A 54,052-nucleotide genomic window follows, 5' to 3' on the forward strand; every position below is an offset into this window, starting at 1 on the left:
CGTGGCCGAGGCGCTGGAATACGGCATGGTCGGGGTCAACACCGGGTTGATTTCGACCGCGGAAGCACCGTTCGGCGGCGTCAAGCTCTCCGGCCTCGGCCGCGAGGGCTCCAGATACGGCATCGAGGAATTCACCGAGATCAAATATGTCTGCCTCGGCGGCGTTGCGTAAGACAGAGACGACAAGGAAAAAACCGCGGAGCCTAAACTCCGCGGTTTTTTGAGAGAACGGCAGGCGCTGCAGTTTTCACACGTTCCTGTCGAGCAGCCTCGTTGCGCGGGCCTCGATGCCTTTCGCGTCGAGTTCATAGTGTGCGTAGAGGTGAGTGGGCGGTGCGATCAGGCTGTACTCATCGTAGATGCCGTGACGGGTCAGCTTGACGGCTAGACCTTCACTCGCCAGCACCTCTGCAACCGCACCACCCAAGCCCCCAAGCACATTGTGCTCCTCGATCGTCAGGATCCGCGGACTTTGCGCCGCCGCTTCAAGAATGGCATCGCGGTCGATCGGTTTTACCGTCGCCATGTCGAGGAAGCCGACGCTGGCACCCGCAGCCCGCAGCGCGCGCGTCGCTTCGAGAGCGGGGTGCACGGTGGAACCGGTGGCAATGATCGTAAGGTCGGTTCCCGAATAATGAGAAATCGCCTTACCGATCGTGAACGGCTGGCGGTTGGCATAGACTTCGGGATCGCGCCCGCGCTGGATGCGCATATAGATCGGATGCGGATAGTCGTTCGCCGCCTTTATCACCTCCTTGAGCTGATTGCCGTCGGCGGGCGCGATTACCGTCAGGTTGGCGATCGACCGCATGATGGCGAGGTCTTCCGTCGCATGATGCGAGGTGCCGTAGAAGCCGAGCGAGATGCCGGCGTGGTGGCCGATCAGCCGAACCGGCAGCTTGGAATAGGCGACATCCATGCGGATCTGCTCGCAGCAGAGAAGCGCGAGGAACGATGCGAAAGTTGCGACATAGGGCTTCATGCCGACGGCAGCCATCCCGGCTGCGGCCGACACCATGTTCTGTTCGGAGATCCCGAACTGAATGAAGCGATCGGGATGGAGCGCATGAAATTTCGCAAGCCCGTTCGAGTATTGCAGATCGGCCGTGCCGGCCACGATCGGTTCGCCTGCGGCAACGAGTTCGATGAGCGCGTCGGAGAGCGCGTCGAGGCCGGGCGTCACGGCATTGAGCTGGCGATATTGCCAGGACTTGTCGGAAAGCGGCTTGTTCATCTCAGATCTCCATCGCTTCGATTTCGGCAATTGCGCGCGCAGCATCCGAAGGATCGAGATAGCCGAGGTGCCAGCCCGGTTCGGTCTCCATGTAGGAGACGCCCTTGCCCTTGACCGTCTCGGCAACGATCATCACCGGACGGGTCCGCTCGCGATCGGACTTGAGCGTGCGAAACAGGGTTGCGACAGCAGCGACATCGTGGCCGTCAACGACATGGGTTTCCCAGCCAAACGCCTGCCATTTTTCGACGATCGGCTCGACGCCGATTATGTCGTCAACCGAGCCGTCGAGCTGGTAGCCGTTGCGATCGATGATGCCGATCAGCTTTCCGAGTCTGTTGTGCGCGCCGAAAAGGGCAGCCTCCCAGACCTGGCCTTCCTGCAGTTCCCCGTCGCCGATCATCACGTAAGTGCAAAAGTCCTTGCCCAGCATCCGGCCGGCGAGCGCCATTCCGCAACCGGCCGAAAGTGCGTGGCCGATCGAACCCGAGCTGAAATCGATACCGGGCACCTTTGTCATATCAGGATGGTCGCCGAGCGGATTGCCGAGGCGGGTGTAACCGTCAAGCACGTCGCGATCGATGAAATCGAGGTCGGCGAGAATGGGAAAGAGCCCGACGGCAGCGTGCCCCTTGCCCATCATGAAACGGTCGCGATCCTCCCATTTCGGTTCACCGCGCCTCAGGTCCATGGCGTCGTAGTAGAGTGCCGAGAACAGCTCCGCCGCGGAGAAGACGGAGGTGTAGTGCCCTACCTTCGCGATTTCGATCAGCCTAATTGTCTCGAGGCGACAGAATTTGGCGCGGTCCTTGAGGAATGCAATCTCCTCGTCATTCGGTCTGAGGCTGTTTCGGCCCCCGGTTGTTTCGATCCTGCTTGGTTGGGTCACGTGCTGTCCTCGTCCTCAAGGTGGGTCGCCCCACGGGATGCTTGATCACGAGGTCTGTTTTAGCTGGAGAAACGCGCGGCCGCCCGCACGATTAGCTGAAAACAATCTTCAACTATTCCAAAGAAATGAACGGGTTGGCTCATGTTACTTAGAGAGGGACGCAAGTGAAGGCGGCGGTTTTCTCAAGGAGGTAAGCAATGAAAGACGGGATGTTTGTTTTCGACGCGGCGGTCCATACGCAGGACTTCGGCGACAACCAGATCAAGCCGGGAAGCGATGGCAGGCGCGTCAAACTGCTGCGCTCGCAGATCGCCGGATTCATTAACCTGACAGGTCGCCGCGGTCCGCCACCGGAAACCGAAACCTTCTCGAACCCCGATCTCGAATGGGGCAACAAGATGCTGTTTGAGAACTCTGATACCGACATGGCGAGCGCCTGCTCCGTGCCATTGTTTTCGCACTGGCGGGCGGGGCTCGGCCCGGTCGAACTTAGCGATGCCTTCGCGAAATCGAATCCGAAGCGCGTGGTGCTGACCGGCGGCGTCGACCCGGCCTATCATGGTCTTGATTTCGCGCTCGAAGAGATGGAGCGCCAGGTCAAGGAACTCGGCGCAGTCAGCATGAAGTTTTATCAGTATCAACGCCGCGGCTGTTCCTGGCGCGCGGATGATCGCGATATTGCCTATCCCCTTTGGGAGAAGGCGATCGAGCTTGGCATCAAGATGGTGCAGTTCCACAAGGGCTTCCCGCTGGAACTGGGGCCTGTCGAAGCCTTCAAACCCAACGACATTCAATATGCTGCGGCGGATTTTCCCGAGCTCAACTTCGGAATTCACCATCTTGGCGATCCCTACGTCGACGAGACGATCTCGATCGCCAGCCGTTTCGACAACATCTACCTGATCCTGCCTCTCTGGTTTAACCAGTACTACCTTCAGCCCTGGAAGATGTTGGCGCGGCTTGGAGAAGCGCTGCTCTACGTCGGCTCTGATCGTATCTGCTACGGCTCGGAGGCCTTCATCTGGCCGCACGTGCAGACCTATATCGATACGCTCGCCAACCTCGAAATGCCGGAGGAACTGCAGGAACGCTACGGCTATCCGGAAATCACCCGCGAGATGAAGGAAAACATCCTCGGCAAGGCGTTTGCCCGCGGCATGGGCATCGATATCGAAGCCAAGAAGATCGAGCTGGGGCTGGTCGCATGACTGCCCGGCCCACCATATCACCGGACGCGCTTGAGGCCGCCTTCGCGCGCATCCGGCCGCTGATCCTTGGCCACGGCGGCGATATCGAAATCGCCGATATCAGCCCGGAGGGCGTCGTCAGCATCAAGCTCGTCGGCGCGTGCAAGGCCTGCCCCAACATGGCGATGACCTATGTCGGTCCGATCCGCACCTATCTCATGGAAGTGGACGGCGTGGCGGAGGTCCGCTGCGAGCAGGTCAATGCGAGCCTCAAGACGCTGGATCGACTGGCGCGTCGACTGGGATCGAGACCGCTCATCGTCTGACAAGGCAAGGAATTGTGGAAAGACTGAAACCGCGTTTCGCAAGGAGCGCGGTTTTTCTGTGTCCTTCGCCGCTTGCTTGATGTTCCAACCGCCAAACGCAAAACGGCGCGCCCGGGGGCGCGCCTTGGAGTTTTTCGAGTTGGCTCTGTGCTCAGGGAATGATGCGTTCGGCGCGCAGCCGGTCGAACACGTCGACGAAGGAGCGCTCCGTGTCCTGCGTTTCAGTGAAGCCGAGCGCCCTGGCCTTTGCCATCGAGTGGACGCATTCCATCGGGCGACCGAGGTCGAGGTCGGTGTGCCATGCGGAGGCGAGGCGGTCGAGCTTGTTCGGCTGAAGGCCGTGGTCGCCGACAAGGCGGGCCCAATCGTTGCCGAGATCTTTCATCTGTTCGGCAAGGGAGTTGTACTGCCCAGGGTACTCCGCCACCGGGATCTCGAAGTAGTCGGCGATCGTCTGCCAGAGCTGTTCCCAACGAAAGACATCACCATTGACCGCGTTGAATGCTTCGTTGCGGGCGTTCGGCTCGGTGCCGGCCCAAACGATCTGCTTGGCGAGGATACGCGCATCGGTAATGTCGTTGAGGCCGCGATAAGCTGTCGGGCTTCCGGGGAAGCGGAACGGCCTGCCGGTCGCCTTGCAGATGGAAGCGTGTGTGGCAAGCGTCGCGCCGATGTTCATCAGGTTGCCGACCGCATAGCCGATGATCGTATGGGAGCGATGGACAGACCAGCCGAAGTCGTACTCGGCGGCATAGGCCATGACGATGTCTTCGAGCTCGTAGTAGAAGTTCTTCTTCGGCAACCGCGGCGCCGTTTCACGGAATGGTGTGACCGGCTGGACCTTGCCGTAGTCCTCGAAAGGGCCGAGATAATGCTTCGTGCCGGTGACGACGCCGACGTGCTGCAGGCAACCCTTGTCCTTGAAGGCGTCGAGAACATTCTTCAGCATGTCGCCGTTGAGGCGAATGTTTTCGTCCTCGTTCGACCCCAGCGTCCAGGAGCAATAGAAGACATGCGTCGGTGCAAGGTGCGAAAGGGCGGCAATCGCCTCGTCCCGCTTCAACAGATCAACCGCGTGCGGCTTGATGTACGACGATCCCAGCGGTGGCCGGCGTGAGGCGCCGTGGATCTCCCAGCCGCCGAGGTCTCTGAGATGTTCGGCAACGTTCAGCCCGACGATTCCCGTTGCACCGACGATCAATGCGCGTTTTTGATACATGGATTCCTCCCTTTGTGATGTGTGGGCGAGAGGATGACGCTTTACCCTCTGGTCAGGTAGGCTGGCTTGGGGAATAACTGAAGTGAATAGAATTCACGAATGGTATTTGGGATGCAAAACCGCGCTCTCGAGATGGAAGTCTTCGTGACGATCGTCGATGCTGGTAGCTTCTCGGCGGCGGCCCGCATCTTTTCGATGTCGCCATCGGCCATCAGCAAGCTGGTCACGCGGCTTGAAAAGCGTCTCGGCGTTCAGCTCGTTGTCCGCTCGACCCGCAGCTTTCGACTGACCATTGAGGGCAGCGATTTCTACACGACGTCACGGGCCATCGTACAGGAAATCGCCGAGGCCGAGGCAAAGATCGCGCGCAAGGCCGAGGCCATCGGCGGGCTTCTGAAGGTCAGCACCAACCTGCCGTTCGGCACGCATGTGCTCTCGCCTTTGGTCGTCCGGTTTCTCGACGAAAACCCGGGCATGCGCATCGATCTCGAACTCAGCGACGAACCCGTCGACCTGATTGCGGAGAAGACAGATATCGCGATCCGGACGGGCGTTCTGCGCGATTCTTCGTTACGTTCCCGTCGGTTGCTGGATTCACCAAGGCACATCGTCGCCTCGCCAGACTATCTGGCCCGGCATGGCGAACCGGCCCGGCCTGAGGAATTGCGTCAGCACGCGTGCCTGACCTTCGGTGGCCGTCCGCACCTCAGCACCTGGCAGTTCAAGGATCCTGCGGATGGTGCCTCTATTGATGTCGACGTTGGCGGCCGGCTGGTCGTCAACAACGGCGAATCCATGCGGTTGTTCGCCCTTCAAGCAGCCGGCATCGCCAGGCTTTCCGCGTTTCACGTCGGGCGGGATCTTACCGAGCGGCGTCTTGTCCGGCTGCTCGTTCCCTGGGATGCGGGAGAGACCGAGCCGATCTCGGCGATCTTTTCGGCCCAGACGCATGTTCCACAGAGAATTCGCACGTTCCTCGACTTCTTGGCGCGGTCGATACGAGAAATTATCAGGTGATAAATTATCACTTGATCAATTCTGGTGGCGGTGGTAGTTTTTATGTCAGCTCAGGGAGAGAGCATGGGAGGTTCCCGGCCGTTATTCAGGTCGGAGCCAAGTCTGATTTTCAAAAGCATGAAGGGCTGACACCAACCGCGTGTCGGAACGATAGGCTATGGCAAAAGCAGCACGAAAATACCTCGACGCGGCTGACCGCGAGCAGCAGATCCTCGAGTTTGCGATCGATTTCGTCGCCCAGAGAGGACTACGGTTTACGACGCGGGAACTGGCCGATGCGCTCGGCGTTTCACAGCCGCTGCTCTACCGCTATTTCAAGAACCGCGACGACCTGCTCCAGAAGATCTATGACGAAGTCTATCTGAAGCGCTGGGATCCGGGCTGGAACGAGCTGCTCGCCGATCGATCGCTGTCGATCCGCGAACGTCTCGTCCGTTACCTCAGGGCCTATACGGCTGCGATCCTCGACGAGCGCTGGATCCGGATTTTCATCGCATCGGCGCTTGAAGACCCGCAGATCACACAGAAATATCTCGGGCTGCTGCACGAAACGACCTTTCCGCTGATCTTCGCCGAGATTGCCGCGGAAGCTGGCGTTGCCGTTCCGTCCGGTCCGAAGGCTGACGAACTGGTGCTTGAGATCGTCTGGGGCTTTCACTCGAGCTTCTTCTACATGGGCGTGCGCAAATACGTCTACCGCAACAAGATACCGGATGATCTCGACCCGATCATCCGCGCGCGCGTCGAAGTGTTTGTTACTGGCCTTGCCGCGAGCATGGGCAATCTCGGACAGTTCCTGCCCGGGGTGGAGGCGGCCCAATGAATAGTATCCAGGACCTCCGCGTCTTCTCGGAAATCGTCAAGTCGAACAGCTTTTCGCTCGCCGCCTCGAAGCTTGGCCTGTCGCCGGCAACCATGAGTGGGCGGCTGAAGGCACTCGAATGTCACTTCGGCGTCGCCCTCCTGAAGCGGACAACGCGCTCGCTTTGCCTGACGGAGGAGGGGCGCTACCTCTTCGAAACATCGCAGGGGATCCTCGAGGACTTCGAGCGGCTCGACAAGACAATGCGTCAGCGCAAGAAAAACCCGAACGGAACGGTGACCATCGCCGCGCCAACGGAATTCGGACGGAAGTACCTGATCCCGTTGACCAGCGAGTTCGGCGCCGCGCATCCCGAAATCGGTTTCCGCCTCATTCTTGGTGATGACGACGTCAACCTGGTCGACGACGACTGCGATATCGTCATTCGCTTCGGCGCGGTGCCAGACAGCGCACTGACCACCCGCAAGCTCGGCGAAAACCCGATGGTGATCTGTGCAGCGCCCGACTATTTGGCGCGCATGGGGGCGCCGGATGCGCCGTCCGATCTCGTTGTCCATAACTGTCTGGTCTATCTCGACGGCAAGACCGCTGCCGACAAATGGGGTTTTGCCGTTGACGGTGAACCTACGCTCGTGCGCGTCAGCGGCAACCGCATCGTTTCCGACCGGCAGGCGCTGATCGACCTTGCCAAGGCCGGCCAAGGCCTCATTCGCGTGTCGTCCTGGGATGTCGCGCGCGAACTGGAAGAAGGAATGCTGGTCGCCGTCCTCAGGGATTTCGACTGTGACCCCGAGATCATCCATCTCCTGTCTGAACCGAGACATCGCCTGCCTCTGCGGACGGCCGAGTTCATCGATTTTCTCCTGCAGCGCGTGAAGCGCCTGAGCCGTAGCGCCGAGCTTTGCAGGACCGAGTATTCAAGGCTGCGCGGCGCCGCCTGATCGCGTTCCACATCATCCTAACTTCCGACGGTGCGCCTTCCTGGCCACCGAACGACGACGCATGGAGATTTTTTAGAATGGATTATGGTCTTACCGGCAAACACGTGTTGGTGACGGGCGGTGCCACGGGCATCGGACGCGCTATTGCCTCGGTCTTTCTCGCCGAAGGCGCGGATGTCACCGTGAGCGGCATCAGCGCCGCGGAGGTTGGGGATACCATCGCGGCTCTTGGCCAGCGCTGCCGTGGGATCGCCGGGGATCTGACGGTCGAGGGGGAGGCCGAGCGCCTATATGCCTTCGCCTCCTCCCATCGCCCTGTCGATATCCTCGTCAACAGCATCGGCATCTTCGAAGTCCGCGATTTCTTCGAGACGACGGACGAGCACTGGTTTCGCTATTTCGATGTGAACGTCATGACCGGCGTACGCATGTCGCGGCTGGTGCTGAAGGAGATGCTGGCGCGCGGCGAAGGCAGCGTCGTCTTCATCAGCAGCGAAAGCGCCGTCAAGCCACAGCCCTGGATGGCCCATTACGGCGCCATGAAGACCTGTCTGCTCGGCCTGTCGCGGGCGCTTGCCGAGTTGACGAAGGGCACCCGGGTCAGGGTCAACACCATCCTGCCAGGGCCCACGAACACCGAAGCCGTTCGTCGCTATCACCAGGAAATTGCCGATGAGAAGGGCACGACCCGCGAAGCGGTCGTCTCCGACTACTTCGATGAAACCGAGCCGACCTCGCTTATCCGCAGAATGATCGAGCCGGACGAAGTCGCACGCAGCGTCGTGCATCTCGCAGCAAGCCCGCACCTCAACGGCATGGCGATGCGTGCGGAGGGCGGCACCATCCGGGCCATACTCTGAGCCTTCTTCAGCGGCGCTGAAGAGTGAATTCAGGGCAACGTCCTCAATCGCAAGAGCCAATCGGTTTATCAATAAAATCAGCAGGTTTCGGGAGGTGCAGGTGAAAAGATTTGATCTTAGCGGCAAGCGTGCCTTCGTCACCGGTGCCGGCAGTGGTCTCGGACAGGCGATCGCCATTGCGCTTGCCGAGGCGGGTGCCGATGTCGCCTGCTTCGACCTGTCGGGTGCCGAAGGTCAGGACGTGACGCTGGCGGCGATCTCCGCCACCGGTCGAAGCGGCTTTGCCCTCGACGGTGACGTCACCGATCGCAGTTCGATCGAAGCCGCATTCGATCGTGCCGAACGGGAGCTCGGTGAGATCGACATCGCCGTCAACAGCGCCGGTATTGCCAATGTCAGCGCGGCCGAGACGATGCCGCAGTCCCAGTTTCTGAGGATGATGGACATCAACCTCAACGGGCTCTTCTGGTCCTGTCAGGTCGAGGGCCGCCGCATGCTGGAACGTGGTCGCGGCTCCATTCTCAACATGGCGTCGATCTGTGGCTCGACCGCGATCCCGGGTCTGGAACAGGCGCACTACGACGCAACGAAAGCGGCGGTGATCCGCCTGACGAAGAGCCTCGCAGCCGAATGGGCCGGGCGGGGCGTGCGCGTCAACTGCCTGAGCCCGGGCTTCATGGCAACGCCCATGAACAGCCGCCCGGAAGTGGCCGAGAATGTCCGCAGGTTCGCCGAGATGACGCCGATGAAACGCATGGGGCAACCACACGAAGTGGGCGGACCGGCGGTGTTTCTCGCAAGCGAAGCGGCCAGTTACTGCACCGGCGTCGATCTGAATATCGACGGCGGCTTTCTATCAATCTGACGACAGAGTGGGAGGAAAAATCATGTCGACAGTTCTGAAATTCACCAGCGTAGCAATCCTTGCCCTGTGGGCCGCATCACCGGCCCTCGCCAAACCTGTCAAGATCGGCTGGATCCAGGGCAACGCGGCCTTCCAGGCCGAACAGCGCACGCAGGACGGCTTCAAGAAGTACCTGACCGACAACAACATCGACGATTGGGAAGTGACCTATCTCGACTCTGCCGGGTCTGCGGAGAAAGTCGCCAACAACATCGAGGATGCCGTCAACCGCGGTGTCGATGTCATCTACGTGACCTACGCGGACCTGCGCGCGTCCAGTAACGCGCTCAAGGGCGCAGAATCGGCACACATTCCGGTCTACACTGTCGACTCCGGCTGGATCCCGGGCTCGACCGCGGACATCACCACGAACAACTGGCAGATGTCCGCCGAGGTATCGCTGAGCCTGATCAGCCAGATGAAGGGCAAGGGCAACCTCATCATCATCACCACCGACAAGATCAAGCCGGTGCGTGAGCGTACCGATACGCTGCGGGCGATCCTGAAGGAGTATCCCGACATCAAGGTCATCGGCGAATACAATTTCGACGTGGCCAACTTCTACCAGGAAACGCTGAACGCCGTTCAGGACTTCGCCACGCGTTACGGCGAAGAAATCACCGCTGTCTGGACGCCCTGGGACGAGCCGGCACAGGCAGCGATCACCGCGCTCCAGGGCGCCGGATTGAACGTGCCCGTCTCGGGCATGGACGGCCACCCGGAGGCGATCAAGGCGATCTGCGAGCCCAACTCCATGTTCGTCGCCACCGGGCGGCAGCAGTTCGAGGAGTGGGGTGTCAATCTTGCGACCTATGCCAAGCGCGTCATGGTGGATGGTGACCATCCGAAGGAGGTCACCAACGGCAAGGACATCGTCTACTACGGTGCGACGCTCTTCACCAAGGACAACTGCAAGTGAACCGGCCGGGCGGGCGGTGCGACCGCCCGTCCATTTCGGAGGTGCAACATGTCGATTGTTCTTGAGAACATCACCAAGCAATGGCCCGGCACGCTCGCGCTCGACGGCGTATCTATCGAGATCGTCGAGGGCCGCGTGCACGGCATCGTCGGCGAGAACGGTGCCGGCAAGACGACCCTCGTCAGCATTTTGAGCGGCGCCGTCCAGCCCACGGCCGGCACGCTCAGCATGGCAGGCCAGCCGGTCGCTTTCGAAAATCCGGCGGCGGCCGTTGCAAACGGCGTCTCGCTCGTATCGCAGGAAGGCAGCCTGGTGCCGCACCTGACGGGCGCCGAGAACATCTGTCTTGGCTTCGAGCCGGTCAAAAGCCGCTTTTTCATCAACCGGCGCGAAGTTCAGCGGCAGGCGGAAGAGCTGGCGAAACAGTGGTTCCCGGAAACGGCAATCGCACTCAATCGCAAGGTCGATGAACTTCCCTATGCCGACCAGAAGGTCATCGAAATCCTGCGCGCGCTGCACTCGCGTCCAAAGGTCCTGATCCTCGACGAGCCGACGGCAACGCTGCCGGCCAAGGAAAAACAGAGCCTCTGGACACTGATCCGCCAACTGTCCGATGCCGGGATGGCGGTGGTTCTCATCAGTCACTTCCTTCAGGAGGTGGTCGATCTTTGCGACGAGATCACCGTCCTGCAGGACGGCCGCAAGGTGAGCCACCTCTCCAATGCGAGGCACGAGGTGACTGAACGCCAGCTGATCGACCTCATGCTCAATCGCGGGCAGACCGGCAATCAACATCGTCTGTTCGACAGCGCTCTTACGGAACGCAGCCTTGCCGACGACGCGGAGATCGTCGTCGATATCAAGGGCTGGCAGGGTGCGCGCTTCCTCATGGATGGCCTGGAAGTTCGCAGCGGCGAGATCGTCGGACTGATCGGACTGACCGGTTCCGGGCACTTCGAATTCGCCCAGTCGCTGTTTGAACCACGCCTTGCCACGGCGGGGGAGTATCGCTTCAAGAGCAAGGATGTCGGGCGCGCCAGCGTGCGCGACATGAAACGGCGCGGTGCTGCGCTCATCCCCGATCACCGGATGATCAATGCCATGATCGGCGACTGGACAGTTCGGGAGAACATGTCGATGGCGGGTATCCAGGAGACCAGCCTCAAGCCGTTCGGAGTGGTCCAGAACGGGCGCGAGCGCGCCGAGACCCACCGCCTGATCAAGCGATTGAACATCAAGACGTCGAGCGCGGAGACGAAGATCGTCGAGCTCAGCGGCGGCAACAAGCAGAAGGTCTCCGTCGCCAAATGGCAATTCGCTTCCGAGGGTAAGTACAAGCTCTTTGTCTTTCTCGAGCCCACCGAAGGCGTGGATGTCGGCGCAAAACGCGAAATCCATGACCTCATCATCTCGCTCGCCGAACGCGGCGCGGCGGTCATCGTCGCCTCGAGCGATCTGCTCGAAATCGCCCATGTGGCCGACCGGGTCGTGGCGTTCAGGAACGGTCGGGATGCCGACCAGATCGCTCGCCGCGACTTCAGCGAAGCTGTCTTCATCAATGCAATTGCGGGGGTAACCCAATGACCATGACAACAACTCTTGCTCAGGAAAAAGCGTCCCGCCCGATGCGCATTGGCACACTGGTACAGAAGTACAGCACGCTTGCCGTCCTGGTCGTCCTTTTCCTGGCTTTCTCGATCGGCACGGACCGGTTCTTCACCGGCACCAATCTCGTCAACATCCTCCAGCAGATCTCGATGCTGACGATCGTCGCCGTCGGTCTGACCTTTGGGTTCGCCGCCAAGGAGATGGATCTTTCCGTCGGTTATGTCGTTGGGCTCGCCGGTCTGCTGGCACCCCTATTGATGGTGGCCGGTGTGCCGATCCCCTTGTCGATCGTCGGCGCGCTCGGAGCTGGCCTTGCCGTCGGCCTCATCAATTCTGCGCTCGTCGTCGGCGTCGGCGTTCCCTCGCTGATCGCGACGCTTGCGGCCGGTTCCATTCTGTGGGGCATCAACTTCATGATCTCTGGCGGTCGTGCGATCTATGGTGGCATTCCCCCCGAGTATCTGGCGGTGGGTCAGGGCAAGGTCGCAGGCATCCTGCCCTATCCGGCACTGATCATGTTGGTCGTCGTTGCCGCCTCGTGGTTCCTCATGGAGCGCACGACCTTCGGCCGTTACCTTTATGCAGTCGGCGGCAATGCGCGGGCCGCCGAGCTTTCGGGCATCAAGGTCCGTTCCTACCGGGTCTATGGGCTGGCACTGAGTTCGCTCTTTGCTGCGATCTCCGGGATCATTCTTTCGGCCCGGCTTGGTTCCGGCCAGCCGAACGGTGGCGAAACCTATCTGCTGGACGGCCTTGCTGCCGTCTTCATCGGCATGACGATGCTTCGCCCGGGCACGGCGACCGTCATGGGGACGTTCTTCGGAGCGCTGCTGATCGGCATCATGAACAATGGCCTGAACCTGGTGGGCATGGACACCTACGTGCAGAGCATCGTCAAGGGCATCATCATCGTGATCGCCGTGTCGGTGGTCTCGCGGACGACGAAGCTGAAGCTTCTTTGACAGAACAGCGGTTGGTGAATGCCGAAGAAACCTTGACGTGCTCCTCGATTGCCATGGCATCCTTGCTGCGGCCATCGTGGAGCATGTGGAGGAGACTGCAGTCATGAACCTGAACCTTAAAGACAAGGTCGTAATCGTCACGGGCGCAAGCTCCGGCATCGGGCTGGAGACGGCAAAGCTGTTCCTGTCCGAGGGCGCCCGCGTTCTGGGCGTCAGCCGAGACATGACACCGGTGAAAGACCTTGCCACGCCTGACCGCTGGCAGACGTGCGAGGTCGATCTTGGGGACAAGGGGGCAGGGGAAGCGGCGGCCGACACCGCGCTCAAAGCCTTCGGTCGCATTGACGTGCTTTTCAACAATGCCGGCATCTGTCCGACACGCGGCGGCTTTCTCGAAGTCTCGGACGAGGAGTGGGCGCAGACGCTCAATGTCAATCTCATGGGCTATGTCCGCATGGCACGGGCCGTGCTCCCCGCCATGCTCGCACAGAAGAGGGGCGTGCTTATCCATTGTGGTTCGGAGGCCGGGCGCATGCCGCACCCGCTGCTGCCGGACTACAGCACCTCAAAGGCCGCCATCGCCCTTCTGTCCAAGGCGCTTGCCCGCGAGTTCACGCCAAAGGGCATTCGTTCGAATGTGGTCGCGCCCGCCCACATTCGAACCGAACTCTGGGACCGCCCGGGTGGCTTCCTCCATGCGCTCGCCGAGCGCTACGGCACGACGGTCGACGGTGCAGTGGATGCGTTCCTTGCCGAATCCAGACTGCCCGCGGGTCGGCTTGGAGCCGCGCGCGACGTGGCCACTGCTGTTCTCTACCTGGCCTCGGATCTCTCCGAGTTCATCAGCGGCGATGTGATCAATATCGATGGTGGCGTTATTCCCACCACATGACGGAGGAACCGGAATGGTACCGATGGCGCAGAGCAATGTGTCGATGTCGAAGGCCTTTCGCGATGAGATCGCGAACGCGGACGAGCGTGTGGGACAAACACTGGTATCCGAAACTGACCTCGTGCGTGTCTGGCACATCAACCTTGCACCCGGCGAACGCCTTGGCTTTCACCGCCACGAACTGGACTATTGCTGGATCGCACTGACGTCAGGACGGTCTCGCTCCATGTACGCGGACGGCAACACCGTCGTTACCGACTACAAGGCCGGCGACTGCAAGGTGTTCGCCTTTGCCGCGGACGAGACGATGGTTCACGATCTAACGAACATTGGCTCCTCACAGCTTGCTTTCACCACAATCGAATTCAAGGGCTCGCTCAGGCGAGAGCATGACATGGTCGAACGACCAAAATAAACGTCGGCGATCTTAACTTCGTGTGATCCAAGGCGGACGTCTTGCGATGGGAGGTTCCCGTTCTGTGCGCCCAAAGTCGCATAATGTATCGCGTGGAATTATGCCCTCTGGCAGCTCAACCCTCAGATCAGCATGAACAACGGTTATCACTTTGATTCACCATTTAGTTCTGTGCATTGGCAGGGTCATGCAGTAGAGCCCCCGCCTTGTCAGCCGCTGCCCGCAGACGCTTGTCTCTGGTCCACAAGGTCGCTCGCTGATCAAGGAGAACCGAGGCCAGCAAGTGGGCATCTGTGTAACCAATGCCCATACTGAAAATAGCGTGGCGATCAATCATCATCATGACTTCGTCGTGCGTTGCGACGAACGCTTCGCGTTGAGCTGCCAGGAAAGCTATCACGCTACCCCGATCCCTAAGGCTGCCAAGTGCCAATTCACCAATCACGGCTGGATGGCAGAGGAGACGATCGTCCTCAATAATCCTACGCAGCTCTGCATCGCCGTGCCGGAAATGATCAATCCAGATAGACGTGTCCGCAAGTATCACTTGGCCGCTACGCTCCTGCGGCGCGGGGCTGCCTCTGCATCGGGCATGGTACCTCCGAGCGCGATGAGGCGTTTTCCCGACTCGACACGAACAAGCGTCTCCAACGCTTGGCGGACTAAAGCGGCGGTTTCTTTCGTGCCGGTTAGGGACCTGGCCCTTTCCATGAGCGTGTCGTCGAGGTTGATAGTCGAGCGCATCGTTTTGTTTCCTGATTCAAGTGTCTTGAAATAGCACCATTTGGTGATGAAATCTACGCTAGGTGTCCGCGTGCAAATTCGGCAATGTTGGCATCCTTGCCCTGTCTTGGAGCGGCCCAAGTGTAAAGTGAGTGGGCGGCCTAGCCGGCGATATGCGTCGACGTCTTACCCCTGAATTCAAAAACTGCAGGAGCCGCGGGTTCGTATCCCATCAAGTCGAGGGATGGGAGCGATATACCGAACTGGCAGCATATCGCTGGCTTTCTGTCGTCTCAGTCGGGGGAACGTTGTCGTTTGACTCGCCCCTCGGAACGAGCAAGGAGCGCTACCACCGGATATTGCCAATCGAGCACTCTGACGTCCCGTTCGGCGCCGATGGCCGACCGTCCGCTGCCGGGACACGCAACACGAAAAGCGGACATCTGAGCTCTTGCCACCGAGGTCTGGGGATCGGCCCGACGCGGCCGTATCTCTTGCCTTTGACGCGCGGCCATGGACCGCGCATCGATCTGCTTAGACCGCAATGCCCTGCACGGCCGCTGCGAGCGGTTCCAGCATGCGCATTTCCTCGGGTGTGAGTTTGATGGCGGCCGCTGCCACGTTTTCCGTGAGGCGGCTGCGTTTGCGCGTGCCGGGAATCGGAACCGTCTTTGCGTTCAGCTTTCGGGACTGGGCATAGAGCCAAGTCAGCGCAAGTTGGGCAGGTGTCACACCCTTGCCAGCCGCAATCTCTTCGATCTTGGCGATCAGGCGCATATTGACGTCCCGGTTCTCAGCGGAAAAGCGTGGAAAATGCTGGCGGGCATCATCTCCCGTCAGTGCAGCCGCAAATGCCTGGCCCGTCAGCATGCCGCGACCCAGTGGTGAGTAAGGCACGATCGTCAAACCGAGCTCCGCCGCAGTGGGCACCGCATCTTTCTCGATATCGCGGGTGAAGATCGACCATTCCGATTGCAGGGCGGCGATCGGATGAATGGAATGGGCAGCGCGTAGTTCGGCAGCGCTGACCGCCGATAGCCCGAGCCACTTGACCTTCCCTGCCTTGACCAGATCGCCCATCGTACCGATGGATTCTTCCAGTGGCACGGCATCGATCCGGCGATGCATGTAGTAGAGATCGATCACATCGACGCCGAGCCGTTTGAGGGAACGGTCCACCGCGGCGCGGATGAACTCGGGTCGGTTGTCGATGCTCCAGTCGTTCGGGTTATCGGGAGTGCGTGTGTAGCCGAACTTCGTAGCGATGACGACGTTGTCGCGATTGGCGGCAAAGAAAGGGGCGAGGAATTCCTCGTTCGCGCCGACACCATACATGTCGGCGGTATCGAACATGTTCACGCCGAGTTCCAGCGCCCGTTCGAGCGTGGCACGGGATTCAAGCTCGTCGGTCTCTCCGTAGAATTCGCTCATGCCCATGCAACCCAGCCCCTGGGCACCGATCATGGGTCCATTTTGTCCGAGCTGAACCTTAGGCATGGTGGTGATTGCGCTTGTCATATTGGGTCTCCATTTTTCGACAAGCATCTCTTATAAGTATTGAGTGTAGTCCATGGTCAAGGGTTAAGTGATGTTGATTTCGGAATTCGCCAGAACCACCGATCTGCCGATCGATACCATTCGCTTTTACATCACCAAGGGGCTTTTGAAGCCCGAGCGTAGCGCTAAGGGCGGTTCGAACCCTTACCAGCTGTTCCGTTCCGAAGACGTCACGGCGGCCCGGATGATCCGGCTGCAACAGGCTTTGGGATATTCGCTCGGAGAGATTCTCGCGCTCAACGAGGAGTATCGCGCGGGCGAGAATTCGTCGGAACGGACGATCGAAGTTCTACAGTCGCAGATCGCGAGATTGGAGGAACGAAAGGCCGCACTCGATGCGGCCCTATCTTTCCTTCGCGGCAAGGTTGACTGGATCAGGGCGGGCAAGCCTGACGATGCGCCCCGCCTCGAAGACTACCAGTGCTGAGGGGATCGGAGTTCGGCCAATCCCGTTTCTCTTGATATCACCGGGGCATAACCCAGTTCGCGCCGGGCCTTTCCGATGTCGAATGACACTTCCACGGCCGAGGTCGCATAGGATTGCAGGGTCAGCGGCGGAACGATCCTGCCACCGGACACCTTGGCCAGCAGGTCGCCGATCGCGGCCACGGTCCAGACGATTGCGCGCGGAACGGTCCTGTCGGGGATGGCCAGCCCCTGCGTCTCCAGCAGGGCCGAGACGAAGGTCCGGAACTGCACGGGCTCCCCATCCGAGATGAAATAGACCTCTCCACCGCGACCACGGCCGAGCGCAAGTTCAATGGCCACGCAAAGATTGACGATATGGGTGGTCGAGGTCAGATACGTGCCGCCGCCGATCCAGGCAAACTTGCCAGATCGAACAGCCTCCGTGAGTGCGGGAAGTGCCGTCGTGTCGTCGCGGCCCCAGACGAATCGCGGGCGAAGCACCACGACGGGAAAGTTAGGAGCATTGGAAGCGAGGGCGATGCGCTCGGCTGCCGCCTTGCTGCGGGAATAGCCGCCTGCCGGCTTCAGGGGCAGCGGCAGGGTCTCATCCACATCAACCAGCGGCCTGCCAGTGGCGAGAACGGATTCCGTGCTGAGATGGATGAACTTGCGGATACCCGCGGCGCGGGCTGCATCGAGAACGGCGCGCGTGCCGTCCTCGTTTGCCCGCCGCTGCTTCTCTGTCGCAGGGCCATGGTCGGTATTTGCCGCGGCATGGATCAGCGCATCGCAGCCTGCCATTCCGGCGGTAAGGCGGCTGTCGAAGAGGTCGCCCTTGAACGGTTTTGCGCCGAGCGATTGGACAAGGTGAGCTGATGCCTCGCTACGCACTAAGGCCGTGACCTCGATCCCGCGGGCGACGAAATGGTGGATCAGGTTGCGGCCGACATAGCCACTGGCCCCCGTCAGAAAGATGCGTTGAAACGGGACGTGTTTGTCCGTGGCCGCGGCTTCTGCGGCAATGTTGTCTGCCATGTCATTCACCTGATGGGATTGGGAGGGGTCAGTTCGCCTTGACGTCAGGGAGATCAATCTCTCCAGGAACCGCCGTCACGAGCCAGTTAATCTCTCGAAGAACCCTGTCGCGGTCCTCGCGGGTGAAATGGTGGAAATCGAGATGCTCGAGGAACTTCAGCCCTTCAAGCGCCAAATACGCGAGAAGCGCCCCGCGCGGCGATGGTGATGTTTCCTCGATGCGGGCGATGGTTCGGGCCTGATTGTCCTGCATCTTGCCGCGCAGTCCCGCATCTAGTGCGAGAGCAGCGCTGAGGTTGAGGGCAACCGCCCGGAACTCCTCCGGCGGCGGTTCTGCCGCGGCAAGGATTCGTCCCCGGATCGCTCGATCCTGGGGATCGTCGATCTGTTCCTCGATCCCGGCATGATGGGCATTGTCGCGCTCGAAGGCACGGTCGACGACGGCTTCGACCAGCGCCTGCTTCGACTTGTGGTCGTAGAGCACGCTTGCCTTGTTGACGCCCGCCTCCTTGGCGACGGCGTCGATCGTGAGGTTTGCCGCGCCGTCTCGTCCAACGACGCGTTCGGCCGCATCGAGAACGGCCTGCTGATCGATTACGCGCTTTCTGCCCATCGCCTCATCCAATTATTTCCAACCGGATGGTTATAAATAATTGTGGCTCGATCTGTCAAGCTTGCGCGGGACCGGCGGCTGATGGGAGCTGCGCCTTCAGGGATTGATCCAACGAGAGGTCACCAGTTCACACGCATTATTGTAGATGAATTCGGCTCTGCGGTTGTTTGCCCGCTCCAGCCGAAACCAATCCAACGCGTTGGCGCGGAAAGTCACAACCCCAAAAACCGCCCTTCCGGTAGCTTCGCCCGCCGTGTCCGCGGTGACCGGTGGCTCGTCGTTCAAGACATCACCCGGAGGCCCACCAGTATAGGTGCTTCGGGTCCACTGCGAGAGTTGGTTCCAGGCTCTGTCTGCCTGCGCACTGCCAAGTCCATGAAGCTCCGCCATTCCCCGCAGACGAATCTGCAGGCGGGATTTGTTGCAGAAACCGAGGATGGTGACCGAAGGATTCAATCCTATCTCCTGCCACTTGCGGCTTCGGATATCGGTATGAATCTCTAGGAGGCGGCTCCGCCCGTCTCCACGACGTAGCACGACCATGCGCGCCTGAGGTCGCTTGGATTTATCAACTGAACACAGATTGACTTGTCTGAAGCCTGAATCCGGATTGGCGGCAGCGTTCTCAAGTTCGCTCCAGGCGGACGCTTCTAATTCGAGAAGGTTCAACGAGCCACCTCGTGCCCGGTATCGCGGGGCGAAGTGCTGCCCGTCCCCTCGATAATGGAAAGCTCCCGGGAATATGCCCGGTTCGCGAGTTCGAGCGATGCATGATACTCGGGATCGTCGTAGCAGGCTTTGGCTGTCTCGTAGCTGTCGAACCTCACGATGAACTGGCGCGGGAAATGGTCGCCCTCGACAGTCTCTACCCGATTTCTGCCGGCGATGATCTCCGCACCATAGCGGGTAGCGACCGAAGCGAAGATGTCGTTGTAGGCCGTGAGCGCATCTCGGTCCTCGACGTCGCCGCCTCTGACAATCCAGTATCCTGACATCTGTGTTTCTCCGTGACGTAGGAGGCGACTTCTATCTGCGTGGAACCCGAGCGCCTCTTGTCTTCGCTATCAGACCGACCGGGTGAGGCCGCCATCGACCTTGAGGTTCTGGCCGGTGATGTAGCCAGCGCCTTCGGAGACGAGGAAGGAAATCGTGGCGGCAACTTCGGCGTTGGTGCCGTAGCGCTTCATCGGAACCATATCGCGGCGCTCCTCGGTGGCAGGCAGGCTGTCGATCCAGCCCGGCAGCACGTTGTTCATGCGGATATTGGCGGCCGCATAGGTGTCGGAATAGATTTTGGTGTAGGACGCGAGGCCCGCCCGAAATACCGCAGAGGTCGGGAACATCGCTGCCGGCTCAAACGCCCAGGCGGTCGAGATATTGACGATCGCGCCGGATTTCTGGGCCTGCATGATTGGCGTGACCAAGCGGACGGGGCGAATGACGTTCATCAGATAGACATCGAGGCCCGTATGCCACTGCTCGTCGGTAATCTCGGTGATGGCAGCCCGCGGGCCATGGCCTGCGCTGTTGACGAGCGCGTCGATACGGCCCCATTTCTCCATCGTGGCCTCGACCAGTCGTTTCAGATCGTCGTTCGACTGATTGGAACCCGTCACGCCGATGCCGCCGAGTTCGGCGGCGAGCGCCTCGCCCTTGCCGGAGGAGGACAGGATCGCGACCTTGAACCCGTCAGCCGCCAGTCGCTTGGCCGCCTCGGCCCCCATGCCGCTTCCGCCAGCGGTTACAATTGCTACTTTTTCTACTGCCATGATGAACTTCCTTCCCGTACGAGCGCGTTCATTGATTGTGTCTGAACACAGGGATATCATGCTGCACGGTTGGCGAGCCAATCAGTTCTCCTGAATTTCAGCTGTAGAAAAACTATCGGATGAGCGACGCACTTGGAAAGCTCCCGTCTCTGAATGGACTGAAGTCCTTTGAGGCCGCAGCGCGCCACCTGAACTTCAGGCTGGCGGCGGAGGAACTCGGTGTCACACAGGGCGCGGTGGCGCAGCAGGTGCGCGGGCTGGAGGCGCAACTCGGCCTCCAGCTCTTCGAGCGCCTCCCCCGGGCGCTTGCACTCACAGGGGAAGGCCGTGCCTATATCGCGGATATCAGACGTGCATTCGAGATCATTGCGCGGGCTACAGGCGATCTACGACCGCAACCAGTCAGGCTGGCGATCAGCTTGCCAAGTACCCTGGTTCATGTGAGGGGAGGAGGCTGGTCTCACATCGTGCTTGACGCCAAACTTCAGTCCACGCTCAACGACTCGGTTAGGTGTCCCTCCAAGCCAGCAGCCATTGGGTGAAACCGAGGGCAATGCCGGTCGGCATTGGTTCCGCAATCTCGTAGCCGCCGACTATCGGGTTGAGTTGCGGGCAAAGCACGACGAGCTGTCCATCGCGCAACTCCCGCTCGATCAGCGAAGGGCTCGCCTGGCCGATGCCAAGCCCGCTGATGCAGGCATCGATCGATGCTTCATCGGTATCGAACGTGATGCTGCCGCCGCGAGGATGAAAAGCTATGTCCGCCGCCTCGCACCAGCGCCGCCATGACCAGGCATCGGCTGTGTCGAGCAGCACTGGCAGGGCGAGGAGCGCTTCCGGTTCGATGGTCTTCGCCGCGTTGCCGACCAGAAGCGGAGAGCACACCGCAACCGTCCTGTCGAGAAGGAAAGCGGATGAAAACAAGGCCTCGTTTGAGCCCCGCCGATAGGTTACCGTAACATCGGGAACATCGCCGGCGCCAAGCGCGAGCGACTGGATGTTGAGGTCGACGTTGGGATTGCCCTGCAGATAGGAGCCGAGCCGAGGTATGAGCCATCGTCGCGCAATGGTGATCGGCGCCTGGATCACCAGCCGCACCCGATCCGGTAAAAGTGCTCGCGTGCCGTTGTCGATCGTGGCCAGGGCCGCATTGATGTGGATCAGATATTGCCGGCCAACATCGGTGAGCGATATCGCGTTGTGGCCGCGATGGAAGAGCTGGACGCCCAGCGTTTCTTCCAGCGATTTGATCTGCCGGCTTATGGCGCCGGGTGTGAGGTTCAGCTCCCGTGCCGTCAAGGTGAGGCTGCCCGTGCGTGCTGCGATCGAAAACGCGGGCAGAGTAGCCAGCGGCGGGAGCCTGATGCGATTGGATTGAGAATTTCTCATTCGGGCGTGAGAATCTTTCGCTTGCAAATAACTTGACTGTATCTATCCACATTGCAGCGAAACGACAATGATAATCCAGTCCGGTGGGTTCCAGGGCCGGAAATCGGACGCACGCTGCCGCGGGGCGTCAGGCATCAGGCGGGGGAGAAGCATGCATTCTATGCAACACCATTCGCCGCCCTGCGCGCGCCACTGTCATTACTGACCGTCATCCAGGGGGATAACCATGAATTGGAATTTTGCTCCGTCGACAAGGCGCGCTGCGCTGTCGGGGATCCTCGCTACATGGCTCGCTGCCACCGGCCTGCCGGCATTCGCCGAAGAGGCCACCCAGGTGGTGACCGACGACCGCGGCGTCGAGGTCAAGGTTCCCACCCAACCCAAGCGAATTGCATCGATTTCGTTCTTCGCCGACGACCTGGCGCTGGCGCTCGGTATCAAGCCGGTTGCCAGCACCTATATGGTCGAGGGCCGGCCACCGGAATTCTTGCTCGGGCTCACCAAGGACATGACGCAGATTGGCCAACGTGCCAAGCCGAACCTCGAACTCCTTTCGGAGGCCAAACCGGACCTGATCGTCGCGATCCGCCGTTACACGATCGGCAACGCGCCGCAACTGGAGAAGATCGCGCCCTACGTCGCCTACAACATGGAACTGCTTGACGGCAGCGACAAGGAAATCGAGCACCTGTCGAAAATCCTCGGCAAACCCGAGCGCGGGATCGAACTGAACAAGGCCTTTCGCGCGCATCTGAGCGAAGTTGCGGAAAAAGCACCAAAAGATACCCATCCCCGGTTCGCAATCATGTGGGGTGGAGAAGTGCCGTTCGCGTTCCACGACGAAAATACGTCGGCATCAATCGTGAAGGCGATCGGCGGAGAGAATATTGGCGGAGCGATGACTCCGGGCGGGGAGTTCGGCATCGATCTCAGCCTCGAGACGATGCTTGAGAAGGACCCTGAGGTCCTCTTCATCTACGATTACGGCCCGGACCGGCCGCATGAGAACAATCCGATCTGGGGCCAGCTGACGGCAGTCAAGAACAACCGGGTCTTCTATGTCGGCGATCATTGGGTGGAGACAAACGGTCCGATCGCACGCGAAATCGTGTTGCGTGAGGCCGCCAACTACCTTTATCCCGATGTCTTCCCGAAAGTAGACGTCAAGGCCGAAGCCGCGAAAATCATCCCGGCAGAGGTTCAGCAATAACAGGTCGGCCCCAACGGCGATGGACGCACGGAAATCTTCGATAGCCATCCACCTCGTCGTCGTTGCGACACTGCTTGTCATCGTTGTCGGGCTCTTGCCGGGCGCAAGGACCTTGTCGTTCGATAAGGCGCTGATTGCGCTTTTCGAACCCGACGCCGGGATCGATTCGATCCTCGTCTGGACACTGCGGCTTCCGCGGAGCTTGACGGCAGCGGCTTCTGGTGCGGGCCTTGCCGTTTCAGGTTATCTGCTTCAGGCCCTGACGCGAAATCCGCTCGCAGATCCCGGCATTACGGGCGTCACTGCGGGGGCGGTCGCGCCGATCGTCGCCTGCTTTGTCCTCCTTCCCTGGGTCTCCGGCATGTACTACCCCTTCATCGGGCTGGCCGGAGGCCTTGGTGCTGCCTCAGTGACGTTCTGGGTGGCGCGCGGCGGCAATGGCCGACCACTGCATCTCGCACTTGGCGGCATCAGCGTTTCGCTCTTCCTGGGCGCAATCACGATCTATGTGCTTCTGCGCGCCGGGCCTCAGTCGACCGCGCTCTTGTTCTGGATATCGGGTGGCTTTGCGGGCAGGACCTGGTCGCATCTCCTGCAGATGCTGCCCTGGGTCGTGATCGGCATGGCGGGAGCGCTGGCACTCCACCGTGTGATCTCGATGTTTGCGCTCAGCGACCACGCCGCTGCCGGCATGGGCGTCCAGCTCAATCTATGGAAACCGGTTCTGCTGGTGCTCGGCATTTGCCCTGTGGCAGGCATAGCCCCAATCGCTGGACCCGTCGCCTTTGTCGGGCTGGCGGCGCCGCACGTCGCCCGGCTCCTCAGGCCGCGCGGCGTCGCGTTGGAGATCGGGCTGACAGCCGCGATCGGTTCTTTGATCGTGACTTCGGCCGACCTGATTGCCCGGACCGTTGCCGTTCCAAAAGAACTGCCCGTCGGCATCATCACGGCCCTTCTGGGCGGACCGATCTTCATCTATCTGATCCAGCGTGGCCGGCTTGATTTCAAGGGGGAGAGCGCATGAGCTTGAGCCCGTCGGGCGCCGGCAAGCCTGCCGCTTTTATTTTGCCAGTCTCCTTGCTGCTCGTCCTTTCGTCGTTCGTGGCGGCAGTGTTCCTGGGCATCGTCGACATTCCGGCAGAAGACGTGCTCTCGGCATTGACCGGCGGCGGCTCGTCGCAAGCGCGCTCGATCATCCTCGACATCAGGCTGCCGCGGATCGCGACCGGAATGCTCGCCGGCATCCAGTTCGCCTTGGCGGGACTTCTCCTCCAGACAATTACCCGCAATCCGCTCGCCGACCCGTCGCTGATGGGGGTTTCCCAGGGCGCGACCCTCGCTGTCACGATTTTCCTGCTGTTCACGGTCTATATTTTCAATCCGGGCTCCCATACCGTTGCCGAACTGCCGATCGGCTGGCTGCCGGCCGCCGGAATGGCCGGCGGTATGATCGCGGGTGGCATCATTTATCTGCTGGCCTTTCGCCTCGAACTCAGCCCGCTTCGCATTACGCTCTGCGGCATCGCCATCGGCGCCGTCTTTCACGCCATCGCCATCGGCCTGATCGCAGGATGGGGCTCGGCACGCATCGAGATCATCCTCGAATGGCTCTCCGGCAGCCTCTATGCACGCACCTGGGACCATGCGCTTTTCCTGCTGCCGTTCACCATTGCCGGCCTTGCCATGCTGCCGGTGATCCAGCGGCCGCTGATCATGCTCCAGTTCGATGCAGCCGTTGCCCGCTCTTTCGGTCTTTCCTACAGAAAGCAGTTCTCGCTGGTCCTCTTGGTATCCTGCGCGCTTGCGGCCAGCGCAGTCGGCGCGGTAGGCCCGATCGTCTTTGTCGGACTTGTCGTGCCGCACCTTGCCCGCTTCCTCGCCGGAAGACAATTTTCGCTCGTCGTCCCATTCACCATCGTCCTCGGCGCGGTTATCGTCACGCTTGGTGACCTGATCGGCCGATTGGCCGGCGGGGCCGAAGAGGTGCCGATCGGGGTGGTCACCGCCATCATCGGCGTGCCGGTTCTGCTCGCATTGTTGCGCAAGGTTCCCTGAGATCGCTCATGCCCCTGTCCTGTTCTCACCTGACTGTTCTCTATGGCCGGCGAAAGGCGCTCGATGGCTTCTCGCTTTCGATGGAAAAGGGAGAAATTCGCGCGCTGATCGGGCCAAACGGCTCAGGAAAAAGCACCGCCCTTCAGGCGCTCGCCGGCCTGATTGCGCCACATGGCGGGCAGGCCGCAATCGAGGGCGTTGCCGTTGCCTCGATGTCACGACGCGCTATCGCAAGGAAACTGGCGTTCCTGCCGCAACAGCCGACGGCTCCGGACGAAATGACCGTGGCACAGCTCGTGCGTCAAGGGCGTTTCCCACATGTCGGCCTGTTCCGATCCTACGGTCGGAACGACGAAGACGCGATTGAATGGGCGCTTGAAAGCACCGGCCTTGCCGGCCTTGCCGATCGAACGCTCCAGGAACTTTCCGGCGGAGAACGACAGCGGGCCTGGATTTCTGCTGCCTTGGCGCAGGAGGCAGGCATCCTGCTCCTCGACGAACCGACATCCTTCCTCGATATCGGCTACCAGGTCGAGGTGCTGGACCTGGTCCATCGCCTCAGCCGCGAGCGAGGTGTGACGATCGTCATGGCAATCCACGACATCAACCAGGCAATCGCGGTCAGCGACCGCATTTCGCTTCTGGAGAAAGGCGAGCTCCGGTTCGACGGTGAACCGGAGGCGCTTGCGAATGCCGGCCTGATCGAGAGCATATTCCGCGTCAAGGGGAACTTCGTCGAGGTCGCTCCGGGCAAGCCGCCGCATTTCGACGTCGAGCTTACGAAGCTCGTTCGGCCGGACGCTTGACGAGACGGAAGACGATCTTGGTCTGCGTATAATAATCGAGGGCATCGGCGAAATCCGGCGTCCAACCGTCCGGGATGAACGATATGAACCCGTCGAATTCCAGCTTGCGGGCAGAGACCTCGAAGCCGGCCGCGGCAAAGACCTTCGCATAGTCGGTAATCGATCTGTCCTGGACGACGGTGTTCGTACGTTTGGCGACTAGATCGCGCCACTTCGGCCAGAGCGGATTGTCGGTGTGGCAGCCGGTGACTGCGTAATAAACCCCGCCCGGCTTCAGGGCCTTGAAGATGTCGGCGGCATGGGCATCGATGTTTTCGACGAGATAGATGACTTCATGGCTGATGGCGAGATCGAACGATTCGACCCACCTCTCCAGCGTTCCACCGACCGCGTGCTGCACCGGAATATTTCCCTTGAACGCCTCGGCCTTGGCGATCGACTGTTCTGCGATATCGATGCCGAGCGCCTTGCGGAAAGGCCGGATCGCATACAGATGCCGCAAGAGGCCACCTTGGTTGCAACCGAAATCGAGCACACTCTTCTCTGCGAGGTCTCGCTCGACGATTAGCTCGATGAGGTGCCGCCAGATGGGGGCGTGACCATCGGACATCCGGTCTTCAGCATCCGGGTCGACGTACCAGGTAGGGATGGTCTTGCGGTCAGGGGTCATGGCGGGCTCCGGTGCTCTTCAATTGGCGCCTGTCTTCTTAAGACACGCAGACTTGCCCCGATAGGGCGAAGTGCAGGAGCGAAGGCCCGGAAATTGCTGGATGTTCACCATTCTTTTCGTGCATGTCCGATCGAAGCGGGACGACGATGCCGAGACTGCGAGATATCCACCGGCAATATCGGCATCGTCGTCCGCAGCAAGTGTGAAATCGCGATTGGGAGCGGCGCAAGTTTCACACTTGATGCTGCGATTCCAGATCCACGTCCTCCGGTTGCCGGCTGGCTGTGAGGTAGGCCACAAGGGCTACAATTGCGGCGAGGAACATCAGGCTTGTCGCGATGGTGCCAAACCCCAATCCGCCGTACTCCATCGGCTGAGACAGCAGATCCCCAAAAGACGCGCCAAGCGGCCGGGTGAAGATGTAGGCGAGCCAGAAGGCGAAGACCGGATTAAGGTTGAGTATGCAGTAGCCGACGGCGATGGCGGCAATAACGGCACCGAATAGGAGACCTGTCTGCAGATAGCCGATGGCAAAAACCTCGGCCACCAGATCGCCGACAGCGGTACCGAGCGCAAAGGTGAAGAGGATCGCCAGCCAATAGAATATCTCGCGACGCAGCGTGAAGATCGAGTGGATCGATAATGTCTTTTCCGTCGCATACCAGGCGATGAACGTGACGGTCAGCAGGACCGTGAAGGCGATCGCCGTCGTTTCGAGTGCAACCCCGAAATTGTCGACGAGGTTGTCGGTCACCAGTGTCCCGACGATGCTGATGAGGACGACCGCGGCCCAATAGACAGAAGGCACGTAGCGTCGCTGGGCGAACTGGGAGAAGAGAGCGATCGCCAGGATGATGCTCATCAGGACCGAGGTCGCGGCAAGACCCAGCCCAAGATTGACGGCGAGATAATCGGCGGCAGTCTCGCCCATCGTGACCGCCATCAGCTTGATGAGCCAGAATTCGATCGTGACTTCGGGCACCCTATTCTTCGGCGCGGCCGGCTTAGCACTTGTGGTCATCACTGTCTCCCTTCGGATCTACTTGCCGATGATCGTCATGGCTTCTGTGAGGAACCGGTCTGCGCGAACATCGTCGTCGGCATTGCAGCGTTCGACGGCCTTGTCTTCGAGGTCCTGCACCTTTGCAGTATCGGCATCGCTCAGCGTCTTCATGATTTTCGCAGCCCGCATATCCTTCAACATGGTCTCGCAGGGAACGGTCGCGGCAGTAGACGTCAGCGCCGATGCACCAAAAGAGAGGGTGGCAACGAGCAAGGCGGGAATGAGTTTGTTCATGGGGCAATCCTTCCGGTTGTGCGGGGCAAGGTTTCGCGTGATGGCGTCGCGCATTCCGCTGAAGCCGATCTGGTTCTATCGGGCCAATTTTGCCGCGCCTTTTCCGAGGTCTTACGGTTTCGTAAGCTCGACGAATGGGTGGCGCTGACGCAGTCACGGTTTGATCGGCCCGCAACCTCATGGGCGTCTTTAGAAAAGATCACCGCATCGGCAGGTGTTGGACAGGTCCCCGGCTTTAGAGATCGGGTCTGTTGAGCTCAGAGGTTCGGATGCGCATCCTCGTCATCGAAGACGACCAAACGACCGCGGGATACATCGAGCGCGGCTTCTGCGAGGCCGGCCACGTCTGCGACGTCATTGCGGATGGGCGCGACGCGCTGTTTCAAGCCAGCAGGGAAGACTACAATGTGCTCGTTGTCGACCGCATGCTTCCCGGGCTTGATGGGCTCTCGCTGATGAAGGCATTGCGGGCTGCCCGGGTCAAAACGCCGGCGATCTTCCTGACGGCGGTCGGTGGCGTTGACGACCGGGTGGAGGGGCTCGAAGCCGGCGGCGACGACTATCTCGTCAAGCCGTTTGCGTTTTCCGAACTCCTGGCGCGCGTCAACGCGCTCGGTAGGCGTCCGCCATCCCAGGAGCAGACGACGATCCTGCGCTGCGCCGATCTCGATCTCGATCTCGTCAGGCGCCAGGCACGGCGCGGCAGCCAGAATATCGAGCTTCAGCCACGCGAATTTACGCTGCTGGAAGTGCTGATGCGCGGGGAGGGGCGGGTGCTGACCCGAACCATGCTGCTCGAGCGCGTCTGGGAATTTCATTTCGACCCGAAAACCAGTGTGGTCGAAACCCACATCAGCCGGCTACGGGCCAAGATCGACCGGCCGTTTGCTGTTCAACTCGTCCACACCGTGCGCAACACCGGCTACAGCGTCCATGCACCGCGCTAGATTATACCGCAGCACGCCCTTCCGCCTGGCCCTGACGTTTGCAGTACTTTTCGTCGCCGCCTTCGTTGTGTCGGGTCTCATTACCTATCAGCTGCTGAAACGCGACCTGCTGTCGGCACTCGACAGGTCGGTCGACGAGACCTACGCCGTCACCGCTTCGGCCTACGCGAAGGACGATGTCGAGGACCTGATCGCCACCATCGACGCCTATTCAAGGCTGCGCTCGGCAAGCAGGGTCTTTTCTCTCGTCGATCACACTGGGACGCGCATCGCCGGCAATGCCGACGCTGCCTGGCTTGCGCCGGGCCTGTCGAGCGTGAAGGCCGCCGATATCGGCGTCGAGGGCACGGCAAACTTTCGCGTCAAGGCGGGCGTGGTCGATGGCTACATGCTCGTCGTTGGCCAAAGCTTTGAAGAGACCGACAAGCTGGAGGACATCGCCCTGATCAGCTTCGGCTGGGCGCTCGTCATCATTGTTTTCATCGCCATTGCCGGCGGCACCTTCCTTGGTTCGCGCGCGCAGGCCCGCCTGGACGGGATCGTGCGGACAATGGTCGACGTCTCCAACGGGAGGATGCGGGCCCGAATTCCACTGCGCGGCAGCCGGGACGACATCGATGCGGTTTCCGGGCAGATAAACCACGCGTTGGAGCGGCTGGCCAATCTGGTCGAAAGCATGCGGCAGGTCAGCGCCGACATTGCCCACGAACTGAAAACGCCGCTCAACAGGCTGACGCTGACGATAAATGACGCGCTGGCAAGGAATGGCGAGGGCCTTCCCGTCGACAAGCAGCTTGTCGATGCCCTGGCCGAGAGCGAGCAGATCAATGCGACGTTCGAGGCCCTGTTGCGGATATCGCAGATCGAAGCCGGCGGGCGGAAAGCCCGCTTCAGCCAGGTCGATCTCCTGACTGTTCTGACGGCGGTCGCGGAAATCTACATCGATGTCGCCGAAGACCATGGGCAAAGGCTCCATTTCGTGCCGGAGATCACGCAGCCTTGTCTCATCCGCGGTGATCGGGAACTCCTCACGCAGCTGTTCGTGAACCTGGTGGAAAATGCCATCAATCATTGTCCGAGGGGAACCGACATCGTCATCGGCTTCACCGGAAGCCGGCACGGTTGCACGACGACGATCAGCGACAACGGCCCGGGCATTCCGGCCGCCGAGCGGGACAAGGTGTTCAGAAGGCTATATCGGCTCGACAAGAGCCGAACCACGCAAGGCAGCGGCCTCGGTTTGAGCCTGGTTCGCGCCGTTTCCGATCTTCACTCGGGTGTGATCCGCCTGGCCGACAACGGGCCGGGCTTGCGCATTTCCCTAACCCTTCCCGCGGCGGAGAAGAACTGACCCGACGGCGTTCAGCTTCATGTCAGCGGCTGCATCCATCGTGCGTGAAACAGGAGCGCCTCGGATGAAACTTGGAATGATCAAGCCGATCGTGTGGGCCACGCTGGCAATCGCGTTGGTCGTGGGTGGATACCTCGGAGGCATTCAGCTCTCCGGCAACTTTTACGAGGTCGTTCCCGGCGAACTCTACCGCTCGAACCAGCCGACGGCGGGCCAGATCACGAACTACGTCAAGCGGTATGGCATCAAGTCGATCATCAACCTTCGTGGTGCCGATGACGGTGCGGCCTGGTATCGCGATGAGGTGGCGACTGCAGCAAGGCTCGGCGTCAAGCATGACGATTTCAAGATGTCGTCGAGCGAGGAGATGACGCTTGATCAATCTCTGAACCTCGTTTCACTGCTGCGTGATGCCCCCAAGCCGCTCCTTATTCACTGCCGCTCAGGTGCCGACCGCACCGGGCTGGCTTCGGTCATCTACCTGCAACGGATCGCCAAGACAGACGAGGAGACGGCTGAAAAGCAGTTGTCCATACGGTTCGGCCACATAGGAATTCCCTATTTTTCCCCAAGCTACGCAATGGATGAGAACTGGGAAAAGCTGGAGAAAGTCTTCGGCCTGGCGGGTTAAAGTGCTCCATCGTCAAACAGAAGCGCTTCCGTTTGAAGATCACGCGCTTGAGGCGCCGACGTCCTCAGGGCGAGGCAGATAGCGCCTGGAGATCATCCAGCAGATCGTCGCCCATGTCGCACCGGCACACCAGCCGCCAAGCACGTCGGTCGGATAGTGAACGCCCAGATAGATCCGGCTCAACCCGACCAAGAGCGTAAGCATCAGCGCCACGGCGATCACGTAGAGCCGCGTGGCGCGGCTTGATTGGACGCGGGAGAGAAGCAGCCCCAGCGTCAGGTAGGTGACCGCGGACAGCATGGCATGTCCGCTTGGGAAGCTGAGGTCGTGGACATCGACAAGGTGCGGGACGATGTCGGGCCGGGGCCTTGCGATTCCGATTTTCAGAAGCGTGCTGAGCAACCATCCACCGAGAACCGAGAACAGCACGAACAGACCGGTCTGGCGTCGCAGCGCGAGCAGCAGGTAACCGACCGTGCAGATGGTGACCAACGCCAAGACCGTTGTGCCACCGAGGCTGGTAATGTCGGTGACCACATGTGTCAGCCATCCCGGCCCGATGGGGGTGGATAGGTCGCCCGGTTGGCGCAGCGCGCGCAGGATTGCGTCATCGAAAGCGCGCGTTTCGCCATCCACGACTTCGCTCGTCAGCCGGAGGAAGACAAAGGCGCCTCCGGACGCCAGCGCAAAACCGGCGATGCCCAACGGTCCGTAAGACCTTGCGCGCCCGGAGACCCATGTGCTGATCGCTGCGATCTTCGACAAGGCAAACCTTTCTCTTGCTATAGCCGCACGGCGGCTTCGAAGCCGTCGGGTTTTCCGGTTGCAGGGGAGCGAAGTGCCAGATCGCCGTTCATCTGCTCGACGAAGCGCTTGACAATCGACAGTCCAAGCCCCGAACCGGCCGCCTGCGTCGGCCCTCGCGCAAAACGCCGCGTTAGGCTTGCCAATGTCGCCTGATCGAGAACGGCGCCATCATTGACGACGCGGATGCCATCGCTGTCGAAATAGACGTCGACGATGCTGCGCGCCGGGCTGTGCACCAAGGCATTCTCGAGCAGGTTGCGCACGACGATTGCGAATGCGTCTGCGCGGATTTGCCGTTCGACATGGATACCGTCGCCCGCATGCAGGACGATGCGCCCGGCGCCCAAAGCCGATCGCCGCATGTCTTCGATGACAACCTCAAGGATCGGGAAAAGGTCGGTCTTTTCGCCCGAGATGCCGATACCGGCTTCGGCACGGGACATCTGCAGCAGTTTTTCCGCCAGGCGGCCCAGATGTTGAAGGGACCGTTCGATCTGTCCGACGCGTGCGGCCAGCGAAGGTGGCACTTCGGCGAGCAGACGCTGGGTCTGGGCCAGAGCGCCCGCAATCGGCGTGCGCAACTCGTGTGCGCTGTTGGCGGTGAACTCTCGCTCCGCTTCCAGGGCCGCCCGCAGTCGTTCCAACAAGAGGTTGACGGAGCGTGCGATCGGGCGAAGCTCAAGCGGCAGACCGGCCGCGTCGACAGGGTTCATGTTGCCGCCGTCCTTGGTGGCGATATCGTCGCGCAATCCTTCGATCGGCGACAACGTCATCCGAACGACGAGGATGATGGCGACGATGCTCGCGGGTATCAGCGCCAGCACCGGAAAAAAGAGGGCCATGCCTCCCTCGATCGCCGCTTCACGCCGGTGGTCGAGACCGTCTGCAACCTGGATGTACAGCGAGCCGTCAGCGGTTCCTGCCGTGTAGATCCGGTGGGTGTCGGTCTGCGAGAAGCCGACAGAAAGTGCGATCGGAAACGGCTCAGCGGGCGCATCCCTTGACTTCAGCAGGACCTGACCGTCCCGACCGCGGACCTGATAGGTCAGATACTCGCGATTGGTGGCGGCCTTTTCTGCGAGGCGCCGGGGGGCGTTTCCTGCTTGCCTGCCGACAAGATCATCATTGACGATAGGCAACAGACGTTCTGCCGTTTCCTGAATGCCGCTATCGAATATCTCGGAGAACTCGTCCTGCATGATCAGGACGCCGAAACCCATGGCGACGAGCCAGAAGGCCGCAACGACGCTGGTGATCGCGACGACGAGCTTGCGGGTCATGCTTGGCGTCTGAAACATGCTCACTCACTTGATGCAGTAGCCGACGCCGCGGATGGTCTCGATGCGATCGTGGCCAATCTTTTTTCGCAGCCGGCTGATGTAGACCTCGACCGTGTTGCTCTCGATCTCGGCCCCGAAGGCGTACAGTTCCTCGTGCAACTGTGCCTTGGAAACGATCGCCCCGGGCCGCGCCGCGAGCTTGTCGAGGACCGCCCATTCACGGGCGCTGAGGAGCTGGACCTCGTTGTCGACGACGACATTTCGATTGATCTGGTCGATCTCGATGCCCGGCAGGCGAATGGTCGACGTCGGTTTGCCCGCATAGCGTCTCGATACCGCGAGCATTCGCGCCGTCAATTCGTCCAGGTCGAAGGGCTTGACGAGATAATCGTCCGCGCCGCTGTTGAGCCCCTCGATCCGATCAGAAACCTGGTCATGGGCGGTCAGGATGATGACCGGTGTCGCATCCTGGCGCGCTCGCAGGTGGCGAAGCAATGACAAGCCGTCTCCATCGGACAATCTGAGGTCGAGAAGGATCAGCCCGTACTCGACGGTCTCCGTTGCCGCCATTGCGTCGACCACGCCCAAGAACCAGTCGACGGCGTGCCCCACGGCGGCGACATGGTCGCGCAGCGCCTCTCCCAGAACCGGATCGTCTTCCACAAGCAGAACGCGCACGCCGTCACCAGACATCGAACAACTCACGCCTATTGTCGCCTAAAGCCACGCATCAAGTCGATCGTTTTGAGCAATTTGATTTCTCACGAGGCGACGTTTGCCTTGCATGCCGAAAAGATGTCGAGTTGTGGATCGTAGACCGACGTGGAAACATTCATCATGCCGAGCGCGCTGTGAAAGAGGTTGTCGTGCGAGTAGGCATTATCCTTGGCACGTTCCGTCAGGCAATGACGATCGACACCAAGAGAAGTCGCAAAATCGGGATCCATCCAGGTCAGGAACGGGACGTGGGGCTGCGTATCCGGCGCGAAAAGATAGGGCGTCCCGCGAAGATACAGCCCGTTCTCGCCGAGCGATTCCCCGTGATCGGACATGTAGAGCATTGCGCCGGCGAGCTTTTGCGAACGGGCCGCGAGCTTGGTGATGATCACCGAGAGGACGTGGTCCGTGTAACGGATCGTGTTGTCATAGGCATTAAGGATCTCGCTATCGAGGCAATCTCCGAGTTCCGCCGTGCGGCAATCGGGCGTGAAGCGTCGATAAGCCTCGGGATATCGAAGATAGTAGGTCGGCCCGTGACTGCCCAATTGATGGAGTACCACGACGCTGTCCTTCGTGACGTGATCGAGCCAATCGTCGAGTTTGTCGAAGAAGATCGCGTCCTGGCATTCTCCCAGCCGGCAGAACCGCGGATCCATCGACGAGGCCAGGTCGATATAGCGAACCCGGTCGGCGACGCCCTTGCTGCCGGTATTGTTGTCCCACCATTCCACCTCGATGCCGGCATGGGCGAGAACGTCCAACAGGTTTTCGTTTTCAAGGGACTTTCGGTGCGAATAGCCGGACCGGCTGAGGTTTGAGAACATGCAAGGGATCGAGGTCGCCGTCGCAGTGCCGCAACTGGTCGTGTTGCGGAAGTAGGTGATGTCCTGCTTGGCCAGTTCCGGATTGGTGTCGCGGCCGTAGCCGCCGAGCGCAAAGTTGGCTGCACGCGCCGTTTCGCCTGCGACGATCACCGTCACGCGCGGCTTTGTCATGCCATTTTCCGCGGGACGAAGCCTTGCGTCGGTGCCGAGAGATTTTACGACGATCTCCTGTTCGGCGCCGGTTTGCATGAGGTATTTCACTGTCCCCGAGAGGGGCGTGATCGGGTTAAGGCTCTTCACCAGGTCCTTGTGCTGGCGGATCGCCGTCACGAACGTCTTGGAATGCGAAAACCCGGCGATGCCGAAAACCAGGAGACTGATGGTAATCGCGATGCTGTTGCGCATGATCTTGCGACCGAAGGAGTGGTGCACGATCCGCACCCACAGGATCGCCGCCACAGGCAAAAGAACGTACGGGACCAGATGCCAGACAAATGCCGGTGTCATCAGATGTCCGGCTTCCGCTGACGTGGTCTCAAAGGCGTTTCGGACCATGTCGCTATCGATCACGACGCCGAAGCGGTCAGTAAACCATGAAGAGACACCCGCAACGACGACCAGCAATATGAAGATGGGCTTGGTGAGATACTTCGCGGAGAACATCGTCACCACGCCGAAAAACAGGCAGCCGATCGCCACGTAAAGGGTCGCGACGGCGAGGGGATAGGCCGCGAGGTAAAGGTTTATCTTCGCCCAGAAGGTCTGATTGTTGAACGCCACGAGATAAAGTGCGGTCAATGCGCTGAGCTGAATGCTGCCGATCCTCGGCCGATAGCGTTGAATGGCGGACCACGTCGTCGATGTCTTCTCATGCAATGCTATACCCCATGGCAGGCGAGTTTAGATGCCAAAGCCACGCATGGCAGGCGGTCGCCTCTATTGCGGGGGATTTCTGACATGAACCTGAAAGCCGGCAGCTTCGGGTGGCCGGAGGCCTGGTCCGGGCCATAGGCATCAAGCGGGAAGAACCAGTTGCTAAAATGAGGTCTTCGGTTCTCGGAAGGCGCCCCGTTTCTTGAGGTAGCTGACTGACGCGGTTGCCAGGCCGACGACGACCATGAGCGCCGCCAGGAACAACAGATAGGAAAGCTGGTGCTCAACGTTCTCTGCGCTGGCAAAGCGATACATTTCGGTTCCAAGAACGGCGACCAATGCAGATGATACGGTGGAATAGTCCTTGGCGATGACACGTTTGACGTTGAACGTCATGCCTTCGGTGGAGCGGTGGAAATTTTCAAACCGCAGCCCCCAGCGCGGCACGTCCCGGCAGTAGGCGCGGTAAGCATTCCCAAACTTGTGCTCGAGGAACGCCTCTTCGGCGTAGACGATGCACTGATACATGAACGCAAACAGACTAACGCCGATCGCGATCACGAGCGGGTCGCCGTGCAGCAGGAAAATGCCCGTATAGACCAGCATGTTTCCGACATAGAGCGGATTGCGACAGACGCCGAACATGCCTTCGGTGACCAGATCCTTTGCGTAGACCCGCTTGTTCAATCCTCCGCGCTGAATATAGGCATAGCCCACCACGACCATGCGAAGCGCAAGTCCGCTGAAGACGACGAGGATCGAGACGACGCCCTTTACCACCGCCGCTGTGGGGCTACCCCAGATCTCGAGCGGTGGCGAGGCCAGGCTGAAAAGCGCAACAATGATTGCAGGAAAGACCTGGTTCCGGTAGCGAAAGAAGAAGTCTCCGAGATTGATCATCGCCGTCTTCATGGCATCGCCCTATTTGACCGCAATGATTCCGCAGAAATTGTACCAGCGGAAAAAGACCTCTACACTTCGGAAGCCGACCTCGCGCAGGAGCTGCAGGTTTTCCTCCAGGCGATAGGGGATCAACACGTTTTCCAGGGCTTCGCGCTTCTTGGATATTTCGATTTCGGAATAACCGTTGCGCCGCTTGAAATCGTAATAGTGCTGGATGAAGAGGCGATTGAAGGTCGTGTCTTCGCTCGTCAGCTTTTCGATCAGAAGCAGGCAGCCCCGGTCGTTGAGCGCCCGATGCATCATCCGCATGACGCGTTCGCGATAGAGCGGACGAATGAACTGCAGCGTCAGCAGCATCGTGACGACGCTGGCGTTTTCCATGTCTACGCCCTGGTGGAGATCGGCGACCTTGAGTTCAATCTGTCGCCTGGCGCCAGCAGCGCCAATTTTCTGCCGCGCCTTCTCCAGCATGTCAGGCGCATTGTCGATGCCGATGAAGCAAACGTCCGGCCCGATGACGCCATCGAGGCAGAGGAGCGTGGTGGCCGTCGAGCAGCCGATGTCATAAAGGTTCGTGTGCGGTTGTGCGAAGTCCAGCGCAAGTTCGCACACCATCCGCTGCATTTCCTCATAAAAGGGGACGGAGCGACCGACCATGTCGTCGAATACGTCCGCAACGGTCGCATTGAACGCGAAGTCTCCGACCTGTCGGTCCTCTTGGGCGAAAACATCGTCCTTGCGGCTGGTGCGCAGATGAAGGTGAGGTGCCTTGTCAGCCATCGATTGCGCCCCAATTGATTTCGTGCCGGCCAAACCTTTGCAAAGAAGATGAAGTCCGACCAAGAGAAGGCAATCACGACAACCTGACACGAACCTGAAAGAGCCAGCCGGTGCCAAAGGCGGGCAGAGCGACCAATGACCGCTGTGTCATGCCCGGACGCCAAGAACCCATTCTCGAAGGTGGTGCGGACGGCGCGCAATGAAGGGCCGCAGATTGTCACGCTGCGCGGCGAGCGCACGGCAGTCGTATTGTCTGTTCCTGACGACGATACTCTGCGCGCCGAAGGGTTGATCGCCGCTACCGCGATCGTCCACGATCTCGTCGTTGTTACGGACAACGTCAAGGATTTCGAAGACACAGGCGCCTACGTGATCAATCCATGGGAGACGTTGGTGTGAGCCGCTCGGCGTCGAACCCGCGCTGTGAGCCGGCATTCACTGTGTCCTTTCGACGGAAGTACGGGGTTCCTGTCTTAGACCTCTGAACTTGCATAATGTATCGCTGGAAGGCGGTGTACTGCGCAGGACCGGTTACGCCGCTCTATCGATTTCTGGGATCAACTCCAGTTCGCCATGGAGCGCTATTTCCTCCGTCTTGAGGTTAAAGCTGGTCTGCATGTTCATCCAAAATTCCGGCGTTGTGCGGAAGTACTTAGCGAGGCGCAGGGCGGTATCTGTGGTTATCGGCGTTTGCTCGGCCGCTATGCGTTCGATGCGGGTGCGAGGAACATTTAGCTTTTTCGCCAATGCACCGGCACTCATGTTCAGAGGACGTAGGTACTCCTCGCGGAGGATTTCGCCCGGATGGACCGGTGGAAGAATATGGGTCATCTCAAGCTCCTTGTATGCGACGATTGGCTCTCAATGGTGGTCAACGATTTCGACGTCTTCGATGCCTGCACCTGTCCATACGAAACATATTCGCTACTGATCATTGATCCGGATCGAGTGCTGGCCTTCTCTGTCGCCCTTCAGCGCTTCAAGCCGATTTCCCGGGGGCGAACGTAAGTCGTCGAGAACGGCAGCACTGTTCAGGATCGTCAATTTGCGAACTGCCGACCTCACGATATCTGAAGGAAGGCCTTTTGGTGCTTTGCCGCGTGCAACGGCCTCGGTTTTGGCGTCCTTAAATGACCTGATCACGTCTGACTCTTCATAAATGTATCATGCGGTGATACGAGTGAAAGTCAAATCAAAACGTATCATCGTGCGATACGGATTCTCAATTGCTATCTCATACGCCATTCTGAGATCACGGGTTCGATTTCTCTCAAGACGAGAGGTTAGTGGATCGGCTTTCGGCCGAAAGCGCACTCGTTAGTTATCCGCAAACGTTTAGACTGCCCGAACTTCGGCAGGCCGTTTGACAATGTATTCGTCGAGCGAGGCCAACGGCGGCGTCCCAGGGGCGGACGCTTGCGTAGCGTGATCACGTGCGCCTTCGTCGAGATCGGCCGCGTTGATGCTACGGCCGGTCATCTTGAGTTCGTTATCGAAAATCCTGCTCGTCGAAGCGTGCGAGTTCGATGATCCAGTCTTTCGTCTGTTCGACGGAAAAACGACGGCGGAGCGCCGATTTGACGACGAGAAATTCGCGATAGTCGCTCCTCCTGTCATCGACCGGAAGCTTAACCAAGTCCCCTTTCTGAACAGCTTCGCGGACATAGGGGTGCCAACCCAGTGCAACTCCATGCCCGAAACGCGCGGCCTCGAGGACCATGGCATAGGTTGTCAGTCGCCGAATGACCGGGCTTGTGCCCGCCTCGAGCCAGGTATTCCAGTCCATCAACGGGCTCGTGAAGTTTTCCAGTTGCAGCAGCGGAACACGACTGAGGCATTGCGGGCCCTTGATGTCATGGGCGGCGACAAATTCTCTCGATGCGACGGGATAGACCCGCTCTTCCAGGAGTGGATAGCTTTCGACATTCGGCCACGAGCCCGTGCCGAAGCGGATTTCGAGGTCGAAATCTCCATTGCTGAATTCGGGGAGTTCGTCGATGCATACGAGATGCAGGCGGATATCGGGAAATCGCGCGTAAAATGCGCCCAGCGCCGGCATGAGCCAAAGCGAAGCGGCGGCGACGTTGACGCGGAGCGAAACGACACCATCATCCTCGCGCGGCAGGGTCTTTGCCGCGTGCTCGATACTCCGAAATGCCGTTACGACGGCATTCTGGAATTGCAGACCGGCGGCTGTAAGCCGGATTCGCGTTCCCTGGCGCTCGAACAGTTCCGTTCCGAGGGAGTGTTCGAGCTGCTGTATGCGCCGACTGATCGCCGGTTGGGCGACCAACAGTTCATGCGCTGCGCGGCTAAAGTTGCCGTGGCGAGCGGCGGCTTCGAATGCCACCAGATTATCAAGGGTGCCGACGGTCTTCCTCAAATCACTCATTAAGATCCCCACAGGCGTTGAGGAACGCACTCCTCTCAGTACGCTCTCTTATAACGAAATGGCATAACGGCTATCAGACTTTTCGCCGTTCTCCCAATCTGCATTTGCCCGCAAGCTTCCCCTCCGGCGGATCAAGTACGCTGCACGAGAAAAAGGGAACGGACATGAACAGATTGAAAACGGTCGCGGCCTCCACGTTGGTGACGCTCGCGACACTTCTGGCGCCTGCTGCAAAGGCTGAGGATGCGATCGATACCATCACGCAGATTAAGGAGGCCGGTGTCCTGAAGGTCGGCATGGCGGACTCAGTGCCCGCCCAACAGAAGAACCCGTTGAGCGGTGAATGGGAAGGCTTCAATGTCGACATGGCGAAGAACCTCGCCGAAGTTCTGGAGGTGAAGCTTGAAATCGTTGACACGACTTGGTCGACGATCATCCCGTCCCTGGTCCAGAAGCAGTTCGACATTGCCATGGTGGACATGTTTCGTACCCCGGCCCGCGCCATAACCGTCGACTTTACGGACAGCTACATGACGACCGGCAACACCTGGCTGGTCGGTGCAGATGTCGATGTCTCCGACTGGAAGCAGCTGAACGACCCGAAATACTCAGCCGTCAGCATCGCGGGCATGGCGGCGGTCGCACAGAGCGATCGTCTGCTGCCGGAAGCGCAAAAGAAAGTCATCGTATCGGACAATGCCGTTGCCGGGCAGCTCGAAGTCGCCGCCGGCCGTGCCAGTGCGCATCTCAGTGATCTCTTGCAGAACGCCCTCTTCATGAAGGCCAATCCGAATGCCAAGGTCAAGGTACTCGGAGCGGACACGCCCATCGAGGCGACTGGCTATTCCTATGCGATACGCCCGGGGGATTACCACTTCCACGCTTTCCTGAACACTTGGATAGCTCATGCCACGACGACCGGCGTCATCTCCCGAACCAGGCTCAAGTGGTACGGAATAGAGTAAGCGGTTTCACACAAGATGTTCGAGATGCTTGCTCCCTATGTCCCCGCGCTCGCGCAGGGGTTCGTTCTGACGCTATTCTACTTTGCGCTCGGTACCGTCGGGTCGATGGTTCTGGGGCTGCCCGTGGCCTTGGCTCTGGGCAGTTCCTCGGCCATCGTCCGTTTTCCCACCGTCGCGTTTGTGGAATTCTTCCGCAACACGCCCTTGCTCGTACAGTTGTTCTGGCTCCATTTCGCCTTGCCGGCGTTAACGGGCTTCAACACCACCGCTCAGCAGACTGGCGGGATCGCGCTTGTGATCGTGATGACAGCCTACATGGCGGAAGTCTATCGTGCTGGCTTCAATTCCGTGGCGAGGGGGCAGCATGAGGCGGCACTTGCGCTCGGGCTCAATCCGCGCCAGCGCTGGCGGCTCGTCATCATTCCGCAGGCGCTGGCCATGACGATGCCGGCGATCGGCAACACGCTGGTCAGTCTCCTCAAGGCGACGGCGATCCTCTCGATCCTGGCGGTGCCCGAGTTGATGCGCACGACCTCGCGCATCAGCGACTACACGGCCGATCCCATCCTGTTCTACTCCGTCGCGGCCCTGATCTACATCGGCTCCGGGCTTGCACTGGCGGGCGGCCTCCACAGGCTCGAGGTTCGTCTCAATCGTTGGAGGCACCGTTAGTGTTCGATTATCAAATCGTCGTTTCGGCATTTCCGGCGCTCTTGCAGGGCCTTCTCACGACGGTGTCCGTCACAGTCGTCGCGTTTCTTATTGCGACTTGCATGGGCAGCCTGCTGGGGGCCGCGACCTTGTCTCCGCGGCGTTGCGTGTCTCGGGGCGCGATGGCGTTCCTGCATGTCGCCCGGGCGACGCCGGAAATGATCGCAATATTCTGGGCCTACTACTGCCTACCCATCCTGCTCGGCGCCAATCTTTCTGGCTTGACCTGCGGGGTGCTGGCACTTGGCCTCATCGGGGGAGGCTACATGGCGGAGATCGTGCGCGGCGGCATTCTTGCCGTGGACCGCGGGCAATGGGAGGCCGCGCAATCCCTGGCCATCCCGAGGCCCGTGATCTGGTTCCGCGTCATCGCTCCTCAGGCCGTCAAGAAAATGCTGCCGGCCGTGGTCAACTACTTCACCGACTTGCTCAAGGCGACGACATTGCTGGCCGGCATCGGCGTGGGGGAGATTGCCTATGTCGCCTATCTCAACGGGTCCGCGTCGTTCCGCTATCTCGAACCGCTGACGGGCGTCGCCATCCTCTTCTTCGTTCTCATCTTTCCGCTCAGCGTGATGGCGCGTCGCCTCAACGCCGGCGGATTCGGTCATTGAAAAGTCGTCGCGATGAATTCATCCGCCCCTGCCTACTTGCCGTTCGATGCCGTCTGGAAAATGCGGATCGACCACCCCTATTCCCTGCTCGTCAGAGAAGGGAATGTCCTTTGGTCCTGCGGCCAGTGCCCGCTGGACAGTCTCGGAAACGTTCTTCATCCCGGCGATCTCATGCGTCAGGCGGAAGCGGTGGCCGGTTATATTCGCCGGTTCTTGGGCGAGATGCAGAGCCGGGTGTCCAGCATCGGTCGCCTTGTCGTCTATTATGTAAGGACTGCGCCGGACGATGGGCCACGCTTGAAAGAGCTGTTCCATCGGGAGTTCGGGCCGTCAGTTCAGGTCATGCCGGTGGCCGTTCCGCATTTCTACTATGACGGCATGCTGATCGAGGTTGATGTGTTTGCCTCGGATGAGAAAGCGGAGGGCGCCTGGTTTGTCGATGAAGAATCTCGCCTAACGTTGGAGGTATGCGATGCAGGCCCGTTCATCTGGGCGACGGTATCGTCTCCGTGCACCACCGGTCAGGACATCGGCTTGCGACTGGACCGGCTGCTCGCCCGCGCAAATCTCTCACGCGATACCCTCCTCGCAGAGCAGTGGTTTCTTCCGGCCGGTTGCGACGTTTCCGCAATTGGCCTCGTCGTGAGGCAGGGGTGCGATGCGAAAAGCGGCGTGCGGCTCTCCGACACAGACGCTGATATCATGGCGGAGCTGACCTTCGCGAAAGCGCCGGCTTCAGATGGCGACTTGCAAGTGATGGTGGCCGATGTCGAGCACTTATCGATACTGCTTCATATGGCAGGCGGCTATTTCCACCTGACGGCTCTCGATGCTTCGCCGGATCGCGACCTCGTGGAGCAGACAGCGAGGATCATGAGGGGGGTGGAGGCGGCTTTCGTAAAGTCCGGCCTGAGTTTCCAGGATGTACGCAAGGCGACCACCTACTACATCGCCGGCAGCTCGGCTGATGAACTGCACGAAAACATGTCAGTAAGAAACGGCTACTACGCAAAACCAGGCCCAGCGTCGACAGGTCTGCCTGTCGAAGGCTTGCTGGTGGCGGGAGCGCGTGTTTCGATCAGCCTATTTGGGGTGGTACCGCGCAATGGCCGCTGAAATGGTCACCGTTGCCGGAGAGGTGCTTGTCGTCCATCGCTTTGGCAACCCTTGCTCCCGGCCGAAAGTCTATCTGCAGGGTGCGCTTCACGCCGACGAGGTCTCGGCCACCGTGGCGCTTGCCGAACTGGTCGGCGCGCTGCAGCAGGCAGATGAACGGGGCCAGATCTGCGGCGAGGTCATCGTCGTGCCGCATTGCAATCCTCTCGGCGCGAAGCAGTTCGTCCTCGGGCGCCACTTGGGTCGTTTTTCCCTCGAGGGCCGAAACTTCAACCGTGCATTCCCGCAGGTAGGAAAACGAGTGGTCGAGAAACTGAGACAGCTCGGCCACGAGCGGCAGACGACCATTGAGGCGACGCGGATCGGTACGGAGATCCTCAACGACCTCACGCGCCTTGGCCCCCCGGTTGAACGTCTCCAGGCAGCATTGATGGAATTGGCATGGGGGGCCGACGTCATTGTCGATGTCCACGCCGACATGGAGGCGACCCTTCATCTTTATACATCCCAGAAATCGTGGCCCGTGTTTCGGCCTCTGGCGCAAAGGCTCGATGTGCCCATTGTCATTCTAGCGGATAAGTCGGCAGACTCTCCGTTCGATGAGGTGCACGGCGATGCGTGGGACATCATCAATGTGCATCTGGATGAAAACCTAGACCGATCCGCGTTTCGTCCCGCAGCCTGTACGCTGGAACTGCGCGGACTTTCCGATGTCACTGCGGAGTGGGGGGCCTCAGACAGTCGGGCGCTTCTCGATTTCCTGGTTCAGTTGGGGGCAATAGCCGGCACCAGCGAAAGTGCATCTGGCGCGGCCCCGCTCGTCGCAACTCTCGATGCCGTCGAGGTGGTGAGGAGTGCAATGACCGGCGTGGTCATGCATCTGAAGCCGCTCGGTGCGAAGGTTATCGCTGGCGATCAGGTTGCGCGGCTATACGATTGGTCCGAGCCCAACCCTCACGAAAATTGGCAGGACGTCGTCGCCGGTACCGACGGCATCATTTTCGCGCGCTGGCACCAGCGCGTGATCCAAGCCGGCATGGCAGTGGTCAAAATAGCGGGACAGGCTGAGCTGCAGACCGACCGGCAGGTGCTGTTGCTCGATTGAGAACGTCGAGCGTGCCCGGTTCCCCGGACTTGTGCTCACGGTCACACTGTCGCATTGGCGAACCGCGCGAACAACATTGGTGCGGCTGAAGCTAAGCGGAGTCGGTTGCCTCCACGTTCCCGTCCTGTTCGTTTAGGATCGCATAATGTATCGAGCGGAACCGGCCGAGCTGATCAGTGCTCCGTGCGAATCGAACCAGCACACCAGCCCTTAATGGCTCGGGTAACACACGCCTTGCCGGCTCAGCATATCGCTTGGTTCAGTTTACCATGAAGCGCGAGCTGAACGGCAGGCTCGCGGCGCCGACGGCCTTGGGAGCGGCAGATGTCCTGCCCACGACGGCGTTCACCGAAGGGATTTCCGGTCGAACAAGCGTACACAGTGCCGCGCAGACTTCGGCGGGAACGAAGGACGAAAGCACGACGGTTTTCAGTTCGATGAATTGCAATAGGGATCGCGTCGAATCGACGAGACTTTCCGCGCATGCCTGCTGCCAGGCGGCGAGTTCCGGCCCGATGGGCGGCCAGATAGGGTCCGGGCCCCAGAGTTTGGTCGCCGCCGGATCGCCCACCGAGAGGGCGCGCTCCAGCGCGAGCACGCCGACATCGTAACTGAGCGGCGAATTGCCGTTGTATATCTGATGGTTGAGCACGAGGCGCCCGTGCAGGCGCGCACCGAGATAGAAGTACAGGAAATCCTGCAACTGCCGCGCCGCGCCGAACAGGCTCTCACCGCCGGCGGCTGCCGTAATGTCGTTCTGCACGAAAACGGGAAGGCCAAGCTCGTCCTCCAGGTAACGGTGCAGCACGTCATGTTCCGGGCCGGAGCGGATCGGCGGGGTGGGAAGTGCCAGACCGACTCCGGCGATGCGGCCCTGCCGGCTTTCGGAAAGGCCGGCAATGGCTCGGTGGAGTTCGAGCGCAAGCGCTTCTGGCGCGTCAAAGGTGCCGGGAGTTGTGTGCGACATCACGCGATGGTGCTGCACGTTGCCGATGAAATCGACGACGACAATATGGGTGTTGCGGTATCCGACGCTCACACCGACGGAATAGGCTCCCTCGGAGTTGAGCATCAAAGGCGTTGTCGGAGGGCCGACGCGGCCCTTTTGCGCCTCGCCGCGCACGACCAGGCCTTCTTGTTCCAGCGAGCGGACGATGACGGATATCGTCTGCGCTGATAGGCCGGTCTTCTCGCCGATTTCCAGACGGGTCGTAGTCTCGTTCTGCAGGAGCAGCGAGAGCACGAGGCGCTCGTTATGGCTGCGTACGCTCAGCGAATTTAGACCGCTGGCGCGGTCAGCGATGCGAAGCGGGTTGGGCGGCGCGAAACGCATGTCAGGCAAGGCGGCGGTCCTTCGCGGAAATGGTATTGATCATCGGGCGTGGCTTAGGCATTGGCCCACCCGATAGCCAGAACTTCCTGTGCCAGCGCCTCGCCGAGCATGCGATGCGCCTCCTCATCGATGTGGAAACCATCGGCAGGCGAGCACTGGCAGACTGTGCCGGCGTCGAAGAAATGCGCCTCGAGTGAATCCGCCATGATCTCGAATTCCAGCGCCAGTTTGCGCGATTTTTCCTGGGCTCCGGAAAAGATCGATTCCCATTCACGAAGGTCATCCAGCATCGGTGGCGGGGTGACGATCATGATTTCCGGGTCGTGGCCGGCGGGGCCGGGCGAAAGCTCGCGGATATCGTGCACGAGGCAACCGATGCCCATAGCAACCTCTGATGGCGGCATGTTGAAGCGGCGCTTGAGGTCGTTGGTGCCGAGCATGATGATGATGAGGTCGAGTGGCGTGTGGCTTTGCAGGCAGGGACGCAGATAGGTCCGACCGTTCTTCAATGAGCCTTCAATCGGGTCGTCATGAACTGTCGTCCGGCCGCTCAAACCCTCCTCGATGACCTGCCATCCGGGGCCGAGGAGGCCTTCCAGCACGCCGCCCCAGCGCTGCTCGCGGCGATAGCGCTCAAGCGGCCCGCGGCCTGGAATCTGACCATGGGTGTTGGAATCCCCGAAGCAAAGAACGGTTCGCGTCACTGTCTCCTCCACTGGGCCGCAAGCCCGCATTTCCTGATCCAGACTTCGCATTCGAAGGGTCGATTTGCAAGGATGGTCAATTAGTCATTCAGCCTGAATAACTATTGACAGCTAAAAGCGCCAGTGGTTTTGTGTCGGTCGGAGGAGAGTTTCAGGTCGTTTCAAGGGCTGCGCCAAGCACCGGACATGGGTCACGGGCTGTCGATGCCGCATGCCTTCCGGCCGGCCTTCCCCGTTAACGCCTGCTTTTGGAGGAGAAGCATGAGCAGCATCATCAGGAAAATCGGCCTATCGGTTCTGTTGGCCGGCGTGGTCTTCACAACAAACAGCCTCGCGCAGGAGGTGCCCCTACTCGACGGTGTGACGACACGCGCGGACAACAACCCCAAGGTGGAAGAGGGCAAATACACGAAAGACGCACCCTGGGTCATCGGCATGAGTAGCTTTGGAGTCAACGCCAATACCTGGACGGTGCAGGTTGCGCATGAGGCGCAGGCCGCTGCCGACCGTGACAAGCGCATCACCAAGTTCATCCTGCTCGATGCCGGCTTCGATCAAAAGAAGCAGGTAGCCGATATCGAGGACTTGATTGCACAGAAGGTGGACGCGATCATCGTCCAGCCGGTCACCTCGACTTCGGCCAATGCCAGTATCGAGAAGGCGGTCGCAGCGGGCATTCCGGTGGTGCTGCACACCGGCCGCGTCGAGGCCGAGGCTTATACGACGGAGATCCAGGGCGGTGCCGAGCACTTCGGTAAAGTCATGGGCGATTTCCTCGTCAAGGAACTCGGCGGCAAAGGCAACATCTGGGTGTTGCGCGGCCTTGCAGGACATCCGGAGGATACGAACCGGTACAGCGGCCTCAAGCAGTCGCTCGAAGGCACCGAGATCAAGATCGCCGCCGAGGAGCACGGAGACTGGCAGTACGACAAGGCCAAGAAGGTCTGCGAGACGCTTTACCTCAATGATCCCAACGTCGACGGAATCTGGTCGTCGGGTGCGGACATGACACGCGCCTGCGTGGATGTCTTCAAGCAGTTCGGTGCCGCTATCCCGCCGATTTCCGGCGAGGGCAACAACGGTTTCTTCGGACAGTGGATCGCAGACGGTTTCAAATCGGTGTCGTCGGAATACAGCCCCGCCCAAGGCGCTGCCGGCATTCGAGCTGCCGTAGCGCTTCTGGAGGGCAAGGCGCTTCATAAACACTACGACTACAACCCGCCGGGTTGGGACCTCGAAAAGGTCAAGAAATACCACCGCGACGATCTGTCGGCCAATGTCTGGTGGCCGTCGGAACTTTCCGAAGAGCAACTCAAAGAGTTCTACGCCAAGCAGTAGGCGGACCGAGCCGGGAGGCGGGTATCCACCTGCCTCTCGTCGCCTGGGGAGAGGAAATCCATGTCGCATCTCATTGAAATGGCCGGCATATCCAAAGCTTTTGGCGGTAGCGTCGCGCTTCGCGGCGTGTCGCTTGCGCTTGCGCCTGGCACTGTACATGCCTTGATGGGCGAAAACGGTGCCGGCAAATCGACGCTGATGAAAATCCTGGCCGGCGTGCACCAGCCGGACAGCGGCGAAATCCGCCGTGCCGGCCGAACCGCCAGTTTCGCCAATCCGCGGGCCGCACTTGAAGCCGGGATATCGACGGTTTTTCAGGAGCTGTCGCTGCTTCCTAACATGACGATTGCAGAAAACATGTTCCTCGGCCGCGAACCTACCGGCCGTCTCGGCGGCATCGATCGGCGGCACATGCGCAAGGAGACGAAGGGCGCGCTCGGGCGCCTCGGTCTGACGCTCGATCCGGATACACTGGTTTCGGAACTTTCAATCGCCGAACGGCAATTCGTTGAGATCGCCCACGGAATCGATGGGGACGCCGACATCTTCATTCTCGACGAGCCGACGGCGGCACTAAACGCCGCCGATGTCGAAGTCCTCAACAGGCATATTCGGGCACTACGCGAGGCCGGCAAGGCCATCGTCTATATTTCTCACCGCATGGACGAGATCTTTGCGATCTGCGACGTGGTGACCGTTCTGAAGGACGGTCAATTGGTGGGCACCCGGCCGCTTTCGGAGATGACGCCCGCTTCGCTGATCGCGATGATGGTCGGGCGTGAGCTGGAGGATCTTTTCCCGGAGCGAGGCGAGAGGACAGGTGCGCCGGCGCTCTCGGTATCCGGCTTGCGGCTTCATGTAGATTCGTCGCCCTTCTCTTTCACCGTGAAGAAGGGTGAAATCGTTGGTTTCGCGGGACTAGAAGGGCAGGGGCAACAGAAGGCGCTACGCGCGCTCGTCGGGCAGTTTACCCCAGTTGAGGGTACGGTGTCCCGGCGCGGTAAAACCATCTGCCTTCCCGCACCAAAAGAAAGCGGCGTACGGCGCTGGCAGGCGCTCGGGGGTGCCTTCGTGCCGGAAGATCGCAAGGATGAAGGCCTGTTCCTCGGCCATTCCGTTGGCCAGAACATTGTTACGGCACTGCATGCTTGCCAGCCGGCGCTGAAGGTGGCGAAGCGCTACGGTGCTGTGATCGCTGAGACGATGCGGCGGCTGAACGTCAAGGCGTCGGGGCCGTCAGCCATCGTCGGCGCGCTTTCCGGCGGAAATCAGCAGAAGGTGCTTCTGGGCCGCTATCTCGCAACGGATGCCGACTTACTCCTCATCGAAGAACCGACGCGCGGCGTGGATGTCGGCGCGAAGGCAGAAATCTACCGCCTTCTACGGGACTTCGCGAAAGCTGGCGGCGCTGTGCTGGTGCTGTCGCGCGAGACGATCGAGCTGATTGGCCTCTGCGACCGCCTTTACGTGGTCCACGGCAATTCGATCGTGTCGGAAATGACGGCTGCGAATGCGACAGAGCACGGCATTCTCGATGCGGCGCTAAGCGCATAACGAACTGGAAAACCTGATGATATCTTCTTCTTCCACCTTCGGAAAACTGCTCACCGGCCGCGGCAGCCGCCAGGGCCTCTGGCTGCTTCCGCTCGTCATCACGCTTGCCATAATGCTGTGGCTTGCCGCCAACACCCGTCAATTCAGTGAGTGGAGCAATCTTGCCAATCTCGTCGCGCAGGGTATGCCGCTTCTGATTACGGCGGTCGGACAGATGTTCGTCGTGCTCGTGGGCGGCCTCGATCTCTCCATTGGCTCGGTCGTCAGCTTCACCACGGCGATCCTCGCGCTAGATCTGCCTGGCTTTGTCATCATCCCCGGCGTCTTCCTGCTTGCAGGCTTAATCGGCGCGACGAACGGCTACTGCGTCACACGGCTTAACGTGCACCCGATCGTCGCGACACTTTCCATGCAGTATGTCGTGCTCGGCATCACTCGCGTGCTTCGCCCTGTCTCGGGCGGCACAGTGCCGGCTGGGGTGCGCTCGATTGTCGAGGGCTCGCTCTTCGGCCTGCCGCTGCCGGTTTTATGCGGCATTGTAACGATTGTCGTGGCCTGGAAGCTGCTTTACGGCTCGCGTTACGGCCTGCATCTTTTCGCCATCGGCGGCGGTGTCGCTTCCGGATCGACTGATGCGGCGCGCAACTTCGGCATTCCTGCCAACCGCAACATCCTGCTTGCCTATGTCATCTGCTCGCTCTTCGCTGCCGCCGCGGGCGTATTCCTCGCAGGTCGCATCGTCTCGGGTGATCCGAACGTGGGTCTCTTAATGGAACTCGACGCCATCACGGCAGTCGCGATCGGTGGCACGCAGTTGTCCGGCGGTGTCGGCAGTTTGCATGGCACGGTTGTCGGCGTCGCGGTGTTGGCACTCCTGTCCAACGGAATGAATCTGCTCAACGTCACACCTTTCGTTCAGACGGCGATCAAGGGCTTGTTGCTCGTGGCCGTCGTCGCGCTCCAGTCGCGCAAGAAGATCGGACTCTGATCATGTCAACTCTCGTAAACTCGACCGTATTCCGGTGCATCTCCAAAGTCCCGCCTTCGTATTACCTGCTCGTCGTGCTGCTAATGATCCTCTTTATCGCGCGTCCGCAGATGCTCAACGCCAATGTGCTCGGCGTCTTTGTACGTCAGGTCGTACCCCTCGGCATTCTCGTGCTCGGCCAGCTTCTTGTGATGCGGGTGAAGTCGATCGACCTCTCTGGCGGCGGAATCATCCTTCTCATCAACTACTGCATCTCGTCCGGCATCTTCCCCGGCGCCTCGCTCGGCTTTTACGTTGTGCTGGCGCTGGCAACCGGCCTTGCCATCGGCCTCTTCAACGGCGTGATGGTTGCCAAGCGCCGCGTCTCTGCTGTGATCGTCACGCTGGCGCTCTCCATCGTGCTCGTCGGCTTCGTGCAGTATCTCTCGAGCGGCAAGCCGCCTGGGGATGTTCCCGCAATCTTTGCAGAGCTCTTCAACACCCGCTTTGCAGGTCTGCCGAGCCCCGTTCTCTTTTGGATCGCGCTCACTACGCTGATGGCGCTGCTACTGTCACAGACCATTTTCGGCCGCTTCGTCGCTGCGGTCGGGGAAAGCATGCCGGCCGCCCATTTCTCTGGCGTTCCAGTGGAGCGTACGGTGATCCTCGCTCACACGCTTGCCGGCCTGATGGCGGCCGTCGCTGCACTGGTCCAGACGGCGTCGATCGCAGTCGGCAGCGTACGCGTTGGGCTCGACCTGCCGATCCTGTCGGTCGCCGCGACCATTCTTGGCGGCGTGGTCTTCGGACGAGGCGAGGGGGGTGTCTGGGGGCCGTTCTTCGGCGTGCTCTGCTTTGCCTTCCTCTTTGTCGTGATGACGATGTTTGGCGTCGGCGATGCAGGAAAACTAATCGCCCAGGGTCTGATCATCCTGTTCGCGGCCATCTTCTACGGCCTTCGCGCCGGCAAATGACACAACAGCCATTCAAGGAGGACGTAAATGGCGGAAAAGCGCTCAATCCTGTGCTTTGGAGATTCGTTGACTTGGGGTTGGATTCCAGTGAGGGAATCTGCGCCTACTCTGCGCTACCCGTTTGAACAGCGCTGGACCGGGGCCATGGCCGCAAGGCTTGGCGATAGTTACCACGTCATCGAGGAGGGGCTCAGCGCCCGCACGACCAGCCTCGACGATCCAAACGATGCCCGACTGAACGGCAGCGCCTACCTACCCGCTGCAATCGCCAGCCATCTGCCGCTCAACCTCGTCATCATCATGCTCGGCACGAACGATACTAAATCCTATTTCCACCGCACGCCCTATGAGATTGCCAACGGCATGAGCAAATTGGTCGGCCAGGTCCTGACATCGACCGGCGGCGTGGGTACACCCTATCCGGCCCCGAAGGTACTGGTCGTCGCCCCACCACCGCTCGCACCGATGCCCGATCCGTGGTTTGAGGGCATGTTCGGCGGCGGCTACGAGAAGTCGAAGCAGCTCGCCGGCCTCTACAAGGCGCTTGCCGACTTCACGAAGGTCGAGTTCCTCGCCGCCGGCGATTACGTTGCCACCGACGGCGTCGACGGCATTCATTTTTCCGCAGAAACCAACATCAAGCTCGGACACGCCATCGCGGATAAGGTTGCGGTGTTGTTCTGAGCGAAGCCACTCCGGCGCCTCCCTTGCCGGAGTGGCACTTCCTTCGCGAGTTTCCCTCCCGCTGGGAGAAGAATAGCTGGGCCGGCGGCTCGAATCCCATCAAGGCGAGGGATGGGAGACATCCGGACTTGCGAAGGTTCTTCGGCTAAATCCATACGGCCCGGGGAAAGGAGGCCGGACGTTAGCCCCGCATCGAGTATGTCCGGCAGAGGGGGATTCAATTCTGAAATTGCGGGGGAAATCCAGACGGTCCGGGGCGAACTAGACCGTCTGGAGCCGCGTCGTATCGCCTCCCACAGGACGCCAAACGCTGCGAAATTGAAACCCGCGAAAACGGGTATTGTTCCAACTGCTAATGTCTCATTGATATGTTCGTCGAACGCGCGTTAAAGCTATTGTAACTAGCCCAATTTCTTCATTCCATTTCGGCGCCGAAGAATTCCGGGTCGTCTAAGATGTAGTCGAAGACAACGCCATATTCGAGATCGAGTCTCTCATGCACAAGCGCCCAGTGGGCGCCGTCGGGCAGATCAAGGGCGTCGACCTCAGCCATTACGTCCCGTACTTTTTCCTTGGTTGGTCTGGGGCTCGTCGAAGTTTGTCTCCTCCTGATCTATTGAGCTTTGCCCCGCTTCTGTCGCTCCAGGCTGTCACGTAGGGCTGCCATGATATCGACGACGTTGTCTTTCGCCATTGGCTCAATCTTGCGCTTACCCTTGGGCTTCAGCGACTTCTTTTTCGCAGAGATGAGTTCGAGCATTCGGTCCTGAATGGGGTCGGTGATGGGCACCCATTTCTTCGTTTGGGCCTTGATCAATTGCTTCATGAGGGGAGCGAGCCCGCCTTCTGGCTTTGCCTTGATGTTGGAGAAATACTCTTCCTCCGGCCTGACCTCGTCGCCATAGCGGAGCGTCCAGAGCACGATGCCTTCGCCCCGAGGTTCAAGCATAACCGCGCGCTCGCGTTGGCCGAAGACCAGCCGGGAAATGCCGACCACGTGCTCAGCTCGCATGGCGTCGCGGATAACAGCGAAGGCGTCTTCGCCGACCTTGTCGTTCGGCACCAGGTAGTGTGGCTTGTCCAGCCAGATCCACTCGATGGAATCTCGCGGCGTAAACATGTCGATCTCGATCGTCCGGACGCTTTCAAGCGCCACGGCATCCAGTTCCTCCTCCTCGAGGATGATGTAATCGCCTTCGCCGCGCTCGTAGCCTTTGACCTGGTCGTCAGGGTCAACTTCTTTGCCGGTGACGTTGTCGACATATCGAGAAGCTATTCGATTGCCCGTCGCGCGGTTCATGGTGTGAAAGCGGACCTTCTCTGTGTCACTTGTCGCCGGCGACAGCGCAACAGGGCAGGTAACCAGCGACAGCTTCAGATAGCCTTTCCAATACGGTTTAACGTCGGCCATCGATCAACCGGCTTTCTTACGGGCGGCGGCGGGCCGTGGTACCGGGGCGGCTCGAGCAACTGCTGCAGCGGTGCGAGGCTTGGATGCGCGAGCCGAGCCGAACCCGGCGCTCATGCGCAGCGCTTCCATGAGATTGGTTGAGCGCTCGACCTTCGGCCGCTGCTTCACCTTGACTGTGCGGCCTTCCATCTTCGCTTTCACAAGTTCGGCCAGCGCGGCATCGTAGCGGTCGTCGAACGTTCGTGGATCGAAAAGGGCCGTCTTGCTTTTCACAATGTGCTTGGCGATGTCGAGCATTTCGCCCTCGATCTTGAGCTTAGGGATGTCGGCGAAGGCCTCCGTTGCGGAGCGGACCTGGTAGTCGAAGTTGAGGGTGGTCGCGATCAACCCGTCGCCGTGGGCGCGGATCAGAACGGTCCGGAGCCGGCGGAAGAGCACAGCTTGCGCGAGGGCGCCGACTTTGGATTCGCGCATCGCATCCCGGATCAAAACGAAGGTCTCTTCGCCCAATCGATCGGGCAGGAGGTAGTAGGGTTTGTCGAAATAGAGGTCGTCAATCTCGGTGAAGGGAACATAGGACTGAATGCGCAGGGTCTTGTCACTTTGAGGCACGGCGGCGGCAAGCTCGTCGGGTTCAAACAGCACGTACCGGCCATCATCGACCTCATAGCCCTTGATCTGATCCTCGCGCTCGACCACCTTCCAGGTCTTGATATCGACATACTCGCGCTTCACCCGGTTGCCCGTTTTTCGGTTGAGGGTGTTGAAGCTCACGCGCTCGGAAGTTGACGCGGCGCTGTGCAGCGCCACCGGGCAACTGATCTCGGCAAACTTCAGAAAGCCCTTCCAAAGAGCACGTCCAGACATGTCGCTTTCTCCCGGTGAACCCGGATTCAACGGAGGCAGATTACGTTTGTTCCCGCTAATACGCGAATCAATTGTGGCGTTTAGTGGGTTGTCGATAGTAGGATGAACCTATCCACGAGTATTGCGTTTGAGGAGTCTGGTGCACTAAGCCGAGCGTAGGGAGGGCGGTGCTATGAACACGAAGCTCCATATCGACGGATCGTTTCAGGCCATGCACAAGGCGCTGGAAGAGGCCAATCAGGCTTTCGAGAGCGGCGGCGCCGACCGGCATAGAGACGCGCTGCAACGGCTCGGTCGAGCGGTTATGAACTCGCTGGCGGAGATCATCGAAACCGACGGCGCCACGGATGGCTACCTCTACGACGCGGAAGGCATCGCCCAAGACATCGAGGCTTGTTACCAAAAGCTCATTGAGGAGGAGGAAGCGGCCGAGCCCGATAATGCCCCGCGGCAGTCCACTCATGGCACCATGA

General features: G+C 60.2%; 61 protein-coding genes and 2 pseudogenes (1 of these 63 cut by a window edge). 34 read left to right on the forward strand and 29 right to left on the reverse strand.

From position 1 onward, the window contains the following. Positions 1–172 (forward strand): aldehyde dehydrogenase family protein (locus AC1Q80_RS29070; protein ID WP_492362795.1); only part of this gene is annotated, 172 nt, incomplete at its 5' end. 75 nt (positions 173–247) lie between these two features. Here the strand turns inward: AC1Q80_RS29070 and AC1Q80_RS29075 are convergent. Continuing rightward, the gene (locus AC1Q80_RS29075) at positions 248–1,234 is read right to left on the reverse strand and encodes a transketolase family protein (protein ID WP_492362719.1); all 987 of its coding nucleotides are present in this window, start codon (positions 1,232–1,234) and stop codon (positions 248–250) included. Between the two features lies 1 nt (position 1,235). Next, positions 1,236–2,123, reverse strand: coding sequence for a transketolase (locus AC1Q80_RS29080; protein ID WP_327795899.1), 888 nt, complete (start codon positions 2,121–2,123; stop codon positions 1,236–1,238). 197 nt (positions 2,124–2,320) lie between these two features. Between AC1Q80_RS29080 and AC1Q80_RS29085 the strand changes: the two genes are divergently transcribed. Both AC1Q80_RS29085 and AC1Q80_RS29090 read left to right on the forward strand, forming a co-directional pair. Continuing rightward, positions 2,321–3,331 carry an amidohydrolase family protein gene (locus AC1Q80_RS29085; protein ID WP_209792943.1) on the forward strand — a complete coding sequence of 337 codons (1,011 nt, stop codon included), beginning with the start codon at positions 2,321–2,323 and terminating at the stop codon, positions 3,329–3,331. Next, positions 3,328–3,636 (forward strand): NifU family protein, encoded by a 309-nt coding sequence (locus AC1Q80_RS29090; RefSeq protein WP_173422877.1) that lies wholly within the window; start codon positions 3,328–3,330, stop codon positions 3,634–3,636. The genes AC1Q80_RS29085 and AC1Q80_RS29090 overlap by 4 nt, the downstream gene beginning before the upstream one ends. 151 nt (positions 3,637–3,787) lie before the next feature. On the opposite strand, the gene AC1Q80_RS29095 is transcribed toward AC1Q80_RS29090, so the two are convergent. Next, positions 3,788–4,855: an SDR family oxidoreductase gene (locus AC1Q80_RS29095; protein ID WP_492362720.1), complete on the reverse strand. Its 1,068-nt coding sequence runs from the start codon at positions 4,853–4,855 to the stop codon at positions 3,788–3,790. A 111-nt stretch (positions 4,856–4,966) separates the two neighbouring features. Between AC1Q80_RS29095 and AC1Q80_RS29100 the strand changes: the two genes are divergently transcribed. The 10 genes from AC1Q80_RS29100 (at position 4,967) to AC1Q80_RS29145 (ending at position 14,196) form a co-directional block, all read left to right on the forward strand. After that, complete coding sequence (locus AC1Q80_RS29100) at positions 4,967–5,872, forward strand: LysR family transcriptional regulator (RefSeq protein WP_492362721.1); 906 nt, start codon at positions 4,967–4,969, stop codon at positions 5,870–5,872. Positions 5,873–6,029: 157 nt separating this feature from the next. Continuing rightward, positions 6,030–6,695: a TetR/AcrR family transcriptional regulator gene (locus AC1Q80_RS29105; RefSeq protein WP_492362722.1), complete on the forward strand. Its 666-nt coding sequence runs from the start codon at positions 6,030–6,032 to the stop codon at positions 6,693–6,695. Beyond that, positions 6,692–7,636 carry a LysR family transcriptional regulator gene (locus AC1Q80_RS29110; RefSeq protein ID WP_492362723.1) on the forward strand — a complete coding sequence of 315 codons (945 nt, stop codon included), beginning with the start codon at positions 6,692–6,694 and terminating at the stop codon, positions 7,634–7,636. The genes AC1Q80_RS29105 and AC1Q80_RS29110 overlap by 4 nt, the downstream gene beginning before the upstream one ends. 77 nt (positions 7,637–7,713) lie before the next feature. Beyond that, on the forward strand, positions 7,714–8,496 hold the full coding sequence (locus AC1Q80_RS29115; protein WP_173422872.1) for an SDR family NAD(P)-dependent oxidoreductase: 783 nt from the start codon (positions 7,714–7,716) through the stop codon (positions 8,494–8,496). A 100-nt stretch (positions 8,497–8,596) separates the two neighbouring features. Then, positions 8,597–9,361 carry a glucose 1-dehydrogenase gene (locus AC1Q80_RS29120; protein ID WP_492362724.1) on the forward strand — a complete coding sequence of 255 codons (765 nt, stop codon included), beginning with the start codon at positions 8,597–8,599 and terminating at the stop codon, positions 9,359–9,361. Between the two features lie 22 nt (positions 9,362–9,383). After that, complete coding sequence (locus AC1Q80_RS29125) at positions 9,384–10,319, forward strand: sugar ABC transporter substrate-binding protein (RefSeq protein ID WP_492362725.1); 936 nt, start codon at positions 9,384–9,386, stop codon at positions 10,317–10,319. 48 nt (positions 10,320–10,367) lie between these two features. Then, entirely contained in the window at positions 10,368–11,903 is a 1,536-nt protein-coding gene (locus AC1Q80_RS29130) for a sugar ABC transporter ATP-binding protein (RefSeq protein WP_492362726.1), read from the forward strand. 41 nt (positions 11,904–11,944) lie between these two features. After that, a complete protein-coding gene (locus AC1Q80_RS29135) occupies positions 11,945–12,889 on the forward strand; it encodes an ABC transporter permease (protein WP_492362727.1) in 945 nt (314 codons plus the stop codon). Between the two features lie 103 nt (positions 12,890–12,992). Continuing rightward, a complete protein-coding gene (locus tag AC1Q80_RS29140; RefSeq protein ID WP_492362728.1) occupies positions 12,993–13,781 on the forward strand; it encodes an SDR family NAD(P)-dependent oxidoreductase in 789 nt (262 codons plus the stop codon). A gap of 22 nt (positions 13,782–13,803) precedes the next feature. Further along, positions 13,804–14,196 (forward strand): cupin domain-containing protein, encoded by a 393-nt coding sequence (locus AC1Q80_RS29145; protein ID WP_492362729.1) that lies wholly within the window; start codon positions 13,804–13,806, stop codon positions 14,194–14,196. 163 nt (positions 14,197–14,359) lie between these two features. On the opposite strand, the gene AC1Q80_RS29150 is transcribed toward AC1Q80_RS29145, so the two are convergent. From AC1Q80_RS29150 to AC1Q80_RS29160, 3 genes are all read right to left on the reverse strand, one after another. Continuing rightward, a complete protein-coding gene (locus AC1Q80_RS29150) occupies positions 14,360–14,743 on the reverse strand; it encodes a PIN domain-containing protein (RefSeq protein WP_173422861.1) in 384 nt (127 codons plus the stop codon). Next, positions 14,740–14,940 (reverse strand): type II toxin-antitoxin system VapB family antitoxin, encoded by a 201-nt coding sequence (locus AC1Q80_RS29155; protein WP_492362730.1) that lies wholly within the window; start codon positions 14,938–14,940, stop codon positions 14,740–14,742. The genes AC1Q80_RS29150 and AC1Q80_RS29155 overlap by 4 nt, the downstream gene beginning before the upstream one ends. Positions 14,941–15,453: 513 nt before the next feature. After that, positions 15,454–16,437 (reverse strand): aldo/keto reductase, encoded by a 984-nt coding sequence (locus tag AC1Q80_RS29160; protein WP_492362731.1) that lies wholly within the window; start codon positions 16,435–16,437, stop codon positions 15,454–15,456. Between the two features lie 70 nt (positions 16,438–16,507). On the opposite strand from AC1Q80_RS29160, the gene AC1Q80_RS29165 reads away from it, so the two are divergent. Beyond that, positions 16,508–16,903, forward strand: coding sequence for a MerR family transcriptional regulator (locus AC1Q80_RS29165; RefSeq protein ID WP_492362732.1), 396 nt, complete (start codon positions 16,508–16,510; stop codon positions 16,901–16,903). Here the strand turns inward: AC1Q80_RS29165 and AC1Q80_RS29170 are convergent. The 5 genes from AC1Q80_RS29170 to AC1Q80_RS29190 all read right to left on the reverse strand — a co-directional run bounded on the left by AC1Q80_RS29170 (position 16,891) and on the right by AC1Q80_RS29190 (position 20,301). After that, positions 16,891–17,919, reverse strand: coding sequence for an NAD-dependent epimerase/dehydratase family protein (locus tag AC1Q80_RS29170; RefSeq protein ID WP_492362733.1), 1,029 nt, complete (start codon positions 17,917–17,919; stop codon positions 16,891–16,893). The genes AC1Q80_RS29165 and AC1Q80_RS29170 overlap by 13 nt on opposite strands. A 28-nt stretch (positions 17,920–17,947) precedes the next feature. Continuing rightward, on the reverse strand, positions 17,948–18,532 hold the full coding sequence (locus tag AC1Q80_RS29175) for a TetR family transcriptional regulator (RefSeq protein ID WP_492362734.1): 585 nt from the start codon (positions 18,530–18,532) through the stop codon (positions 17,948–17,950). Positions 18,533–18,628: 96 nt separating this feature from the next. Continuing rightward, positions 18,629–19,201, reverse strand: coding sequence for a PNPOx family protein (locus tag AC1Q80_RS29180; protein WP_492362735.1), 573 nt, complete (start codon positions 19,199–19,201; stop codon positions 18,629–18,631). Continuing rightward, entirely contained in the window at positions 19,198–19,527 is a 330-nt protein-coding gene (locus tag AC1Q80_RS29185) for a DUF1330 domain-containing protein (RefSeq protein ID WP_492362736.1), read from the reverse strand. Before AC1Q80_RS29185 ends, AC1Q80_RS29180 begins: the two co-directional genes overlap by 4 nt. A gap of 69 nt (positions 19,528–19,596) precedes the next feature. After that, positions 19,597–20,301 carry an SDR family oxidoreductase gene (locus AC1Q80_RS29190; RefSeq protein WP_492362737.1) on the reverse strand — a complete coding sequence of 235 codons (705 nt, stop codon included), beginning with the start codon at positions 20,299–20,301 and terminating at the stop codon, positions 19,597–19,599. Between the two features lie 119 nt (positions 20,302–20,420). On the opposite strand from AC1Q80_RS29190, the pseudogene AC1Q80_RS29195 reads away from it, so the two are divergent. Beyond that, a pseudogene (locus AC1Q80_RS29195) lies at positions 20,421–20,732 on the forward strand (LysR family transcriptional regulator); the annotation flags it as partial. 76 nt (positions 20,733–20,808) lie between these two features. On the opposite strand, the gene AC1Q80_RS29200 reads toward AC1Q80_RS29195, so the two are convergent. Further along, positions 20,809–21,690: a LysR substrate-binding domain-containing protein gene (locus AC1Q80_RS29200; protein ID WP_492362738.1), complete on the reverse strand. Its 882-nt coding sequence runs from the start codon at positions 21,688–21,690 to the stop codon at positions 20,809–20,811. A gap of 226 nt (positions 21,691–21,916) precedes the next feature. Between AC1Q80_RS29200 and AC1Q80_RS29205 the strand changes: the two genes are divergently transcribed. From AC1Q80_RS29205 to AC1Q80_RS29220, 4 genes are read left to right on the forward strand one after another with little or no spacing between them, the layout of a single operon-like run. Beyond that, positions 21,917–22,900, forward strand: coding sequence for an ABC transporter substrate-binding protein (locus tag AC1Q80_RS29205; protein WP_492362739.1), 984 nt, complete (start codon positions 21,917–21,919; stop codon positions 22,898–22,900). 19 nt (positions 22,901–22,919) lie between these two features. Next, positions 22,920–23,924 (forward strand): FecCD family ABC transporter permease, encoded by a 1,005-nt coding sequence (locus tag AC1Q80_RS29210; RefSeq protein ID WP_492362740.1) that lies wholly within the window; start codon positions 22,920–22,922, stop codon positions 23,922–23,924. Beyond that, a complete protein-coding gene (locus tag AC1Q80_RS29215) occupies positions 23,921–24,955 on the forward strand; it encodes a FecCD family ABC transporter permease (protein WP_492362741.1) in 1,035 nt (344 codons plus the stop codon). Before AC1Q80_RS29210 ends, AC1Q80_RS29215 begins: the two co-directional genes overlap by 4 nt. 8 nt (positions 24,956–24,963) lie before the next feature. After that, complete coding sequence (locus AC1Q80_RS29220) at positions 24,964–25,761, forward strand: ABC transporter ATP-binding protein (RefSeq protein WP_492362742.1); 798 nt, start codon at positions 24,964–24,966, stop codon at positions 25,759–25,761. Here the strand turns inward: AC1Q80_RS29220 and AC1Q80_RS29225 are convergent. The 3 genes from AC1Q80_RS29225 to AC1Q80_RS29235 all read right to left on the reverse strand — a co-directional run bounded on the left by AC1Q80_RS29225 (position 25,733) and on the right by AC1Q80_RS29235 (position 27,728). Beyond that, entirely contained in the window at positions 25,733–26,431 is a 699-nt protein-coding gene (locus AC1Q80_RS29225; protein WP_492362743.1) for a class I SAM-dependent methyltransferase, read from the reverse strand. The two genes, AC1Q80_RS29220 and AC1Q80_RS29225, sit on opposite strands and share 29 nt — an antisense overlap. Positions 26,432–26,663: 232 nt before the next feature. Next, positions 26,664–27,452, reverse strand: a complete 789-nt coding sequence (locus AC1Q80_RS29230) for a COG4705 family protein (RefSeq protein ID WP_492362744.1) — start codon at positions 27,450–27,452, stop codon at positions 26,664–26,666. Positions 27,453–27,470: 18 nt separating this feature from the next. After that, positions 27,471–27,728 (reverse strand): hypothetical protein, encoded by a 258-nt coding sequence (locus tag AC1Q80_RS29235; protein ID WP_492362745.1) that lies wholly within the window; start codon positions 27,726–27,728, stop codon positions 27,471–27,473. Positions 27,729–27,997: 269 nt separating this feature from the next. On the opposite strand from AC1Q80_RS29235, the gene AC1Q80_RS29240 reads away from it, so the two are divergent. From AC1Q80_RS29240 to AC1Q80_RS29250, 3 genes are all read left to right on the forward strand, one after another. After that, positions 27,998–28,675: a winged helix-turn-helix domain-containing protein gene (locus tag AC1Q80_RS29240; protein WP_492362746.1), complete on the forward strand. Its 678-nt coding sequence runs from the start codon at positions 27,998–28,000 to the stop codon at positions 28,673–28,675. Then, positions 28,662–30,026: a HAMP domain-containing sensor histidine kinase gene (locus AC1Q80_RS29245; RefSeq protein WP_492362747.1), complete on the forward strand. Its 1,365-nt coding sequence runs from the start codon at positions 28,662–28,664 to the stop codon at positions 30,024–30,026. The genes AC1Q80_RS29240 and AC1Q80_RS29245 overlap by 14 nt, the downstream gene beginning before the upstream one ends. Positions 30,027–30,102: 76 nt before the next feature. Further along, on the forward strand, positions 30,103–30,657 hold the full coding sequence (locus AC1Q80_RS29250) for a dual specificity protein phosphatase family protein (protein ID WP_492362748.1): 555 nt from the start codon (positions 30,103–30,105) through the stop codon (positions 30,655–30,657). Positions 30,658–30,696: 39 nt separating this feature from the next. On the opposite strand, the gene AC1Q80_RS29255 is transcribed toward AC1Q80_RS29250, so the two are convergent. The 6 genes from AC1Q80_RS29255 to cmoA form a co-directional block, all read right to left on the reverse strand. Beyond that, entirely contained in the window at positions 30,697–31,422 is a 726-nt protein-coding gene (locus AC1Q80_RS29255) for a phosphatase PAP2 family protein (RefSeq protein WP_492362749.1), read from the reverse strand. Between the two features lie 17 nt (positions 31,423–31,439). Beyond that, entirely contained in the window at positions 31,440–32,762 is a 1,323-nt protein-coding gene (locus AC1Q80_RS29260) for a sensor histidine kinase (RefSeq protein WP_492362750.1), read from the reverse strand. Positions 32,763–32,768: 6 nt separating this feature from the next. Next, positions 32,769–33,422, reverse strand: a complete 654-nt coding sequence (locus AC1Q80_RS29265) for a response regulator transcription factor (RefSeq protein WP_492362796.1) — start codon at positions 33,420–33,422, stop codon at positions 32,769–32,771. A gap of 83 nt (positions 33,423–33,505) precedes the next feature. Beyond that, on the reverse strand, positions 33,506–35,164 hold the full coding sequence (locus tag AC1Q80_RS29270; protein ID WP_492362751.1) for a phosphoethanolamine transferase: 1,659 nt from the start codon (positions 35,162–35,164) through the stop codon (positions 33,506–33,508). A gap of 159 nt (positions 35,165–35,323) precedes the next feature. Then, positions 35,324–36,073: a methyltransferase family protein gene (locus AC1Q80_RS29275; protein ID WP_492362752.1), complete on the reverse strand. Its 750-nt coding sequence runs from the start codon at positions 36,071–36,073 to the stop codon at positions 35,324–35,326. Between the two features lie 9 nt (positions 36,074–36,082). Further along, a complete protein-coding gene (gene cmoA / locus AC1Q80_RS29280) occupies positions 36,083–36,844 on the reverse strand; it encodes a carboxy-S-adenosyl-L-methionine synthase CmoA (protein ID WP_492362753.1) in 762 nt (253 codons plus the stop codon). A gap of 135 nt (positions 36,845–36,979) precedes the next feature. Here cmoA and AC1Q80_RS29285 point away from each other — a divergent pair, with 135 nt between their 5' ends. Further along, complete coding sequence (locus tag AC1Q80_RS29285) at positions 36,980–37,243, forward strand: type II toxin-antitoxin system prevent-host-death family antitoxin (RefSeq protein WP_492362754.1); 264 nt, start codon at positions 36,980–36,982, stop codon at positions 37,241–37,243. Between the two features lie 132 nt (positions 37,244–37,375). Here the strand turns inward: AC1Q80_RS29285 and AC1Q80_RS29290 are convergent, their stop codons facing one another. From AC1Q80_RS29290 to AC1Q80_RS29300, 3 genes and pseudogenes are all read right to left on the reverse strand, one after another. Continuing rightward, positions 37,376–37,675: a HigA family addiction module antitoxin gene (locus AC1Q80_RS29290; RefSeq protein WP_483498001.1), complete on the reverse strand. Its 300-nt coding sequence runs from the start codon at positions 37,673–37,675 to the stop codon at positions 37,376–37,378. Between the two features lie 30 nt (positions 37,676–37,705). Next, a pseudogene (locus AC1Q80_RS29295) lies at positions 37,706–37,987 on the reverse strand (type II toxin-antitoxin system RelE/ParE family toxin). A 346-nt stretch (positions 37,988–38,333) separates the two neighbouring features. Continuing rightward, the gene (locus AC1Q80_RS29300; protein ID WP_492362755.1) at positions 38,334–39,227 is read right to left on the reverse strand and encodes a LysR substrate-binding domain-containing protein; all 894 of its coding nucleotides are present in this window, start codon (positions 39,225–39,227) and stop codon (positions 38,334–38,336) included. A gap of 173 nt (positions 39,228–39,400) precedes the next feature. Here AC1Q80_RS29300 and AC1Q80_RS29305 point away from each other — a divergent pair, with 173 nt between their 5' ends. The 5 genes from AC1Q80_RS29305 to AC1Q80_RS29325 are packed head-to-tail and all read left to right on the forward strand — an operon-like array spanning position 39,401 to position 43,747. After that, positions 39,401–40,201 (forward strand): transporter substrate-binding domain-containing protein, encoded by an 801-nt coding sequence (locus AC1Q80_RS29305; RefSeq protein ID WP_492362756.1) that lies wholly within the window; start codon positions 39,401–39,403, stop codon positions 40,199–40,201. 15 nt (positions 40,202–40,216) lie between these two features. Continuing rightward, complete coding sequence (locus AC1Q80_RS29310) at positions 40,217–40,873, forward strand: amino acid ABC transporter permease (RefSeq protein ID WP_492362757.1); 657 nt, start codon at positions 40,217–40,219, stop codon at positions 40,871–40,873. Further along, positions 40,873–41,526 (forward strand): amino acid ABC transporter permease, encoded by a 654-nt coding sequence (locus tag AC1Q80_RS29315; protein WP_492362758.1) that lies wholly within the window; start codon positions 40,873–40,875, stop codon positions 41,524–41,526. The genes AC1Q80_RS29310 and AC1Q80_RS29315 overlap by 1 nt, the downstream gene beginning before the upstream one ends. A gap of 12 nt (positions 41,527–41,538) precedes the next feature. Beyond that, positions 41,539–42,642, forward strand: coding sequence for a hypothetical protein (locus tag AC1Q80_RS29320; RefSeq protein ID WP_492362759.1), 1,104 nt, complete (start codon positions 41,539–41,541; stop codon positions 42,640–42,642). Further along, positions 42,632–43,747 carry a M14 family metallopeptidase gene (locus AC1Q80_RS29325; protein WP_492362760.1) on the forward strand — a complete coding sequence of 372 codons (1,116 nt, stop codon included), beginning with the start codon at positions 42,632–42,634 and terminating at the stop codon, positions 43,745–43,747. The genes AC1Q80_RS29320 and AC1Q80_RS29325 overlap by 11 nt, the downstream gene beginning before the upstream one ends. Before the next feature lie 259 nt (positions 43,748–44,006). Here AC1Q80_RS29325 and AC1Q80_RS29330 read toward each other — a convergent pair whose 3' ends face one another. Together AC1Q80_RS29330 and AC1Q80_RS29335 are read right to left on the reverse strand one after the other, a co-directional pair. Continuing rightward, positions 44,007–45,080, reverse strand: a complete 1,074-nt coding sequence (locus AC1Q80_RS29330) for an ROK family transcriptional regulator (protein ID WP_492362797.1) — start codon at positions 45,078–45,080, stop codon at positions 44,007–44,009. 53 nt (positions 45,081–45,133) lie between these two features. Then, entirely contained in the window at positions 45,134–45,784 is a 651-nt protein-coding gene (locus AC1Q80_RS29335; protein ID WP_492362761.1) for an SGNH/GDSL hydrolase family protein, read from the reverse strand. Between the two features lie 261 nt (positions 45,785–46,045). On the opposite strand from AC1Q80_RS29335, the gene AC1Q80_RS29340 reads away from it, so the two are divergent. From AC1Q80_RS29340 to AC1Q80_RS29360, 5 genes are read left to right on the forward strand one after another with little or no spacing between them, the layout of a single operon-like run. Continuing rightward, positions 46,046–47,122, forward strand: coding sequence for an ABC transporter substrate-binding protein (locus AC1Q80_RS29340; protein WP_492362762.1), 1,077 nt, complete (start codon positions 46,046–46,048; stop codon positions 47,120–47,122). A gap of 60 nt (positions 47,123–47,182) precedes the next feature. Then, entirely contained in the window at positions 47,183–48,676 is a 1,494-nt protein-coding gene (locus AC1Q80_RS29345; RefSeq protein ID WP_492362763.1) for a sugar ABC transporter ATP-binding protein, read from the forward strand. 16 nt (positions 48,677–48,692) lie between these two features. Then, positions 48,693–49,664 (forward strand): ABC transporter permease, encoded by a 972-nt coding sequence (locus AC1Q80_RS29350; protein WP_492362764.1) that lies wholly within the window; start codon positions 48,693–48,695, stop codon positions 49,662–49,664. A 2-nt stretch (positions 49,665–49,666) separates the two neighbouring features. Next, a complete protein-coding gene (locus AC1Q80_RS29355; protein ID WP_492362765.1) occupies positions 49,667–50,617 on the forward strand; it encodes an ABC transporter permease in 951 nt (316 codons plus the stop codon). Positions 50,618–50,644: 27 nt separating this feature from the next. After that, entirely contained in the window at positions 50,645–51,301 is a 657-nt protein-coding gene (locus tag AC1Q80_RS29360) for an SGNH/GDSL hydrolase family protein (RefSeq protein WP_492362766.1), read from the forward strand. 415 nt (positions 51,302–51,716) lie between these two features. On the opposite strand, the gene AC1Q80_RS29365 is transcribed toward AC1Q80_RS29360, so the two are convergent. From AC1Q80_RS29365 to ku (AC1Q80_RS29375), 3 genes are read right to left on the reverse strand one after another with little or no spacing between them, the layout of a single operon-like run. Further along, on the reverse strand, positions 51,717–51,854 hold the full coding sequence (locus AC1Q80_RS29365; protein WP_492362767.1) for a hypothetical protein: 138 nt from the start codon (positions 51,852–51,854) through the stop codon (positions 51,717–51,719). A 60-nt stretch (positions 51,855–51,914) separates the two neighbouring features. Beyond that, positions 51,915–52,712: a non-homologous end joining protein Ku gene (gene ku, locus AC1Q80_RS29370; protein ID WP_492362768.1), complete on the reverse strand. Its 798-nt coding sequence runs from the start codon at positions 52,710–52,712 to the stop codon at positions 51,915–51,917. Between the two features lie 3 nt (positions 52,713–52,715). Beyond that, the gene (gene ku, locus AC1Q80_RS29375; protein ID WP_492362769.1) at positions 52,716–53,579 is read right to left on the reverse strand and encodes a non-homologous end joining protein Ku; all 864 of its coding nucleotides are present in this window, start codon (positions 53,577–53,579) and stop codon (positions 52,716–52,718) included. A 172-nt stretch (positions 53,580–53,751) separates the two neighbouring features. Here ku (AC1Q80_RS29375) and AC1Q80_RS29380 point away from each other — a divergent pair, with 172 nt between their 5' ends. Then, positions 53,752–54,052, forward strand: partial view of a hypothetical protein gene (locus tag AC1Q80_RS29380; protein ID WP_173422857.1) — the 5' portion only. 29 nt of this gene lie beyond the right edge of the window; only the first 301 of its 330 coding nucleotides appear in the window; the start codon lies at positions 53,752–53,754; its stop codon lies beyond the right edge, outside the window.

The organism is Ensifer sp. GW823-FHT05D09 (assembly GCF_058795755.1).

What these genes read in the sequence shown, in the direction of transcription:
- AC1Q80_RS29075 (WP_492362719.1), bottom strand. Translation starts at nt 1,234, where the DNA reads ATGAACAAGCCGCTTTCCGACAAGTCCTGGCAATATCGCCAGCTCAAT.
- AC1Q80_RS29085 (WP_209792943.1), top strand. Translation starts at nt 2,321, where the DNA reads ATGAAAGACGGGATGTTTGTTTTCGACGCGGCGGTCCATACGCAGGAC.
- AC1Q80_RS29090 (WP_173422877.1), top strand. Translation starts at nt 3,328, where the DNA reads ATGACTGCCCGGCCCACCATATCACCGGACGCGCTTGAGGCCGCCTTC.
- AC1Q80_RS29095 (WP_492362720.1), bottom strand. Translation starts at nt 4,855, where the DNA reads ATGTATCAAAAACGCGCATTGATCGTCGGTGCAACGGGAATCGTCGGG.
- AC1Q80_RS29100 (WP_492362721.1), top strand. Translation starts at nt 4,967, where the DNA reads ATGCAAAACCGCGCTCTCGAGATGGAAGTCTTCGTGACGATCGTCGAT.
- AC1Q80_RS29105 (WP_492362722.1), top strand. Translation starts at nt 6,030, where the DNA reads ATGGCAAAAGCAGCACGAAAATACCTCGACGCGGCTGACCGCGAGCAG.
- AC1Q80_RS29110 (WP_492362723.1), top strand. Translation starts at nt 6,692, where the DNA reads ATGAATAGTATCCAGGACCTCCGCGTCTTCTCGGAAATCGTCAAGTCG.
- AC1Q80_RS29115 (WP_173422872.1), top strand. Translation starts at nt 7,714, where the DNA reads ATGGATTATGGTCTTACCGGCAAACACGTGTTGGTGACGGGCGGTGCC.
- AC1Q80_RS29125 (WP_492362725.1), top strand. Translation starts at nt 9,384, where the DNA reads ATGTCGACAGTTCTGAAATTCACCAGCGTAGCAATCCTTGCCCTGTGG.
- AC1Q80_RS29130 (WP_492362726.1), top strand. Translation starts at nt 10,368, where the DNA reads ATGTCGATTGTTCTTGAGAACATCACCAAGCAATGGCCCGGCACGCTC.
- AC1Q80_RS29135 (WP_492362727.1), top strand. Translation starts at nt 11,945, where the DNA reads ATGCGCATTGGCACACTGGTACAGAAGTACAGCACGCTTGCCGTCCTG.
- AC1Q80_RS29140 (WP_492362728.1), top strand. Translation starts at nt 12,993, where the DNA reads ATGAACCTGAACCTTAAAGACAAGGTCGTAATCGTCACGGGCGCAAGC.
- AC1Q80_RS29145 (WP_492362729.1), top strand. Translation starts at nt 13,804, where the DNA reads ATGGCGCAGAGCAATGTGTCGATGTCGAAGGCCTTTCGCGATGAGATC.
- AC1Q80_RS29155 (WP_492362730.1), bottom strand. Translation starts at nt 14,940, where the DNA reads ATGCGCTCGACTATCAACCTCGACGACACGCTCATGGAAAGGGCCAGG.
- AC1Q80_RS29160 (WP_492362731.1), bottom strand. Translation starts at nt 16,437, where the DNA reads ATGACAAGCGCAATCACCACCATGCCTAAGGTTCAGCTCGGACAAAAT.
- AC1Q80_RS29165 (WP_492362732.1), top strand. Translation starts at nt 16,508, where the DNA reads ATGTTGATTTCGGAATTCGCCAGAACCACCGATCTGCCGATCGATACC.
- AC1Q80_RS29170 (WP_492362733.1), bottom strand. Translation starts at nt 17,919, where the DNA reads ATGGCAGACAACATTGCCGCAGAAGCCGCGGCCACGGACAAACACGTC.
- AC1Q80_RS29175 (WP_492362734.1), bottom strand. Translation starts at nt 18,532, where the DNA reads ATGGGCAGAAAGCGCGTAATCGATCAGCAGGCCGTTCTCGATGCGGCC.
- AC1Q80_RS29185 (WP_492362736.1), bottom strand. Translation starts at nt 19,527, where the DNA reads ATGTCAGGATACTGGATTGTCAGAGGCGGCGACGTCGAGGACCGAGAT.
- AC1Q80_RS29190 (WP_492362737.1), bottom strand. Translation starts at nt 20,301, where the DNA reads ATGGCAGTAGAAAAAGTAGCAATTGTAACCGCTGGCGGAAGCGGCATG.
- AC1Q80_RS29200 (WP_492362738.1), bottom strand. Translation starts at nt 21,690, where the DNA reads ATGAGAAATTCTCAATCCAATCGCATCAGGCTCCCGCCGCTGGCTACT.
- AC1Q80_RS29205 (WP_492362739.1), top strand. Translation starts at nt 21,917, where the DNA reads ATGAATTGGAATTTTGCTCCGTCGACAAGGCGCGCTGCGCTGTCGGGG.
- AC1Q80_RS29210 (WP_492362740.1), top strand. Translation starts at nt 22,920, where the DNA reads ATGGACGCACGGAAATCTTCGATAGCCATCCACCTCGTCGTCGTTGCG.
- AC1Q80_RS29215 (WP_492362741.1), top strand. Translation starts at nt 23,921, where the DNA reads ATGAGCTTGAGCCCGTCGGGCGCCGGCAAGCCTGCCGCTTTTATTTTG.
- AC1Q80_RS29220 (WP_492362742.1), top strand. Translation starts at nt 24,964, where the DNA reads ATGCCCCTGTCCTGTTCTCACCTGACTGTTCTCTATGGCCGGCGAAAG.
- AC1Q80_RS29225 (WP_492362743.1), bottom strand. Translation starts at nt 26,431, where the DNA reads ATGACCCCTGACCGCAAGACCATCCCTACCTGGTACGTCGACCCGGAT.
- AC1Q80_RS29230 (WP_492362744.1), bottom strand. Translation starts at nt 27,452, where the DNA reads ATGACCACAAGTGCTAAGCCGGCCGCGCCGAAGAATAGGGTGCCCGAA.
- AC1Q80_RS29235 (WP_492362745.1), bottom strand. Translation starts at nt 27,728, where the DNA reads ATGAACAAACTCATTCCCGCCTTGCTCGTTGCCACCCTCTCTTTTGGT.
- AC1Q80_RS29240 (WP_492362746.1), top strand. Translation starts at nt 27,998, where the DNA reads ATGCGCATCCTCGTCATCGAAGACGACCAAACGACCGCGGGATACATC.
- AC1Q80_RS29245 (WP_492362747.1), top strand. Translation starts at nt 28,662, where the DNA reads ATGCACCGCGCTAGATTATACCGCAGCACGCCCTTCCGCCTGGCCCTG.
- AC1Q80_RS29250 (WP_492362748.1), top strand. Translation starts at nt 30,103, where the DNA reads ATGATCAAGCCGATCGTGTGGGCCACGCTGGCAATCGCGTTGGTCGTG.
- AC1Q80_RS29260 (WP_492362750.1), bottom strand. Translation starts at nt 32,762, where the DNA reads ATGTTTCAGACGCCAAGCATGACCCGCAAGCTCGTCGTCGCGATCACC.
- AC1Q80_RS29275 (WP_492362752.1), bottom strand. Translation starts at nt 36,073, where the DNA reads ATGAAGACGGCGATGATCAATCTCGGAGACTTCTTCTTTCGCTACCGG.
- cmoA (WP_492362753.1), bottom strand. Translation starts at nt 36,844, where the DNA reads ATGGCTGACAAGGCACCTCACCTTCATCTGCGCACCAGCCGCAAGGAC.
- AC1Q80_RS29285 (WP_492362754.1), top strand. Translation starts at nt 36,980, where the DNA reads ATGACCGCTGTGTCATGCCCGGACGCCAAGAACCCATTCTCGAAGGTG.
- AC1Q80_RS29290 (WP_483498001.1), bottom strand. Translation starts at nt 37,675, where the DNA reads ATGACCCATATTCTTCCACCGGTCCATCCGGGCGAAATCCTCCGCGAG.
- AC1Q80_RS29305 (WP_492362756.1), top strand. Translation starts at nt 39,401, where the DNA reads ATGAACAGATTGAAAACGGTCGCGGCCTCCACGTTGGTGACGCTCGCG.
- AC1Q80_RS29310 (WP_492362757.1), top strand. Translation starts at nt 40,217, where the DNA reads ATGTTCGAGATGCTTGCTCCCTATGTCCCCGCGCTCGCGCAGGGGTTC.
- AC1Q80_RS29320 (WP_492362759.1), top strand. Translation starts at nt 41,539, where the DNA reads ATGAATTCATCCGCCCCTGCCTACTTGCCGTTCGATGCCGTCTGGAAA.
- AC1Q80_RS29325 (WP_492362760.1), top strand. Translation starts at nt 42,632, where the DNA reads ATGGCCGCTGAAATGGTCACCGTTGCCGGAGAGGTGCTTGTCGTCCAT.
- AC1Q80_RS29330 (WP_492362797.1), bottom strand. Translation starts at nt 45,080, where the DNA reads ATGCGTTTCGCGCCGCCCAACCCGCTTCGCATCGCTGACCGCGCCAGC.
- AC1Q80_RS29340 (WP_492362762.1), top strand. Translation starts at nt 46,046, where the DNA reads ATGAGCAGCATCATCAGGAAAATCGGCCTATCGGTTCTGTTGGCCGGC.
- AC1Q80_RS29345 (WP_492362763.1), top strand. Translation starts at nt 47,183, where the DNA reads ATGTCGCATCTCATTGAAATGGCCGGCATATCCAAAGCTTTTGGCGGT.
- AC1Q80_RS29350 (WP_492362764.1), top strand. Translation starts at nt 48,693, where the DNA reads ATGATATCTTCTTCTTCCACCTTCGGAAAACTGCTCACCGGCCGCGGC.
- AC1Q80_RS29355 (WP_492362765.1), top strand. Translation starts at nt 49,667, where the DNA reads ATGTCAACTCTCGTAAACTCGACCGTATTCCGGTGCATCTCCAAAGTC.
- AC1Q80_RS29360 (WP_492362766.1), top strand. Translation starts at nt 50,645, where the DNA reads ATGGCGGAAAAGCGCTCAATCCTGTGCTTTGGAGATTCGTTGACTTGG.
- AC1Q80_RS29365 (WP_492362767.1), bottom strand. Translation starts at nt 51,854, where the DNA reads ATGGCTGAGGTCGACGCCCTTGATCTGCCCGACGGCGCCCACTGGGCG.
- ku (WP_492362768.1), bottom strand. Translation starts at nt 52,712, where the DNA reads ATGGCCGACGTTAAACCGTATTGGAAAGGCTATCTGAAGCTGTCGCTG.
- ku (WP_492362769.1), bottom strand. Translation starts at nt 53,579, where the DNA reads ATGTCTGGACGTGCTCTTTGGAAGGGCTTTCTGAAGTTTGCCGAGATC.